A 54,724-nucleotide genomic window follows, 5' to 3' on the forward strand; every position below is an offset into this window, starting at 1 on the left:
GCTTGTCGCTCCGGCCAGCGGGCCGAGATCCGAAACCGGCGTGTCGGACAGGATCACCGTGCGCAGCGCCGGTTTGTTGGCCAGCCCGTCCAGCGACTGCAACCGGGTGCCCTCGGCGCGCAGCATCTCGAGGCGTGTTGATCCCGCCAGCGCAGCCAGGCTGGTCACCGGAGAGTTCGAGATCCAGGCGACCCGCAGGTTTGCCGCCGCCAGCGGCGACAGATCGGTGATTTCGGTGTTGAACGCCAGGAAGACCTCCAGCGTGTCGAGGCCGGTCAACGGTGACAGGTCAGTGACGCCGGAATCCGCGATGTTCAGGCTCTGCAATTGGCGCAGGTCGCGGGCGAATTCCAGGTCGGTTACCGCGTCGATCCCCCAGACAGACAGGTGTTCCAGGGAGGTCAAACTGGCGAGGGGCGTGAAATCCGGCGCGGAGACGGAATCAAGGCTGAGGCGTTTCAGCTTGGGCAATTGCAGCAGTGGTGACAGATCCACCGCATGGATGCCGACAAGGGCCAGCTTTTCCAGGTTCGGCAACGCGGCCAGCGGAGTGAGATCAACGGGCATCTCGTAATGCAGCTCGGCGATCAGGGTCAGATCCTGCAGGTTCTGCAGGGCTGGCAGCGCGTACAGGCTTGGGGTTTGCGGGCCGATGCGCAGTTGCTGGGTGTGCGCGTCATTCGGAATACACTCCTGGCCGACCGGCGCGCATGTGTCGTCGGCAAAGGCGGCGCTGGCCAGCGAAAGCGCCGCTGCAAGGGTCGCAAGTAAGATGCGTAAGTTTATCATCAATGACGCCTGTAGTCTGGCCTTGGAAAAATGCCGGTATTTGAGCAGGGGTGCGATCATTCGCCGCCAGCACCCTCGCAACAAACTCGTAACAGACCGTAAAAATCGCGGATGGCTTGCACCGATGGGCTGGCGGCTGTACGCATGGCGCCAGCGCTGACAGGGAGACGCTTCGATGCTGGATGATCCGAAAACGCTTGTGTCCACGGGCTGGCTGGCTGCTCATCTGAAGGACCCGGATCTGCGGATCCTGGACGCCTCATGGTATCTGCCGCAGGAAGGGCGCGACCCGCGGGCGGAATACGAGGCCGCGCATATCCCCGGCGCGCGTTTCTTTGATATCGAAGAGATTTCCGACCACCGCTCGGACCTGCCGCACATGATGCCGCCGGTGGAGAAGTTCATGTCGCGGCTGCGCGCCATGGGCGTCGGCGACGGCCATCAGGTGGTGATCTACGACGGCAAGGGGTTGTTCTCCGCGGCCCGCGTCTGGTGGATGTTCCGCCTGATGGGGCAGACCAATGTCGCGGTGCTGGATGGCGGTCTGCCGAAATGGCAGGCCGAAGGGCACCCGGTCGAGGATCTGCCGCCGGTGATCCGGGACCGCCACATGACGGTGCGGGTGCAGAACCAGCTGGTGCGCGATGTGACCCAGGTCTCCGCCGCATCCAAGCTGGGCGATCACGAGATCATCGATGCGCGCTCCGCCGAGCGGTTCCGCGGCGACAAGCCCGAGCCCCGCGAAGGTTTGCGCGCCGGGCATATTCCCGGCTCCAAGAACGTCCCCTTCACGACCCTGCTGAACGCGGATGGCACCATGAAGGATGCCGACGGCATCCGCGCGGCCTTCGCCGCAGCCGGGGTCGACCTGAACAAACCTGCCATCACCACCTGCGGATCGGGTGTCACAGCCGCCGTCCTCAGCCTCGCCATGGAGCGGATCGGCAAGACCGATCACGCGCTTTATGATGGCTCCTGGGCGGAATGGGGTGCCTTCCCGACCCTTCCCGTTGCAACCGGAGAGAACTGATGTTCGAGACCCTCAAACCCCAGCCAGCTGACAAGATTCTGGCGCTGATGCAGATGTACCGCGACGATCCGCGCGCCGAGAAGGTCGACCTAGGTGTCGGCGTCTACAAGAATGCCGAGGGCGTCACCCCGGTGATGCGCGCCATCAAGGCGGCTGAACACAAGCTGTGGGAAGAGCAGACCACCAAGGCCTATACCGGCCTGGCGGGCGATCCGGCCTATGCGGACGCAATGATTGGGCTGATCCTCGGCGATGCGGTCGCGCGTGAAAACATCGCTGCCGCGGCCACCCCCGGCGGCACCGGCGCGGTGCGTCAGGCCTTCGAGATGATCCGCATGGCCAACCCCAAGGCGCGCGTCTTCGTCTCGGATCCGACCTGGCCGAACCACATCTCGATCCTGAAATACGTTGGCATCGAGACCGTCACCTACCGTTACTTCGACCGCGAAACCCGTGGCGTGGACTTCGACGGTATGATCGAGGATCTGAAGGGTGCCGAGAAGGGCGACGTGGTGCTGCTGCACGGCTGCTGTCACAACCCGACCGGCGCCAACCTGAACGAGACCCAGTGGAAAGAGGTCATCGCGCTTCTCAACGAGCGCGGCCTGATCCCGATGATCGACATCGCCTACCAGGGCTTTGGCGATGGCCTGGAAGAAGACGCCAAGGGCGTGCGTATGGTTGCCGCGGGCTGCCCCGAGGTGCTGATCGCAGCCAGCTGCTCGAAGAACTTCGGCATCTACCGCGAGCGCACCGGCCTGCTGATGGCGGTGAGCCAGGACAAGGGCGCGCAGGCGCTGAACCAGGGCACGCTGGCCTTCCTGAACCGGCAGAACTATTCTTTCCCGCCGGACCACGGTGCGCGCCTGGTGACCATGATCCTGAACGACGAGGCACTGCGCGCCGATTGGGCCGCAGAGCTGGAGGAAACCCGTCTGGGCATGCTGGCCCTGCGCCAGCAACTGGCCGATGAACTGCAGCGCCTGACCGGTTCGGATCGCTTCGGCTTCATCGCCCAGCACCGCGGCATGTTCTCGCTTCTGGGCACCACGCCCGAACTGGTCGAGAAGATGCGCGTCGACAGCGGCATCTACATGGTTGGCGACAGCCGCCTGAACATTGCCGGTCTGAACACCAAGACGGTTCCCGTGCTTGCCAAGGCGATCGTCGACGCGGGCGTTTAAGCTTCAGGCCGCCAACGAAGGGTCGCGCCTTATGGCGCGGCCCGCGTGGAGGCTGGATTATCCGGCGGGGCGGATTACTTCCAGTTCACATCCTGCCGATCAATTAAGTTGAATAGTATTTGGTTGGGTCCGGCATAGATTTCGGCGATTTTCTGCGAGATGTTCTCGTCCGGGACGTATTTTTTCAGCGGTGGCCCCCTCAGAATTTTTGAGGCGAACTGCGCGCCCCGTTTGAACGATTTCACATTCGGAAACGGATTGAGGTAGTTCAGATAGGCTTGGGAGACCCGTATGGGGTCAAAGGAATTAATTTCCTTCTCGGGATTCATCTCCGGATGTCCGGGATCAATGTCCAAAAACCGGCATATGTCTTCCAAAGTCTTATCTGCGGCGCCTTTGATGTCGGTTTCGGTAATAATCACCTTCAGACGCTTTGATCAAATAACTGATAATAGGCCTCAAGGTGTTTTGCATATAGCCCCATGTCTATCAGGCCGTATTTCTCACCTAGATGCGCCTTGCGGCCGAAGACGACATCTTCCAAATCCCAATACGGTGAAAACTGGCCGCTTCTGCGGTAATGATTAAAGGCCGAAACCAAGCGGTCTACCGGGTCGCGTAGCACAAAGATCAGCTTTACGTCCGGCAGCAGGCGATGAATGGCCTTATGTATATTCGGAAGATGAGTGCCAAAGCGGCTTTCGTGCGGGGCTGGCGTAATCCACATATAGTTGGGAGTTTTCTCGCCAATCGCGCGCCGCCCTCTCCCTGGGTCGAACTTCCGGCAGTACCAGTCAAAGCCGCGAGCGAAATTTTCTTTGATATTGAAAAAATGCAGCTCGCTCCGGGGCAGGTAGGTATCGGGGTGGCGTTTGAGTGCATTCACCAGCCAGGAAGTCGCAGACTTAGGAGCACCGGCAATGATAAAATTGGGTTTCATATTCGAGCCTCCACGACCCGCTGCGGGATCTGCCCTCGCCGGAATTGCCCATTGGCAGTCGGCAGCGAGGACGGATGATCCGTTCCTCAAGAAAACTGCCGTACCTTCGGGCATTCGAGGGAACGGCTGTAGCTAACGTGTAAACCAAGGTCATCGCGCCTCTGGCCCAAAGAAGTAATGCGGAGCGGCTCCGTGGCAAGAAACCGGCTTCCGGCTTCGAACTCCGCCCTTAATACTCCAAGAACGTGCGCCCAATCCGTGGTGGATGCTTGCACTTGGGCCGCTGAGTAAGTGTTTCCGTCCAAAGCGAAACGCGGCGCCTGAAGCAGGCGCCGCGCTTTTGTTTCAAGGGCTGAAAAGTCAGCTCGGCGAGAACTCGGGGTAGGCTTCCATGCCCAGCTCCGCCATGTCCAGCCCGTTGACCTCGTCTTCCTCGTCGACCCGGATGCCGAGGGTGGCCCGCAGGATCAGCCAGACGACGGTGGAGGCGACGACGGTGAACACGCCGATGGTCACGATGCCGGTCAGCTGGGTCATCAGCGAGGCGTCGGGGTTCGACAGCACAACCGCGATGGTGCCCCAGATGCCGCAGATCAGGTGGACCGGGATCGCGCCGACCACGTCGTCGATCTTCAGCTTGTCGAGGAAGGGCACCGCGAAGACCACGATGATGCCGCCGATTGCGCCGATCAGGGTGGCCATGCCCAGGGATGGGGTCAGCGGCTCTGCGGTGATCGACACGAGGCCGGCCAGCGCGCCGTTCAGGATCATGGTCAGGTCAGGCTTGCGGAACAGAACCTGGGTCAGCACCAGCGCTGCCACGGCACCGCCTGCGGCTGCGGCGTTGGTGTTGGAGAAGATGCGGCTGATGTCCGCGACGTCGCCGACCGTGCCCATCGCCAGCTGCGAGCCGCCGTTGAAGCCGAACCAGCCCATCCACAGGATGAAGGTGCCCAGGGTCGCCAGCGCCAGGTTGGAGCCGGGCATCGGTACGGTCTTGCCGTCCTTGTACTTGCCGATGCGCGGGCCGAGGATCAGCGCGCCGGTCAGAGCCGCCCAGCCGCCCACGGAATGCACCACGGAGGAACCGGCGAAGTCCAGGAAGCCCATCTGGTCGAGGAAGCCGCCGCCCCATTTCCAGCTGGCCTGCAGCGGGTAGATCACGGCGGTCAGGATCACGGTGAAGATCAGGAAGGGCCACAGCTTGATCCGCTCGGCCAGGGTGCCCGACACGATCGAGGCGGTCGCCGCGCAGAACATCAGCTGGAAGAAGAAGTCCGAGCCGGTGGCGGCATAGGAATAGTCATCCGCCGCATCGGCGGTGATACCGACCGCTTCCAGAACGCCGGGGCCAAAGACGCCGGACAGAACCCCGTCCATCGCCCAGTTGCCCAGCGGATACATCAGATTGTAGCCGATCAGCCAGTAAAACACGGCCGCCAGCGAGAACAGCGCCATGTTCTTGGTCAGCTGCATGGTCACGTTCTTCGAGCGCACCAGACCTGCTTCCAGCATCGCGAAACCGGCGGCCATCCAGAACACCAGGCAGCCCCCGATCAGGAACAGCAGTGAGTTCAGGATGAACACCGTGTCGGTCGCGGGGTTCACGCCGGCCACCGGGCCGTCCTGGGCCAGCGCCAGGCCCGGCAGGGCTGCCAGCGCCAGCACCGCAAGGGGGAGTTTCAGGTTCTTCATAAGTCTTTCCTCCATGGCGGGCGCCTTACAGCGCCTCGAGGTTGGTTTCGCCGGTGCGCACCCGCACAGCCTGTTCGACATCCAGCACGAAAATCTTGCCATCACCGATCTTGCCGGTGCGGGCGGTTTCGGCGATGGCGCTGACGGCGGGCTCGGCCAGCTCGTCCGGGACCACCAGCTCCAGTTTCACCTTGGGCACGAAGTTCACTTCGTATTCGGCCCCGCGGTAGATTTCTGTATGCCCGGCTTGCGCGCCGAAGCCCTTGATTTCATTCACCATCAATCCGCTGACGCCCAGTCCAGTCAGTGCCTCTCGGACCTCGTCCAGCTTGAAGGGCTTGATGGCGGCTATGATCATTTTCATCTCAGTACCCCTTGGGTTGCCCAGTTTCCGTCCAATGTTTGCCCTCAGGCGCTGTCCGTTGCGGGGCAGCTGTCAGGCGCGTTTGCATCTGCAGAAAAGACGCTGGGCCGAGTCGTGCCTATAAATTGGGAGCAGGTTTCCGCGTGCAGCGCGCCGAGCGCACAAAAATTTTGCGCCTTTTGGGGCAGTCGCCTAAAAACCGGACATCTGGAAAAGCAGGTTTGCGGGCTTCTGGCCCCTCTACATTCCCATGGCGCCGGGGTATTGTCGGCGCAAACGGGTAAACCGGGCAGGACTTCGAGATGGCACAAGGAAACGGGCGCAAGCCCTTGGTGGCAGACAAGCGCAATTATGCAGGTGGCAAGCGCAAGCCTGCCGCCGCCAAGACGTCCGGGCGCAAGCCGACGACGGGCAAGCGCCGTGGAGGCTTCAGTCTGCTGGGCCTGTTCCGGCCCAGGAAACCGGCCCCCAGACCGGTGCGGAAAAAGCGCGGCCCCCTCGGCCTGCTTCTGGCGCCCTTCGTCTGGGCGTTCCGGCTGCTCTGGGGCTTCACCTGGCGCATTGGCATGGTGGCCTGCTTGCTGGTGGCGGTCGCGGTGGCGTTCCAATACGCAAGATTGCCCGAGGTCTCGGCCTATCTTGATGGGCGCGCGCGGGGATCGGTCACCTTGCTGGACCGCAATGGCGAAGTGTTCGCCTGGCGGGGGGACCAGTTCGGCGGCGTGGTGCGTGCCGACACCGTCTCGCCGCATCTGAAGAACGCCATCGTCGCCACCGAGGACAAGCGCTTCTACCAGCATTTCGGGATTTCGCCGCGCGGCATCGCCAGCGCCATACGCATCAACCTGCGCGAAGGACGGGGACCGCTGTCGGGGCACGGCGGCTCGACCATCACCCAGCAGACCGCCAAACTCCTGTGCCTGGGGCGGATCTATGACCCTGCGGAATGGGAGAACGAGCGCGCCTACGAGGCCGACTGCCGCAAGAGTTCGCTGTGGCGCAAGGGCACCGAAGCGATCTTCGCGCTGGCGATGGAGCTGAAATACACCAAGGATGATATCCTCTCGATCTACATGAACCGCGCCTACATGGGCGGCGGGGCCTATGGCGCCGAAGCGGCCGCGCAGCGCTACTTCGGCAAATCCGCGAACCAGCTGAACCCGGCCGAGGGCGCGATGCTGGCGGGTCTGCTGACCGCCCCGTCGACGCTGGCGCCGACCAATGACCTCAAGCGTTCGCAGGATCGGGCCGCGACGGTGCTGCGGCTGATGCAGGAGCAGGGCTACCTGACGACGGCCGAGATGACGCGCTTTCAGAACAACCCGGCCGGGCTGAGCGAGGCAGCGGCAGCGCGGGCCGGGGGCTACTTTGCGGATTGGGTGATGGACAGCATCCCCGATTTCCTTGGCGATCAGACCACCGAGGACGTCGTGATCCGCTCGACCCTGGATCAGCGACTGCAACGTGCCGCCGAGGAGGCGCTGAAATACGTCTTTGAGAACAAGGTCCGCGAAGGCTCCAAGGCGCAGGCGGCGATCGTGGTGATGAGTGCCGACGGCGCCGTGCGCGCGATGGTCGGTGGGCGAAAGACGCGGGTGTCGGGCGTGTTCAACCGGGCGACCCAGGCCAAGCGGCAGACCGGGTCGGCCTTCAAACCCTTCGTCTATGCCACCGCGCTGGAACTTGGATACTCGCCCTATGACCGGGTGCTTGATGCACGATACTGCATGAACATTCCCGGATCAGGCCAATGGTGCCCGGAGAACTATACACGCAAGTTCTATGGCGAGGTCACCCTGGCGCGGGCGTTGCGCGATTCCCTGAACGTGCCTGCGGTCAAGCTCTCGGAGGCGGTGGGCCGCGACAAGGTGAGCCGCGTGGCGCGCGATTTCGGCATCGACAGTGATCTCGCGGCGGGACCTGCGCTGGCGCTCGGCGCGTCCGAAAGCACGCTTCTGGAGATGACCGGCGCCTATGCGGGCATTCTCAACGGCGGTTCTTCGGTGACGCCCTACGGGGTGAATGAACTGCGGCTGGTTGCCGACAGCGAGGCGCTGATGGGCGCCAGCGGCGGCATCGGGGAACGGGTGGTCCGCACCGAAGCGGCGCAGCAGCTGGTCTGGATGATGGAGAAGGTCATCTCCGAAGGCACCGGGCGACGGGCGCAGATCCCCGGCTGGCAGGCCGCGGGCAAGTCCGGCACGACGTCGGCGGCAAAGGACGCCTGGTTCATCGGCTTCACCGCGGATTACGTGGCCGGTGTCTGGATGGGCTACGATGACAACACGCCGCTGACGGGGGTAACGGGCGGCGGCCTGCCTGCCGAAATCTGGCGGGAAACCATGGTGCGGGTCCACGAGGGGCTTGAGCCAAAGCCGCTGCCGATGCTGGAGCCTGCCCCGATCGCCCCGCCGCCGCAGCCCACCCGCCGTGAGCGTCGCAAGCGCCAGGTGCCCAACCTGGGCCAGGAGCTGGGGCGTGCCGTGGACAATATCCTGCGCGACATTCTGGGCAACTGACGGCCTTCCCAGTCTGTGCCGACAATTGGCGCAGAAAGGGGCGTGCTCCCGCCCGGCTCGGCGCCCCCTCTGGGGCGCTTGCGCTGGTTGGGCCCGGCGCCGCACCGAGGGTGCGGCGCGCGTCGCACTCCTTGGCAGCCCTGTTCAAGACGTCGGATCACGGGCGCATGTCGCATCATTGGTGCCATGGCGCCGGGCGGGCGAGCTGGACGGTAAACGGCGCGCACGAAAAAAGGCTCCCTTTTCAGGGAGCCTTTCCTGTGTTTCCAGTCACGGGGCTCGGCGGCTGTTCGGATTTGACGGCGAGCCCGGTGGCTATTCGTTTCTCGATCGGCCTCAGCCCTGGCGTTCCAGTTCCGCGATCAGCGCGTTGATGTCGCCGCCCTTGCTGTCCAGGATCGCGCCGATCTCGGTGCGTTCGGTCAGCAGGAGGTTCACACCCTCAATGAACATGTTGAAGAACAGGTCCTTGCCCGACCGGTCCGACACGAGGAACGTCACTTCGAACGGCGACTGGCCCTTGAGGTAGGCGATGGTGCTGACCTCATACCACTTCTTCACCTTCTTGACGCCGGTGACTTCCAGCTTGCCGCCAATGAACTCCCGGAACCGCTTGCCGTACTTGCGCGCGATGTAGCCCTGGAACGCCTTGGAAAACGCACGTTTCTGGCCCGCGCTGGCACGGCGACCATCCACGCCCAGGGCGTAGGCGGCGATGTAGGAGGTGTCGCTGTAGCGCGAGAAGATGCGCTCGAACTCGCGGAACATGGCGGTCTCGCCCTTGCCGGATTCGATCACCCGGTTGATGTCGCCCACCAGGTTGTTGATCAGCGTGCTTGCCCGGCTCTCGGTCAGCGCCCAAAGCGCCCCGGGGGCGGAGACGACTGCGGCGGCGCCAGCGGCAAGCGAAGACAGGAAAGTACGGCGGTTCATCATTCAGAATCCTTCAGTATCCAGTTCGAACGGGTCGATTTCCTTGATCTCCGCTCCGTCACCCAGCTCGAACCGGCGATTTTGCAGGTAGATCAGGCGCGATTGCGCATAGCTGTCGGCGCTCTCGTAGAGAATCGAATCGATGGTGTCGGAATAATTGCCACGATCCCCCATCCGCCGCACGATCTCAGCGTAGATGCTGATGTTCTTGGCGGTATTCTGCTCGACATAGCCCAAGGGGTTCAGCACGAAGTCCACTGCGATCCCCGCGGCATCGCGACTGGTCGACGGGCCAAGCAGCGGCAATTCCACATATGCGCCTTCACCCACGCCCCAGGCGTGCAGCGTTTCGCCGAAATCGGTGTCAACTTCCGGCACGTTGAAATCCGATGCCGGATCGCCCAGCCCGCCAATCCCGAAGATGGTGTTGACGACAAAACGCGTCAGCGCGGCGCCGGTGGATTTCAAATCGCCCTGCAGCAGGGCGTTGACGGCCTGGCCCGGCATCGACAGATTTTCCGCGAACAGGCCGAAACTTGTGACCATATCCGGCGGAACGATCGAGACGTAGCCCTTCGAAGCGGGGCGGAACACCAGCCGGTCAACGCCGCGGTTGAAGCCGTGAACCGCGCGGTTGGTATTCTCGTAGGGGTCAAAAACCTCGCCTGCGCTGCGGGCCACCGGATCCTGTGTGGCACAGCCTGCAGCCAGTGCCGCCAACACAAACACCGCCGGGATTTTTAGTAGTCGCAACATGAAAGGCATTCGGATAAGGGTCCACTTGATAAGGGGGCGGCGGATCAAAAGCGACGTAAGAGCTTTCCGGCCGTTTTCCAGTCTGATTACATTTTTTTACCTGCCTTGGGCCAGAACTGCTACAAATCAGCCCTGAGCCGAGGCCACGGAACCACTATTGCAGTCTGAACATGAATAAAAGCATTTATAGGAACGGCTACGAAGAGCTGCGCGCGGTGCGGCGGCAAAGCCGCGGGCTCTACTGGTCCGTCGGGATTTTCAGCTTTTTCGTGAACCTGCTGATGCTCACCGGGCCCTTGTACATGATGCAGGTCTACGACCGGGTTCTGGGGAGCCGGTCCGAGGCGACCTTGCTGGCGCTGTCGCTGCTGGTGGTGTTCCTCTATGGCATGATGGGGCTGCTGGATTATGCCCGCGGCCGCATCATGGCGCGGATCGGGGCGCGGTTCCAGGCCGCGCTGGATCGGCGGGTGTTCGATGCGATGATCCGACGCTCCGCGGTGGCGCAGGATCCGGCCGCGCAGACCGGCCTCAGCGACCTTGAATCCGTGCAACGGCTGATCGCGTCACCGGTGCTCGGGGCGGCCTTCGACCTGCCTTGGACACCGGTTTTTCTGGCGGGGATTGCGCTGTTTCACCCCTGGTTGGGGCTGCTGGCGCTGGCCGGCGGCGCGGTGCTGGTGCTGATCGCGGTGCTGAACCAGATCTTCACCCGCGTGCCGATGCAAAAGGCCAACATGACCGGCCACAAGGCCAACCTCATGTCCGAGGAAATCCGCACCGAGGCGGAGATGATCCAGTCGATGGGGATGCGTGGCGCGTCCTTCTCTCGTTGGAAACAGGCCCGCGATGCGGCGCTGGCGGACAGTGTCGCTGCCAATGACACCGGCGGCGGTTTCACCACGTTGACCAAGACGCTGCGCCTGTTCCTGCAATCGGCGATGCTGGGATTGGGCGCCTACCTGGTGCTGCAGAACGAGGTGACGCCCGGGGCGATGATCGCGGGCTCGATCCTGATGGGCCGCGCCCTGGCTCCGATCGAACTGGGGCTGGGTCAATGGGGCATGGTTCAGCGCGCGCTGAAGGGCTGGCACAGCCTGGCCGAGCTGCTGGACAAGGTGCCGGAGGAGGCTGACCGTACCGCGTTGCCCAAGCCAAAGGCGCTTCTGGAGGTGCAGGGGCTGGCCGTGGTGCCGCCGGGCGGCAACACGCCCTTGCTGCGAAACGTCAATTTCCGGGTGCAGCCCGGCCAGGCCATCGGGGTGATCGGCCCGTCCGGTGCCGGCAAATCGACCCTGGCGCGGGCGCTGACCGGGGTCTGGCGGCCAGCCGCCGGGTCGGTGCGGCTCGACGGGGCATCGCTGGACCAATATGCGCCGGACGTGCTGGGCGGCCACATCGGCTACCTGCCGCAGCGCATCCAGGTCTTCGACGGCACCATCGCCCAGAACATCGCCCGTCTCCAGCAGGAGCCCGATGCCGAGAAGGTGGTCGCCGCCGCACGCAAGGCCGCCGCTCACGAGATGATCCTGAAGCTGCCCGAGGGCTACGACACCAAGGTCACAGCCTCCGGCGGGCGGCTGTCGGGGGGGCAGATGCAGCGGGTCGGCCTCGCACGCGCGCTCTATGATGACCCGGTGATCGTGATCCTGGATGAGCCGAACTCCAACCTCGACAACGAGGGGTCGATCGCGCTCAACCAGGCGATCAAGCAGATCAAGGCCGAGGGCCGCTCGGTCCTGATCATGGCGCACCGTCCGGCTGCCATTCAGGAATGTGACATGCTGCTGGTCATCGACAAAGGCACACAGACCGCCTTTGGCCCGAAGGATAAGGTCCTGCAGGAAATGGTCGCCAACCACCAGAATATCCGCCAGGCCACCGGTGCCGGAGGTGTGCGATGAGCGCTGCAAACCAATGGACCGCGCGGCGGCCGATGATCCTCGGGGTGCTGACCTTGCTGGTGCTGGTCGGCGGTTTCGGCACCTGGTCGGTAATGTCCTCCATTTCCGGCGCGGTGGTGGCGTCGGGACGTCTCGAGGTCGACCGCAACCGTCAGGTGGTGCAGCACCTGGATGGCGGCATCGTCGCCGAGATCCTGGTCGACGAGGGCGACACCGTTGCCGAGGGCGATACGCTGATCCGGCTCGACGCGACCGAGCTGATGTCGCAGCTGGTGATCACCGAAGGCCAGCTGTTCGAGCTGATGGCCCGCCGTGGCAGGCTGGAGGCCGAGCGGGACGAGGCGGACGCCATAACCTTTGACCCGGAGCTGCTGGAGGCAGCCGAACGCCAGCCGGATGTGAAGGATCTGGTCGAAGGCCAGCGTCGGCTGTTCCAGGCCCGCAAGGACACCACCGCGCGCGAGATCGAGCAGCTGGAAAAGCGTCGCGGACAGATCGAAGAGCAGATCCGCGGTATCCAGGCGCAGCAGAAATCGATGCAGGTGCAGCTGGAGCTGATCGAGGAAGAGCTGAGCAACCAGCAGTCGCTTCTGGATCGCGGCCTTGCGCAGGCGACAACCGTGCTGAACCTGCGGCGTACCCAAGCCAATCTGGACGGCCAGCTGGGGGAGTTGGTCGCTGCCGAAGCGCAGGCCGAGGGCCGCGTCACCGAGATCGACATCGAGATCCTCAAGCTGGCCACCGGACGTCGCGAGGAGGCCATCAGCCGGTTGCGCGATCTGCGCTACCAGGAGCTGGAGCTGGCCGAAACGCGCCGCTCACTGCGCCAGCGTCTGGCACGGCTCGACATCACGGCGCCGGTTTCGGGCGTGGTTTACGGGCTGCAGGTGCAGACGCCGCGCTCGGTGATCCGCCCGGCCGATCCGGTGCTCTACCTCGTACCGCAGGACCGCCCGCTGGTGATCGCGGCGCAGGTGGCGCCCACCGACATCGATCAGCTGTACACCGGCCAGCAGGTGACCTTGCGGTTCTCGGCGCTGGACCAGCGCACCACGCCGGAACTCTTTGGTGAGGTCACACAGGTCTCGGCGGATGCGTTCGAGGACCCTTCGAGCGGTCTGTCCTACTACCGCGCCGAGATCGAATTGAACCCCGGTGAGCAGGGACGGCTGCCAGCCGGTACGGTGCTGCTTCCGGGGATGCCGGTGGAAAGCTACATCCGCACCGCCGACCGCTCGCCGCTGGCCTATCTGGTCAAGCCGCTGGCCGATTATTTCAACAAGGCCTTCCGCGAAAGCTGATGTCGCCCCAGTCCGATGGGGCGACGGCGCACCATTTCATGCGCCGCAAGCGGGCAGGGGGCTCGGAGCGGGCGGATGGCGCAATGCCACGCCGCCGCTACGCATTTGCTCTTTCCGATTTCGCGGCGGGCGAGTAGCGTCCGACCAGAACTGAACTGGAGGAATGCCACCATGAGCATCGAAGCAAAGCTGAAAGACCTGGGCGTGACCCTGCCCGACGCACCCGCCCCGGCGGCAAACTACGTGCCCTATGTGGTCAGCGGTGACATGGTCTACATCTCTGGCCAGATCTCTGCGGATGAAAACGGCCTGATCACCGGCACCCTCGGCGCGGACATGGACGTCGAGGCAGGACAGGCTGCGGCCAAGCGCTGCGCCATTGCCCTGCTGGCCCAGCTGAAGGCAGCCTGCGACGGCGATCTGGAGCGCCTTGTGCGGGTCGTCAAACTGGGCGCCTTCGTCAATTCGACCGCCGATTTCACCCAGCAGCCGCAGGTCGTGAACGGCGCGTCCGATTTCCTCGTCGAGGTGCTGGGCGACATCGGGCGTCACGCGCGTTCGGCCGTCAGCTGCCCGTCTTTGCCGCTGGGCGTGGCGGTGGAGATCGACGGCGTATTCCAGATCCGATGACACCGGCCCTGCCAGCCGAGTTCCTGGCCGTGCCGCTGGCGCATCGTGCCCTGCATGATGCCTCGGCGGGGCGGCCCGAGAACAGCCGCGCGGCGATCCGCGCGGCGTTGACCGCGGGGTATGGCATAGAGATCGACCTGCAGCTGTCCGCCGACGGCTGTGCCATGGTGTTTCACGATGATGATCTTGACCGTCTCGCGCAGGCCCGAGGCCCGGTCCGGGCCCAGAGCCGCGACCAGCTGCGCGCCACGTCGTTGAAAGGTGGCGACGGTGAGGGCATCCCGGATCTGGCCGAGGTGCTGGCGATGGTGGCGGGACAAGTCCCGCTGCTGATCGAGCTGAAGGACCAGCATGGCCAGATGGGGCCGGGGGACGGTCGGTTGGAGAAGGCCGCCGCGGCCGCGCTGGACGGGTATCAAGGGCCGGTGGCGCTGATGTCCTTCAACCCCCATTCAGTGGTGGCGATGGCGCAACTGTCGCCCAGGCTTGCGCGGGGGCTGGTCACCAGCGCCTACGTGCCACAGGACTGGCCCGAGCTGCCGGAGGCGACCTGCGATCATCTGCGCGGCATTCCGGATTTTCACCGCAGCCACAGTGCCTTTATCAGTCACGAGGCAAGCGATCTGGCGCGCCCGCTGGTGCAGCGCATGCGCAGCGAGGGGGTGCCGGTCTTGTGCTGGACGGTGACATCGGCGGCGCAGGGGGCCGCGGTTCAGGCGCTCGCTGACAACGTGACCTTTGAAAGATACCTGCCGCCGCTAACATCTTGATTAAGCAGGGGCACACCCCACATCATGGAAGCGGTGCGGAGGAAATCCATGGATCACGCTCAGATCAAGATTCAGCTGCTGCCATCTTTGACGCAGATCCCGGCGGCAGAGTGGGACGCCTGCGCGTGCCCCGAGGTTGCGCAGGGGGGGCGGGCGCGCGATCCCTTCACCACCCATCGGTTCCTGCTGGCGCTTGAGCAAAGCGGTTCGGTGGGGCCGGGGACGGGCTGGCAGCCGCAGTACCTGACCGCCTACAAGGACGCGCAGCTGATCGCCTGCGCGCCGCTTTATGCCAAGGGGCACAGCCAGGGCGAATACGTCTTCGACCACAACTGGGCGCATGCCTATGAGCAGGCCGGCGGGCATTATTACCCCAAGCTGCAGATGGCAGTGCCGTTCACCCCGGCCACCGGACGGCGATTCCTGGTGCGCCCCGGCTTTGACGGCGTTGGCCACTCGGCTCTGTTGCAAGGGGCGGTGCAGCTCGCCTCGCAGAACAACCTGTCGTCCCTGCACATAACCTTCTGCACCGAGGACGAGGCCCGGCTGGGCGAGGAAATGGGGCTGATGCGGCGCAGCAGCCAGCAGTTTCACTGGCAGAACGAGGGCTATTCCGATTTCGAGGGCTTCATGCGGGCGCTGTCGTCGCGCAAGCGAAAGAACATCCGCAAGGAACGTATGCAGGCGCAGTGTTTCGGGGGTGAGATCAATGTCTATCAGGGCGATCGCCTGCAACCCGCGCACTGGGATGCCTTCTGGGAGTTCTACCAGGACACCGGCGCCCGCAAGTGGGGCTCGCCCTACCTGACGCGGTCCTTCTTCGACCTGCTGCATCGCACCATGGCCGATGACGTGGCACTGGTTCTGGCTGAGCGCAACGGCCGCCCGGTGGCAGGTGCCTTGAATTTCATCGGCCGCGACACTCTTTTCGGCCGCTATTGGGGCTGCACGGAACATCACCCCTGCCTGCATTTCGAATTGTGCTACTATCAGGCCATTGAACTGGCTCTTGCCCTTGGGCTGCAACGTGTCGAGGCCGGCGCGCAGGGAGAACACAAACTGGCGCGCGGGTACCTGCCGCGCCAGACCCATAGTCTGCACTGGATCGCAGATCCGGGCTTTGCCGAGGCGGTTGGCCGCTACCTGGAGGCCGAACGCGCGGCGGTCGACGAGGAAATCGAAATCCTCACCGAATATGGCCCGTTCCGCAAAGCGCAAGTAGAGGAAAAAGAATGACCGAAAAACTCTCCGACGCCACCCGCGGCCCGCTGCTGCAGCCGCTGTTCGCCACCGGCTGGAAGATGGTCGAGGGGCGCGATGCGATCACCAAGACCTACAAGTTCACCAATTTCGCCGATGCCTTTGGCTGGATGACCCGCGCCGCGATCTGGGCGGAAAAATGGAACCACCACCCGGAATGGAGCAATGTCTACAACCAGGTGACAGTGGTGCTGACGACCCATGATGTCGACGGCATCAGCGCCCAGGACGCCAAGCTGGCGCGCAAGATGGACGGGCTGTTCGGCGAACCTCAGGACTGATCCGCGACAAGTATCGCGGCGTCATCGCGCCAGTTGAGCCCGCTGAAACAAGGCAAGGCGCGTGGTTCGCAAAATGGGTCAGCAGGACTGCCCCAATGTTTCGCGCGCGAAACATTGGGGCATGGCTTCTGACCTGATTTTTAACAGAAAATTAAGCGCTGACGGCGATCCGGGCAGGACCGCCGCCGCAGGTTTGGGGGCGGGTCAGCCCATCGCGTCCAGCAGTCCTTCACCCGCTGACAGTTCGCACTGGCCGGGGTTCTCTTCCTTGTTGAGGATCTTGACCTCGCCGTCTTCCACCAGCATCGCGTAGCGCAGCGAGCGGCCGACCAGACCGGCCGCGGGGGCGTCAAAGCGCATGCCCAGGGCTTCGGTCAGTTTGCATTCGGCGTCCGACAGCATGGTGATGCCTGCCTCGGTTGCGCCGGTATTGTCGCCCCAGATCGACATCACGAAGGGGTCATTGCCGGCCAGGCAGATGATCTCGTCCACGCCCTTTTCGGCGAACTTGTCCTTGGTGCGGATGAAGCTGGGCACATGCGCCGAGTGGCAGGTGCTGGTGAAGGCGCCGGGGACGGCGAAGATCACCACTTTGCGCCCTTTCAGCTTGTCGGCCAGTTGGACCTGCTCGGGGCCGTCCGCTCCGATCCGCGTCAGGGTGGCATCTGGCATCTGGTCTCCAACAGAAATCATGGCAGGTTCCTCTTTCTCATGATTGCGTTTCGGTTGCCCCATTCGGTAGGGTCCGCTCAAAGCGTGACTGGAACTAATGCGAGAGGCAAGCGGAGATGTCCCATATCGTCGTGATCGGAGCCGGGCAGGCGGGGTCTTCGCTGGTGGCGAAGCTGCGCAAGGATGGATTTGACGGTGACATAACGCTGATCGGTGCCGAGGACGTGCTGCCCTATCAGCGCCCGCCGCTGTCCAAGGCGTATCTTCTGGGCGAGATGGAGCTGGAGCGTCTGTTTCTGCGACCGGCGAGCTTTTACGCTGACAACAACATCACCCTGAAGCTCGGCCAGCGCGTCACCGGCATCGACACCGCGGCCAAAACCGTGTCGCTGGGGGATGAGGTGGTCGGATATGACCAGCTGGCGCTGACCACGGGCTCGGACCCGCGTCGCCTGCCTGCCGCGATCGGCGGCGATCTGGAGGGCGTGCATGTGGTGCGCGGTCTGGGCGATGTGGACGCGATGGCACCGCAGGTCCGCGAGGGGGCCCGGGCGCTGATCGTCGGAGGCGGCTACATCGGGCTGGAGGCGGCCGCGGTCTGTGCCAAACGCGGCGTCAAGGTGACGCTGGTGGAAATGGCTGACCGTATCCTGCAACGTGTCGCCGCGCCGGAAACCTCCGATTATTTCCGCGCGCTGCACAGCGGTCATGGGGTCGATATCCGCGAGGCCACCGGGCTGGAGCGGCTGGAAGGCGAGGGCGGCAAGGTCACGCGCGCCGTGCTCAGCGGTGGCGAGGTGCTGGAGGTGGATTTTGTCGTCGTCGGCGTCGGCATTACCCCGTCCACGCAGCTGGCGGAGCTGGCCGGGCTGGACCTGGACAACGGCATCAAGGTGGACGGCCAGGGACGGACCTCGGACGCATCGATCTGGGCCGCGGGCGACTGTGCCTCCTTTCCGTATCGTGGTCGGCGGATCCGGCTGGAAAGCGTGCCCAACGCCATCGACCAGGCCGAGGTGGTGGCGCAGAACATGCTGGGGGCGGCCAGGGACTATGTTGCGCAGCCCTGGTTCTGGTCGGATCAATACGACGTGAAGCTGCAGATCGCGGGGCTGAACACCGGGTATGACACGGTGGTGACCCGGCAGGGCGAGGGGCTGCAGCGATCGTTCTGGTATTACGCCGACGGGCAGCTGGTGGCGGTGGACGCGATGAATGATCCGCGAGCCTATATGGTGGCCAAGCGCCTGATCGACATGGGCAAGACCGCCGACAAGGGGGTGGTGGCAGATCCGGCGGCGGATCTGAAATCACTGCTGAAAGCGTGAGGATCATCGCGGGCGAATTCCGCGGCCGGGCGCTGGCGGCGGTGGGCAAGGGGGACGCGGGCGCGCATCTGCGCCCCACCACCGACCGGGTGCGCGAAAGCCTGTTCAACGTGCTGATGCACACCGGGGCCATTCCCGGCGCGCGGGTGTTGGATCTGTTCGCGGGCACCGGCGCCCTGGGGCTGGAGGCACTGTCGCGCGGCGCGGCCGAGGTGCTGTTCGTCGATGACGGCCGGGTGTCGGGCGGGCTGATCCGCAAGAATATCGGCCTGTGCCGGGCGGAAGACCGTTGCACGCTGGCGCGCCGCGATGCGCTGAAGCTGGGGCAGAACCCGGATGCGCCTTTCGACCTGGTGTTTCTCGATCCGCCTTACGGTAAGAGCCTGGGGCAGAAAGCGCTGACCGCCGCCGTGGCCGGTGGCTGGATCGCTCCGGAGGCGCTGGTTGTCTGGGAGGAAAACACCCCGATGGCGGCTCCCGAGGGGTTCACGCTGCAGGACAGTCGCAAATATGGCGATACCCATATCACGCTGATGTGGCGTGAAGCGGCCGAGTAACCGCGGCGCGCAAGGAGTAAACCGCATGCCACCGACCTTTCCGACACCCAAGCTGGTGATCTTTGACTGCGATGGCGTGCTGGTCGACAGCGAACGGCTTACCAGCCAGGTGCTGGTGGACAACCTGGCCGCCCACGGGCTGAGGCTCTCTGTGGAACAGGCGATGGCCCAGTTCGTCGGGGGCACCATGGCGGGGGTGATGCAGAAGGCACGTGCGATGGGCGCCGATCTGCCGTCGGATTGGGTGGACGAAATCTACGCTGAAACCTATGCGCGTCTTGCACAGGGGGTGCCGCTGGTTTCCGGCATCCCAGAGCTGTTGGCGCGGCTGGATCAGGCGCAGATCCCCTGCTGCGTTGCCTCCAACGGCAGCGAGGAGAAGATGCGCATTACCCTGGGCCAGAACGGGCTGTGGGAGCGGTTTCACCCGCAGGCGATGTTCTCGGCGCATGCGCTGGGCGTGGCCAAGCCGGAGCCGGGGCTGTTCCTGGCCGCAGCCAGCCATTTCGGCGTGCAGGCCCGCGATTGCCTGGTGATCGAGGACAGCGCCAGCGGTGTCACCGCAGCCCTGCGCGCGGGCATGCGCTGCCTTGCCTATGCGCCCCATGGCGATGGCGCCCGCCTCGCGGAACTGGGAGGCGAGCTGGTCCGTGACATGGCCGAGGTGCCCGCACGGTTGTCGATCTGACAGGCATCATCTGGCCCTGGCCGCAAGGGGGCTTAAGGGGCCTTGGGGGGCGGGGTGGCCCGCCCGCCGTACCGGGGCAGCCTATTCGTAGGTCGGGTGGAACTTGCCCGCGGGCGACAGGGTAAAGATGTCGGCCCCGTCGGCGGTGATGCCGATGGAATGTTCGAACTGCGCCGACAGCGACTTGTCACGGGTGACCGCGGTCCAGTCGTCGGCCAGGATCTTGGTCTCGGGGCGGCCGAGGTTGATCATCGGCTCGATGGTGAAGAACATGCCTTCCTCGAGCACCGGGCCGGTGCCGGGGCGGCCGTAGTGCAGCACGTTGGGCGGGGCGTGAAACACCTGGCCCAGCCCGTGGCCGCAGAAATCACGCACCACGCTCATCCGCTGGCTTTCGGCATAGGATTGGATCGCATGGCCGATGTCACCGAAGGTGTTTCCGGGCTTGGCGGTATCGATCCCCTTCATCAGCGAATCATGGGTGACCTGGATCAGCCGTTCCGCCTTGCGGCTGAGCTTGCCCGCCACATACATGCGCGAGGTGTCCCCGAACCAGCCGTCCACGATCACGGTGACGTCGATGTTCAGGATATCGCCATCCTTGAGCTTCTTGTCGCCGGGGATGCCGTGACACACCACGTGGTTCACCGAGATGCAGCTGGCGTGCTGGTAGCCCTTGTAGCCGATGGTGGCAGATTTCGCGCCTGCGTCCTCGACCATCTGGGTGATGATGCGGTCGATCTCACCGGTGGTCTGGCCGGGGAACACATGTGCGGCGATGTCATCCAGAATGCGCGCGGCGAGGGCCCCGGCCTTGTGCATGCCGGCAAAATCGCCGGGCTCGTGAATGCGGATGCCGTCCTTTGTCGTGCGGCCGTCTTTCGATCTCATCGGGCGGAGCTCCATCGGATGTCGTTGCCCAAGCTATGTAAGGGGTTCGCGCCCAAAGGGCCAGAGGGAGCAGCCGGGAACTTTTCCGCGTGGTGCCGAGTTGGGCCTGCGTACATTTCTGCAAACAACACGGAGGGGCAAGACGGCATGGATGGGATCAACGACCTGATGCAGACGGAGATTTACGGGGGCAAGGCGCTGGCGGATCTGGTGACGCTGGAGTTCCTTGCCGAGGTGCTGGGCAGCGTTGTTGCCGCAGTCATCATCCTGATCGCGGGGTTCATCGTCGCGGGCTGGGTGAAGCGCCGGATCGTCGCCGTGGGGGACGCCCATGCCAAGTTCGACGTGACCCTTTTCCACTTCCTCGGCAACCTTGCGCGCTACGCGGTCCTGGGGTTTGCGCTGCTGTTCGTGCTGAACACCTTCGGGGTCAAGACCACCTCGATCATCGCCGCCATCGGTGCTGCCGGGCTTGCGATCGGTCTGGCCATGCAGGGCGCTTTGTCGAACGTGGCGGCCGGGGTGATGATCATCCTGTTTCGACCCTTCAATCTGGGCGATTTCATCGAGGTCGACGGCCAGATGGGCACGGTCAAGGACATCAACCTCAACAACACGGTTCTGGCCAGCCTTGGCAATCTCAAGGTGATCATTCCCAACTCCGAGGTCTGGGGCAACACGATCACCAACTACTCCTCCTTTCCGACCCGCCGTGCCGAGTGGACCTTTGGCGTCGGCTATGGCGCTGATCTGGCGCTGGCAGAGCGGGTGATCCGCGACACCATCATGGGCGACAGCCGCTCGCACAGCGACCCGGAGCCGTTCTTCCAGGTGAACGAGCTCAACAGCAGCTCGGTGGATTTCCTCGTGCGGGTCTGGGTCGATGCCGCGGACTACTTCCAGTACCAGGCGGACATGAAGCGGAAGGTGAAAGAGGCGCTGGACGCGGCCGGGGTCGACATTCCTTTCCCGACCCGGACCATCGTGCATGCGGATCAGGCCGGTATCGACGAGGAAGCGAGCGAAGCCGCCTGAGCACACCAGCCCGACGGGCTGGCCTCAGCCCGCGGCAGCGATGGGCTTGCCGACCTCGACGCCTGTTGGCGAGATCGTGGTGCCCAGCACCAGCCGTTCCACCCCGGCGGCCTGCGCGGCGTCAAAGGCCGCCGCGTAGGCGGGATCAATGTCGGCCGCCAGTTGGAAGCGATCGCAGTCGGTGCGCTGCACCAGATAGAGCATCACCGCGCGGTGGCCCTCGGCCACCATCCGGGCCAGTTCGCCCAGATGCTTGGTGCCACGGGCGGTAACGCTGTCGGGGAATTCCGCAAGGCCCGGCTGGCGTGACAGGGTGACGCTTTTGACCTCGACATAGCAGTCGGGCAGGCCGGGCTGGGTCAGCAGGAAGTCGATGCGGCTCTTCTCGCCGTATTTCACCTCCGCCCGGATGGTTTCATAGTCCGCCAGCCCGGCAACCTGCCCCGCCTCCAGCGCGGCGCGCAGGGCGCGGTTGGGTACGGATGTGTCGACGCCGGTGAAATGGCCCCCCGCGTGTTCGACCAATCGCCAGCCGAATTTCAGCTTTTTCTTCGGATCGTCGTTGGGCTCCAGCCAGATCCGCATGCCGGGTTCGGCCAGCCCCATCATGCTGCCGGGGTTGGCGCAATGGGCGGTCACCTCGCGCCCGTCCTCCAGGCGGCAATCGGCAAGAAATCGTTTGTAGCGGCGGATCAGCACCGCGGGGATCAGAGGGGTTTCAAAGCGCATGGCTTCGGGCCTATACCTGCCATGACGCGGTATCAAGGGAGTACGATCATGCCCAATCCAACAGCAGCCATGCTGGTCATCGGGGACGAGATCCTGTCGGGCCGCACGCGCGATGCGAACATGCATTACCTGGCCGGAGAGCTGACCAAGCACGGCATCGACCTGAAGGAGGTGCGCATCGTCAGCGATGACGCTCCGGCGATCGTGGCGGCGGTACGGGCGCTGTCGGCGGCTTATGATCACGTGTTCACCAGCGGCGGCATCGGGCCGACCCATGACGACATCACCGCCGATTGCATTGCCGAGGCGTTTGACGCGCATCTGGATGTGCGTGCGGATGCCCGTGCGATCCTGCAGGCGCATTACGACACCCAGGGGCTGGAGCTGAACGAGGCCCGGCTGCGGATGGCGCGCATTCCCGAGGGGGCGGCGCTGATCGACAACCCGGTCTCGGCCGCGCCGGGGTTCACCCTGGGCAATGTGCATGTGATGGCCGGCGTGCCGATGATCTTCCAGGCGATGGTGGCCAGCGTGATGCCGACGCTGACCGGCGGCCAGCCGATGTTGTCCCAGACCCTGCGGGTGCAGCGCGGCGAGGGCGAGATTGCCGCGCCATTGCGCCAGCTGGCCGAGACCTATGATGACCTGACGGTGGGCTGCTATCCGTTCCAGAAGGACGGCGTCTTTGGTGCCAACATCGTGATCCGTGGCCATGACGGGGCGCGGATCGACGCGGCGATGACCGATCTCGCCCGGGAGCTGGGGCAGTGACAACCGATCCGCGCTATTACGCGGTGACCGAAGCGACCTGGCCGCCTGCCGCAACGTGGCAGCTGGGCCCCGTCACCCTGCGCAAGGGGCTCGGTGGTGGTAGCCGGGTCTCGGCAGCGACGGTGGACGGGGCGGCTTCAGAGGCCGATATCGCAGCCGCCGAAGCCGAGATGCGAGCCATGGGGCAGGCGTGCCTTTTCATGATCCGCGACGGTCAGACGACGCTGGATGCGCAGCTCGCTGCGCGCGGCTACACGGTGAAGGATCCGGTGAACCTCTGGGTTTGCACGGTGACGCAGCTGACCGACAGGCCGGTGCCGCCGGTCACTGCCTTCTGCGTCTGGGAGCCCCTGGCGATCCAGCGCGAGATCTGGGCCCAGGGCGGCATTGGCCCGGAGCGGCTGGCGGTGATGGAGCGGGTTGCGGGGCCGAAGACGGCGCTCCTGGCGCGGCATCGCGACAAGCCGGCGGGCGCCGGTTTCGCGGCCATCCACGACGGCGTTGCGATGGTGCATGCGCTGGAGATCCTGCCGCATCAGCGCCGTGCGGGCATGGGGGCGTGGATGATGCGCCAGGCGGCGTTCTGGGCGTTGGAAAACGGTGCCACTGAAATGGCGGTCTTATGTACGAAACGTAACGCGGGGGCAAACGGGCTTTATGCTTCCCTCGGCATGGCGCTTTCGGGAGAGTATCACTACCGGATTTTGCAGGAAGGTGATTGAACGATGACGAACCAGACCCAGCCTACAGCTCTCGATCTGCCAATGGTGGACCCGCTGCCGCCCGAAACGCAGCGCTACTTCGATATCTGCGTGGAAAAGCTGGGCTTCGTGCCCAATGTGCTGAAGGCAAACGCCTTCGACATCGACAAGCTGAATGCCTTTACCGCGATGTACAACGACCTGATGCTGGCCGACAGCGGTCTCAGCAAGCTGGAGCGGGAGATGATCGCGGTGGTCGTGTCCTCGATCAACCGCTGCTTCTACTGCCTGGTCGCCCATGGGGCGGCGGTACGGCAACTGTCGGGCGATCCGGCGCTGGGCGAAATGCTGGTGATGAATTACCGCGTCGCGCCACTGGAGCCGCGACAGCGGGCGATGCTGGACTTCGCCGCCAAGATGACCACCGCAAGCGCCGAGATCGAAGAGGCGGACCGGCAAGGTCTGCGGGACGTGGGCTTCAGCGACCGTGACATCTGGGACATTGCCAATGTGGCGGGGTTCTTCAACATGTCCAACCGCGTAGCCAGCGCCACGGCCATGGTCCCCAACCCGGAGTATCACGGCCAGTGTCGCTGAGGCGCTTGTGGTGTCTGCACGTGGCGGGCCTGCGCTGGCTCGCCCATGTCTGCGTGCTGGTGGCGATCGCCCCTGCACGGTTGGCCGCCGCCGAGTTGATGCTGCCCGCAGAGGCCGAAGCGCTGTCTCAGCGCGACACGGCTCTGGGGGTGTACCAGCTGCCCACGGGCCCTGAGCGCGCGGACGAAGTGCCCTCGCAGGCCTTTGAAGGGCGGATCAGTCGCCGGACCTGGCGCCTGCCGCCCGCGGGCAGTGCGCTGGAGGTGCTGGTGCCCCTGCGGGCGCAGCTGGTGGAACAGGGCTACGAGGTACACCTTGACTGTGCGGCACGCGACTGCGGCGGTTTCGACTTTCGCTTCGGGATCGAGGTGGTTCCGGCGCCGGACATGATGGTCGACATCTCGACCTATCACTTCCTCTCCGCCAGCCGAGGGGACGAGGCGGTGTCGCTGCTGGCGTCGCCGGCAGGGGGGGTGACCTTCTTGCAGATCATTACCGTGCAACCGCCCGAAGCGGCTGCTGCGGTGACGGTCACGAAACCTGCGGCCCTACCGGCGGTGCCGGGACCGTCGCTGGTGGACCTGGCGAAGACGCTGGAAGTGCGCGGCCACGTGGTGCTGACGGACCTGGAATTCGAAAGCGGATCCACCCGCTTGCAGGAGGGCGCGTTTCCCAGTCTGCGCGCGCTCGCCGCCTTTCTGGGCGACAATCCGCAATACCGCCTGCTGCTGGTTGGCCACACCGACACGGTCGGATCGTTGCAGCAGAACATCGGCATTTCCGAGCGCCGGGCGCAGGCGGTCAAGGATTACCTGACGCAGAGATTGGAGGCGGATGGCTCCCGGATCGACGTCGCCGGAGCCGGGTTCCTGGCGCCGATTGCCAGCAATCTGACGACCGAGGGGCGTCTGGCCAACCGGCGGGTCGAAGCGGTGTTGCTGACGGAGTGATCCGGGGCTTGCCGTCTTATGTTGCGCATACTCGACCGACAGCGGCGCGATCCGCTTGGCGCCTGAAGGGGGCAAAGGTGCGCAGGCTCAGCATGGCACAAAAAGGCCCCCGCAGCGGATGCGGGGGCAGGTCTTCGAGGGATGTCTTGGTCCGGTGTGAGCCGGGGAGGTCAGGTCTTCCAGTCCGAGGGGTCGCGGTCTGCAAAGGCCGCCACCAGGAAATCGATGAAGGCGCGGACCTTGGGCTGGGTGAACTTGCCCGGCGGGTAGACGGCATAGATGCCTTGGGTTTCCACCGGCAGGCTGGGCATCACGTCTTCGACCAGCCCTTCGGCCATGGCCGAAGCGTAGAGGTAGCTCGGCAGATAGGCGATGCCGAGGCCGGAGATCGCCGCATTCAGCAGCGACTGGCCGTCATTCACCGACAGCCAGCCAGAGGTGCGCACCTGGCGCTTTTCTCCCGAGGGGGCGGTGATCTTCCAGACGTTGCCGCTGGACTGGCTGGAATAATGCAGCAGCTTGTGGGCGTTCAACTCGTCGATCTTTTGCGGGCGGCCGAATTTCTCTAGGTAGGCGGGGGAGGCGATCATCCGCTTGGTGGTCTCGGTCAGCTTGCGGGCGCGCAGGGAGCTGTCCTCCAGCTCGCCGATGCGCACCGCCATGTCGAAGCCTTCGGAAATCAGCTCGACGTAGCGGTTGTTCAGCACCATGTTGACGGTGATGTCCGGAAAGTCGCGCAGGAAATCCGACAGCACCGGCGACAGGTGGTTGACGCCGAAATCGGTGGCGACCGAAATCCGCAAGAGGCCGGAGGGCGCCGACTGCATCGAGGTGACCAGCGCATCCGCTTCGCCCGCATCGTTCAGGACGCGGCGGGCGCGGTCGTAGTAGGCAAGGCCGATCTCGGTCGGCGACACCCGGCGGGTGGTGCGGTTCAGCAGCCGCGCGCCAAGGCGGGCCTCAAGGCTGGAGACATGTTTGGAGACGGCGGATTTGGAGATCCCCATCTTGCGCGCCGCGTCGGTGAACCCGCCCTGGTCCACCACATTGGCAAAGGCCTCCATTTCGGTCAGTCGATCCATGATCCGGCGTCCTCATCATCCTCGGGTTGAGGTGAACTTGCCGGTGAAATCGGGCAAGATCGGGGCGCAGGTGGGATAATTGCGGGGTTTTGATGGGATCGTTTGCGCTGTGGAAACGGCCAGCTTGCGCTGCGATCACGAAGACTTCGATGCGGGGCGAAGCATTTGGCTCGGTGCAGCTGCTAGCTCTGGGCCTGCAACAACCCCGGAGAACCGCCCTATGCTGACCTGTGTCATCCGCTATCACATCGACCCGACCAAACGGTCAGAATTCGAACAATACGCCCGCAACTGGGGGCAGGCGATCCCGCGCTGCGGTGCGGATCTGGTTGGCTATTACGCCCCGCATGAAGGCTCGTCGACGCTGGCCTACGGGATATACAATGTCGCCAGCCTGGCGGACTATGAAGCCTACCGCGCGCGGCTGGCGGCGGATCCGCTGGGGCGGGAGAATTATGAATTTGCACAGCGCGAGCGGTTTCTGCTGCGCGAGGACCGGACCTGGCTGCGGCGTATCCCGGGCTCGCAGGGGGACAAGGGAAAGGGAGCGGCATGATCGCAGTCATTTTTGAAGTGGAGATCGCCGAGGGCGAGAAGGACAGCTACCTGGCGGCTGCCGCCGCGTTGCGGCCCCTGTTGGAGGAGGTTGACGGCTTCGTGTCGATCGAACGGTTCCAGAGCCTCGCCAATCCGGAGAAGCTGCTGTCGCTGTCCTTCTGGCGTGACGAGGAAGCGGTGGCGCGCTGGCGACAGATGTCGGAACATCGCTCTGCGCAGATGCAGGGGCGCTCAGGGATCTTTGCCGACTACCGCTTGCGGGTGGCAGGGGGCATCCGTGACTACGGTTTGCAGGACCGGACGCAGGCGCCCCAGGACAGCTGCGCCGTGCACGGGGTGGCAGGATCGGCAGGCGTCACAGGAGTCTGAGCCAGCGCATCACCAGCAGCATGCCCGCGCCCAAGCCCAGCAGGCTGAGGCAGAGGATGGGGAAGGCCAACGGCGATTCCGCGCCCGGGATACCGGCGAGGTTCACGCCGAACAGGCCGGTCAGGAACCCGAGCGGCAGGAACAGCGCCGCCACCACCGACAGCGCATAGCTGTTGCGGCCCATCTGCCGCGCCAGTTCGGCATCGGTGTGGTCCCGCAGCACGGCGAGCCGTCCGGTCAGCGATTGCAGCGTTTCCGCCGACAGGGTGAACAGGTTCACCGCTTCGCGCAGATGCAGCTGTTCGTCTTCCGAGAACAGCTGCTCTCCGGTTTCCTGCAGGTTCAGCAGGGCTTCGCGCTGCGGTTCCAGGTAGCGGTACAGCTTCAACACGTTGCGACGCGGTGCCTTGAGCGCCTCGGCGGCGGGCAGGGTGCCATCCTCGGTCATTTCCTCAAGGGCTTCGGTTGCGGCGCTGAGTTCCAGCACGACGTCGCGGGTGTGCAGCGCCAGACCGTTGATAAGACGGTAGAGGAACTCGCCCGGCGACCTCGGGCCGTGGCCGGTGCTGCATTCAGCGCGGATCGCATCCAGCGCGAAGGTCTTGCGCAGGCGCACGGTGACGATGGTGCGGCTGGTTGCCCAGATCCTGAGCGACAGCATCTCGGCGGCCTTGGCGCCGGGGTTGCGGTTCACCGTGCGCAGGTTCAGGATCAGCCCGTCTTCGAACATGTCACAGCGGGGGCGGGTTTCGCTCTGAAGCAGCGCCTGTCCGGGAATGCTGGGAAGCTGCGCTGCGCACCAATCGGCCAGTTCCGGGTCCGCAAGATCGAAATGCAGCCAGCGGTAGCGCCCCGGCCCGGTCACGCTGGTGTCCGCCGCGGGGCGGGCAGTGCCATCGGCCCAGAGGTCGTAAGCGGAAATCGGCATGGCGCGGCCTCGTTTGCTACCGTTTTACCATGGGTAGCGCGGATGCGCCCATGCCGCCAGTTTCATTGAAGAAATTCGGCGTGGTTTATCCCGCTGAAACTGCACGAGGGGAGGGGCGGGCGAATAGTTGGTGAGGTTAGCGCTCGCCCGGGGTGTCCCGGCAGTGCGGGGGGCAGGGTCGCTCGCGGGGTAGGGCAGGAAGATACGCGGCTTCCGGGCCTTCCGACCCAGAAGCCGCGCGTGCATCATTGGCACAGCGTTGTGTCAGCCCTGGCTGCGCTGATGCGTGCCTTCCTCGATCTCTTCGGTGATCTTGGAGACGAAGGCCTTCAGGTCGTCGGGCTGGCGGCTGGTGACGATGCCCTGATCCGCCACGACCTCGACATCCTGCCAGTTCGCCCCGGCGTTGATGATGTCGGTCCTGATCGAATGATAGGAGGTCATGTCACGGCCCTTGGCGATCCCGGCCTCGGCCAGGACCCAGGGGGCGTGGCAGACCGCGGCGATCACTTTGCCGCCCTCGTAAAAGGCTTTGACGAGGTTGAGGACGTCTCCCTCGACCCGCAGCAGGTCGGGGTTGATCTGGCCGCCCGGGATGACCAGAGCATCGTAATCCTCGGCCTTGGCATTGGCGATTTTCAGATCGGCCTCTGCCTCGCGGCCCCAGTCGCTGCCTTCCCAGCCCTTGATCGCCTTGCCGTCGAGCGTCGCGACATGGACCTCGGCGCCCTTGACGCGCAGCTGGTCCCGCGGAAATTCCAGTTCCGACTGTTCGAAACCGTGGGTGGCGATGATCAGGATTTTTGCGTCTGCGATTTTGGGCATATCAGAGTCCTCTTCTTGCCAGGATTTATGGACCGCCCCTGAGGACGGCCTCGCAGAAGCAATGCGCCGCGGCCCGGATTGGTTCCGAGCCGCGGGCGAAGCAGAAGGGGAATGACTGGTAACAGGCGGCGCGTCAGAGCGCCGCGGCCAGCCGTGTGCCCTGGTTGATGGCGCGTTTGGCGTCCAATTCGGCCGCCACGTCAGCACCGCCGATGACATGGGCGGTGATGCCCCGTTCGGCCAGCTGATCGGCCAGCGAGCGCTCGGACACCTGGCCTGCGCAGAGCACGATGGTGTCGGCTGGCACCAGCGTCGGGTTTTCGCGCGCCTCGCCAAAGCTGACATGCAGACCCGCATCGTCAATCTTCTCGTAGTTCACGCCGCCGATGAATTCGACGTTTTTCATCTTCAGGGTGGCGCGGTGGATCCAGCCGGTGGTCTTGCCCAGGCGCTTGCCGTGGCGTTCCGCCTTGCGTTGCAGCAGGGTGACATGCCGGGCCGGGGGCGCGGGTTGCGGGCCTTCGGGTGCGAGGCCTGCGCGGTGCTCGGCCGGGTCGGTGACGCCCCACTCCTTCATCCAGGCGGGCAGGTCGGTGGCCGGGCTGTGGCCCTCCTCCAGCAGGAATTCGGACACGTCAAAGCCGATGCCGCCGGCGCCGATCACCGCCACGCGCTGGCCGACCGGTTTCCTGTGACGCAGCACGTCGATGTAGCTCAGCACATTGTCGCGGTCCTGGCCGGGGATCGCGGGATCGCGGGGGAGAACACCGGTGGCGATCACCACTTCGTCAAAGCCGACAAGATCATCCGCTCCAACCTCGCGTCCAAGCTTCAGCGTGATGCCCGCATCGGCCACCATGGTGCGGTACCAGTCCACCAGGCCCCAGAACTCCTCCTTGCCGGGCACCTGTTTGGCCATGTTGAGCTGGCCGCCGATCTCGTCGGCGCGGTCGAACAAGGTGACGACATGGCCGCGCTGCGCGGCGGTCAGTGCCGTCGACAGCCCGGCGGGACCGGCACCGACGATGGCCACGGTCTTGGGCGATGCTGCCGGTTCGATCACCAGCTCGGTCTCGTGGCAGGCACGCGGGTTGACCAGGCAGGAGGTCAGCTTGCCGCTGAAGGTGTGGTCGAGGCAGGCCTGGTTGCAGGCGATGCAGGGGGCGATGTGGCTGGCCTCACCGGCGGCGGCCTTGGCGACGAAATCCGCATCCGCCAACATCGGGCGCGCCATCGACACCATGTCGGCGCAGCCCTCGGCCAGCACCTGTTCGGCGACTTCGGGCGTGTTGATGCGGTTGGAGGTGATGACCGGGATGCCGACCTTGCCCATCAGCTTTTTCGTCACCCAGGCAAAGGCCGCGCGGGGCACCGAGGTGGCGATGGTGGGGATGCGGGCCTCGTGCCAGCCGATGCCGGTGTTGAGGATGGTGGCGCCGGCCTTCTCGACCTCCTGCGCCAGCTGCACGACCTCTTCATAGGTCGAACCCTCGGGCACCAGGTCGATCATCGACAGCCGGTAGATGAGGATGAAATCGCGGCCCACGGCCTCGCGCGTGCGGCGCACCACCTCAAGCGGCAGGCGCATGCGGTTCTCGTAGGAGCCGCCCCAGCGGTCGGTCCGCTTGTTGGTGCGGGTAACCAGGAACTGGTTGAGGAAATAGCCCTCGGACCCCATGATCTCGACCCCGTCGTAGCCCGCCTCTTGTGCAAGCCGGGCGGCGTTGACGATGTCACTGATCTGTTTCTCGATCCCCTCTTCGTCCAGCTCGATCGGGGCGAAGGGCGAGATCGGCGATTTCACCGGGCTGGGGCCGACGCATTTCGGCCCGTAGGCGTAGCGGCCCGCGTGCAGGATTTGCATCGCGATCTTGCCGCCCCCATCATGCACCCGGTCAGTGACGATCCGGTGGTTGGCCACGTCCTTGTCGCTGGTCATCATCGCGGCGCCGGGCAGGACCGAACCTTCGAGGTTGGGGCCGATTCCGCCGGTCACCATCAGCGCCACGCCACCGCGGGCGCGGGCGGCGTAGAATTCGGCCACCCTGTTCCAGTCGCCGGTTTCCTCCAGCCCGGTGTGCATCGACCCCATCAGCACGCGGTTCTTCAGCGTCGTAAAGCCGAGATCCAGCGGCGCGAGCATGTTCGGGTACGCAGTCATTTGAACTCTCCCTGGCAGTTGTCGCAAGGATCGTGAACCGGGCCGCCATTGTCACGAGGAAACGCGGCGTCACCCTCTTGCGTGCCGCGGCGGCAATCGGTCTAAAGGGGTGGCTGCAACGCCAAGGAGAGCCTGATGACGCCCGAAGAAATTGCCAAACTGCCCTATCGCGCGAATGTGGGCGTCATGCTGATCAACGCCGAGGGCGCGGTATTCGTGGGGCAGCGCCGAGACCGGTTCAAGGATGCCTGGCAGATGCCGCAGGGCGGGATCGACGCGGGCGAGGACCCGCGCGCCGCAGCCCTGCGCGAGCTGGAAGAGGAAACCGGTGTCTCGCCGGAACTGGTGGAGATCGTTGCCGAATCGGACGGCTGGCTGCCCTATGATCTGCCGCATGACGTGGTGCCCAAATTCTGGGGGGGCAAGTACCGCGGCCAGCAGCAGAAATGGTATCTCATGCGGTTCCTTGGCACGGATGATCAGGTCAACATCGAGACCGAGCACCCTGAGTTCTCGGCCTGGTGCTGGCAGCCGGTCGACAGCCTGGTAGAGAAGATCGTGCCCTTCAAGCGCGAGGTCTATGCCCGGGTGGTCGAGGAGTTCAGGGAGTATCTGTGAGATGCCTGTTTTCAAGGAACTGATCGCAAGCTCTGCCCGTCTTGCGGGGCTGAGCGTTCTGGCCGCGGCCTGCGGCGCGGTCGTGGCGGCCACTCCCGCAGCTGCGCTGAGCTGCCTGCCCTGGGGACCGGCGGATGCCTATTTGGAAGCGGCCAACTCCAGCAGCGCCTACAATGTCATCGCCGGAGAGCTGCGCTTTGACGAGACGCAGCTGCCGCGCTCGCACTCCGAAAACCCCGAAGACATGCCGGAGCTGAGCCGCATCCCGGCACAGATCTCGGGCAAGCTGCTGGACGGGAAATACTTCTCTCAGCGTGTGTCTGTCCCGGCGGTGCTGGAGGTGGAATGCGCCGGCCCATGGTGCGCGGGGGCGCGGTCGGGCGTGGATTACGTGCTGTTCGCCGAGCAGCGCGGAGGCGAACTTGTGGTCCGCCTCGGCGCCTGTGGTGGTTTTGCCTTTGACGACACCCCCGAGGTGCGCCGCACCGTGTTGGAGTGCCACCGCGGCGGCAGCTGCGCGCCGCTGGCGCCGCGCTGACGAGCCGGGCTAGCGAGCCGTGGCGGCCTGCCGCCGCAGCCGCACCCTGCCTTGCCCGAGCCACAGGCTGAACAGGGCAAGGCTGGCGCCCAGCATCTGGTTCGCGGTCAGGGTTTCATTCAGCAACAGCCACCCCAGCACGACAGCGGACAGCGGGCTGAACACCCCCAGCAGCGAAACCTGTGCAGGGTCGAGCCGCGCCAATCCCCGGAACCACAGAATATAGGTCAGCGCGCCGCCGATCAGGCTCATGTAGGCGAGGCCTGTGATATTGGCCGCGGTGAACTGCGGCAGGTCCGGCACCATCCACAAGGTAACGGGAACCAGCAGCAGTCCGCCCGCGGTCAGCTGCCATGCGGTGAAGGTCAGCGGCGGCACCGGTGGTTGCCACTTGCGGCTCAGCACCACGCCAGCCGCCATCGACAGCGCACCGCCGAGGCCCGCCAGCACGCCGATGGTATCCAGCCGTGCGGCCGGGGTCAGTACCAGCAGGGCAACACCTGCGATGCTCAGCAGCGCGGCGGCGACGGCGGCGGCGCGGACCGGGGTGTTCAGCAGCAGCGCCGACAGGAATACCACGATCAGCGGCTGCACCGCCCCCAATGTGGCCGCGACCCCGCCCGGCAGCCGATAGGCCGACAAGAACAAAAGCCCCCAGAAGAGCGAGAAATTCAGCGCTCCCAGCAGCAGCAGCCGTGGAATCCAGTGAAGCGGCGGCAGTTCGCGCACGAGCAGCAGCAGCAACAGCCCCGCCGGCAGGGCCCGCAGCAAGGCCACCACCAGCGGCGAGTGCCCCGGCAGCAGCGTGGTGGTCACGATATAGCTGCTGCCCCAGATCGCGGGGGCCAGGGCAGTCAGGAAAAGCGTTCGGACGGACATGGGACTCTCCTTATCTTGATGTCGAGATAACATGTATTGTCTTGACGTCAAGATTAATCTCGCTACACCGAAGCCATGGATCATGTAGATGTCATTACCCAGCAGTGGGAGCAGGAGCGGCCGGACCTAGACGTGACGGCCATGGGCGTGATTGGCCGGGTCGCACGTTTGCAGCTGGCCTATCAGCGCGAGATGCAGAAGACTTGGGCCGAGTTCGGGTTGAACGCGGCCAAGTTCGACGTGCTGGCAACGCTGCGCCGCGCGGGCGCCCCTTATGCGTTGTCGCCGGGGGCGTTGCTGGAGGCAACCATGGTGGCCTCTGGCACGATGACCAACCGGATCGACCGGTTGGCCGCGGACGGGCTGGTAAAGCGCGAGGTGAACCCGGAGGACAGCCGCAGCTTCCTGATCGGGCTTACCGAGAAAGGTTTTGCACTGATCGACGAGGCGGTCACCGCGCATGTCCAGACGCAGGCGCGCCTGCTGGCCGGATTGTCCGCCGAAGACGTCGCAGCGCTGCAGACCTTGCTGGGCAAGGCACTGAAGGCTGCGGAGAGCTGACACAGGCCCGCGGTTGCGCCTGGCCCTGTTCAGCGGTTGAAAAGACGGGCCGCGTTGGGAGGACTGAGGGCGGCGCGCGCCGCCTGCCGGGGCCGCCCTGGCGGTCCCGGCTGCGCCCAACGGGCGCGGCGGCACCGTCAGGTGATGTTGCGACGGGCGGGAGCGACCGCCTGCGGAGACGGGCGCGGGCCGATCAGACCAGACCGGCGTCCTCCAGCAGGGCCAGTACATTTGTTTCCGGGCGCGGGCCGATGTGGCGGATCACCTCGCCTGCGCAGATGCACCCCATCCGCGCCGAGATCTCGATGTCCCGGCCCGTGGCAAGGCCGAACAGGAAGCCGGCTGCGAACTGGTCGCCTGCGCCGGTCGCGTCCACCGGAACGATGGTTTCCACCGGGACGTCGACCCGCTGGTTGTCCTGGACCACGGTCACCCCGTCGCCGCCGCGGGTGCAGACCATCAGGTCGCAGATCTCCGCGGTCCGGGCCATGGCGGTTTCCAGATCGTCGGTCTCGAACAGGGCGCAGATCTCGTCCTGGTTGCCGATGACAAAGTCGAGATCATTGCCGATCAGATTCAGGAAATCCTCCCGGTGGCGTTCGACACAGAACGGGTCGGAGATCGACAGGCCGACGCGCCCGCCGCTTTGGCGGCAGATGCGCGCGGCTTCCATGAAGGCGGTCTTCCCCTTGTCCCGGTCGAAAAGATAGCCCTCAAGGAACATGATCTGAGCCGCGCTTGCGGTCTCTTCCGGCACGTCGGCAGAACTCAGCTCGGAGGAGGTGCCGAGATAGGTGTTCAGTGAGCGCTCGCCATCGGGCGAGACAAAGATCATCGAGCGCGAGGTGGGCAGCTCGTCACCCTCGACCGGCGGGTTCACGAAGGCGACGCCTTCGTTGTTCATCGCATCGGCATAGAATTTGCCCAGGGTGTCGTCGCGCACCCGGCCGATGAAGGCCGCGTCCAGCCCCAGTGCACCAGCGCCTGCGATGGTGTTGGCCACCGAGCCGCCGGGGGTCATCACCCGGTTGCCCATCGCGGCATAGAGCTCCTCGCAGCGATCGCGCTCGATCAGCTGCATGATGCCCTTTTCGATACCCTGTTCGGACAGGAAGGTGTCTTCGCATTGTGAAATCACGTCGACCACGGCATTGCCGATGCCAACCAGATGATAGGTCTTGGTCATTGTCTCTCCTTGGGGAATGCGCCCGGCTGCGGGGCGTCCAGATCTGGATCAGAGGGGCGGCAGGCCAGGGGCGGCGATTGCCGGGACGATACGGAGGGCGGCTGCGCGGCTCACAGGTTCTTGTCCTCGTACTGGCACAGGTCGCGGATCAGGCAGGTGCCGCAGAGGGGCTTGCGGGCCTTGCAGTGGTACCGACCGTGCAGGATCAGCCAGTGGTGCGCGTGCTGCTGAAAATCGGCCGGGATGTTGTCCTCGATGGCGCGTTCCACCGCGTCCACATCCTTGCCCGGCGCAATCCCCGAGCGGTTGCCGACCCGGAAGATATGGGTGTCCACTGCCTGCGCCGGTTGCTTCCACCACATGTTCAGCACGACATTGGCGGTCTTGCGGCCAACCCCCGGCAGCGACTGCAGCGCGGCGCGGGAATTGGGCACCTCGCCGCCGTATTCCTCCACCAGGATGCGCGACAGCTTGATGACGTTCTTGGCCTTGTTGCGGTAGAGACCGATGGTCTTGATATGCTCGATCAGGCGTTCTTCGCCCAAATCCAGCATCTTCTGCGGGGTGTCGGCGATCTTGAACAGCTCGCGGGTCGCCTTGTTGACGCCCGCGTCGGTGGCCTGCGCCGACAGCGCCACCGCCACCACCAGCGTATAGGCGTTGACGTGCTCCAGCTCGCCCTTGGGTTCGGGCTCGGCCGCCTGGAAGCGGGTGAAGATCTCACGCAGGGTATGGTAATCGAGTTGCTTGGCCATGACGCGCCTTATGTACCGTCGAGAGATTAAAGCGCAATTGAAATTGCGCCGTGGGAGTCCCCCCTTGGGGCGGAGCGTTGCGTCGCCGGGGCCTTTTCGCAAGTTCCGGGTCGCAGGCCGGCGCGCATCGCATTAGCCTGTGGGGCGAAGACAGCAGGTGGCGGAAATGACAGTCGAGACGCAGGAAACTTCTTATCATTATGGCGTCATGCGCCGTGCGATCGCGCTGATCGACGCGGGCGGCGAGGATCTGACGCTGGAGCAACTGGCCGCCCGCATGGACATGAGCGCCAGTCATTTTCAGCGCGTGTTCTCGGCCTGGGTCGGGGTGTCGCCCAAACGGTACCAGCAATACCTGCGGCTGGGACACGCCAAGAGCCTTTTGCGCGAACGTTTCACCACGCTGGAGGCGGCGCATGCGGTGGGCCTGTCGGGATCGGGGCGGCTGCACGATCTGTTTCTGCGCTGGGAGGCGATGAGCCCCGGAGAATATGCCCGCAAGGGGCAGGGGTTGCGCATCTTCTGGGGGTGGTTCGACAGCCCCTTTGGGGCGGCGTTGGCGATGGGGACGACCAAGGGCATCTGCGGGCTGGCCTTTGCGGCGGAGACCGGCGCCGAGGCCGCCATGCGAGATATGTGCGCCCGTTGGCCGCTGGCAGATTTTGTCGAGGATACGACCCGGCTGCGGCCGCAGGTCGACGCCATCTTTGCCCAGCGGGGAGAGGCGGCGTTGCATATGATCGGCGCCCCCTTGCAGATCAAGGTCTGGGAGGCACTGCTGCGCATCCCGTCAGGCCACGTGACCACCTATTCCGAGCTGGCCCGGGCGATCGGGGCACCGCGAGCGGTGCGGGCAGTGGGCACGGCGGTGGGCCGCAATCCGGTCAGCTGGCTGATTCCCTGCCACCGGGCCCTGCGCAAGTCGGGCGAATTGGGCGGCTATCACTGGGGGCTGCCGGTGAAACGCGCGATGCTGGCCTTTGAAGCCGCGCAGGATGACGCCACCCCGCGTGCCCCCGATGCGGCGCAGACAGGCCTGCACACCGGCAACTGAGCCATGGCCGAACCGGGCCATGAGGCAGCTTTCAGCGGTATTTCGCCAATCTCTGACAACCTGTCCTTGAGCTTGACGCTCGGCGCCCCGATATTCGGCGGGACAGCCGGACCTGGGGGTCTGGTGCGTGCAATACAAGAAGGCAGTTTGATTATGCAGATGAAACTCACCTCGGCCGGCCTTGTGACGGCTGCCTTGACCCTTGCGGCCTGTACCGATCCCGCCACCGTGGCGACGCCCGGAAGCAATACCCAGCAGGGCGCGATCCTGGGGGGCATCATCGGCGCTGGTGTGGGTGCGCTGACCAATGATTCCGATCCGGGTCTCGGGGCATTGACCGGCGCCGTGGTCGGGGCCACGGCGGGTGGGGTGATCGGCAACCAGCTCGACAAGCAGGAGCGCGAGCTGCGCCAGACACTCGCCAATGACGAGATCACCATCGTCAACACGGGCGACCGGCTGATCCTGTCGTTCCCGAATGACCTGACCTTTGCCACCGACAGCGCCGCGATTTCGCCTGCGGTGCAGGGTGATCTGCGCAAGGTGGCCAACAGCCTGGTGCGCTACCCCAACAGCCTGGTGCAGGTGATTGGCCACACCGACAGCGATGGCGCCGCCAGCTACAATCAGGATCTGTCGGTGCGCCGGGCGAATGCGGTGGCCGATCAGATCCAGGCCGGCGGCGTGCCCTATAGCCGTCTGAGCATCATCGGTCGGGGCGAGGAGCAGCCGGTGGCGTCGAACCTGACGCCCGAGGGCAAGGCCCGTAACCGCCGCGTCGAAGTGGTGGTGATTCCGCAGAGCAGCTGATCGAAAAGCAGGCTTTCACACGTCTTATGCAGCGGCCTGTCTCACCGGGGCGGGCCGTTGTTGCATCGAGGTCAGCGAGTGCCGCGGGGACTGCTGCCCCGCGCCTGCGGAATTATGCACATGCGCTGCGCGGCGGCAGCTCTTTCAGCCGGGGCCGGAGTGCATAGATGATGGGTGAAGACCAGAAACCAACGTCAGGAACATCCGATGGCAGATCCCGTCTTGCTCACTATCTCCGGCTCGCTGCGCCAGGAGGCCACCAATCGCAAGCTTCTGGCCGAAGCCGCGCGTCTGTTCGGCCCGGCCACCGTTGTCGAGGCGGAGCTGAGGTTGCCGCTGTACGATGGCGATGACGAGGCTGCCGACGGAATCCCGGCGGCGGTTCAGACCTTGTCGGACCAGATCGCGGCGGCGGATGCGGTGCTGATTTCCACGCCGGAATACAACAAGGGGCCGTCGGGCGTTCTCAAGAATGCGCTGGATTGGGTTAGCCGGACCAAGGGCAATCCCTGGGCAGGCAAGCCCGTGGCGGTGATGTCCGCGGCCGCTGGGCGGGCCGGCGGCGAGCAGGCGCAGGCGTTGCTGCGCAGTTTCCTGGTGCCCTTTCAGCCGCGCGTGATCGCCGGGCCTGCGGTGCATCTGGCCAATTCCCGAAACGAGTTCGACGATGCCGGGCGGCTCATCAGTGAACGCTATCAGGAGACGCTGGCGGTGCTGATGCAGAACCTGCGTGCCGAATTGGCCGACTAAGGCCGCGCGGGGCCATTCAGAGGTTGTCTTCGACGCGGAACCCCTGGGGAATGTTGTCGGTCTCCTCGAGCAGCAGGTCCGCCATCACCTCGGCCATCTTTGGCGCCATGCCAAAACCGATCTTGAAGCCGCCGTTGGCGATGTAGTGGTCCTCTCGTCCCGGCCAGGCCCCCAGCATCGGCGCGCGGGACTTGGCCCGTGGGCGGACCCCGGCCCAGCGTTCGATGACCTCGGCCCCGTGCAGCACGGGTACCGCCGCGCAGGCGCGCTCGATCACGTCGTCAAGCTGCATGTCGGTGGCCTGGCCATCCGTGAACTCCCGCTCGGAGGTGGAGCCGATCGCAAGGGTGCCATCGGCATGCGGGATGATGTGCAGCCCGTCCGCATAAAGCTGCGGCACCGCGCCTTCGTGAAAGCGCAGCAGTGCCGCCTGACCCTTGACACCGCTGCCCACGGTCTTGCCGAAACGCTCATTCAGCTCCAGCAGCCCTGCATGGCCCTTGGCATGGACGACCTTGCCCTGATCCGGGGCCTCGGCCACCACGGTGATGTCGCGCACCGCCAGGGCGGCCACCAGCGCCGCGCAGGCGCGGCGCGGATGCATCCGGGCGCTGAGGGTGTCATGGACCACCATGCCGGTGGCGCTGGGCGGCACCCAGGGGCCGAGATCGGCGGCAGGCACCACGCGCCATTCTGCCGCGTCCTTCCAGAGTTGCGCGGCGCTGGCTTCGCGCTGGCGGGCGAGCTCCAGCGCGCGCGCGTCGTTCAAGGGCTGCAATCGCCCGGTGCGGCCATAGCCCGCGCTGACGCCGCCTTCGGCCTCTACCGTCTCCCAGAACGCCTGCGCCATCAGCAGGCTTTCCAACTGGAATTGCTTCTTGGGGTTCCAGTTTTCGGGGACATGCGGTGCGAGCGCGCCAACTAGGCCGCCGCTGGCTCCGGCACCGGGGCCGAAGGGGTCGATGACCTGCACCTTGGCACCGCGCCGGGCGCAGGTCCAGGCGATGGACAGACCGAAGATCCCCGCGCCGCGCACCGTTACATCTGCCATTGCCATTTGCGGATCCTTTCGCCAGTGTCGCGCCGTTCGGCTTACCTTTAGGGGATTATACCATGGCAGACCAGCAGGCCCGTCTCAGCTGGCGGGAAGGCGTCATTCCGGTGTCGGATCAATTCGATGATCCCTATTTCTCGATCCAGAACGGGCTGGCGGAAACCGAACACGTGTTCCTGGCGGGCAATGACCTGCCGCGACGCTTTGCGCCGGGGTTCCACATTGCCGAGCTGGGGTTCGGAACCGGGCTGAACATGTTGGCGGCCTGGCGCGCCTGGGAGGAAACCGGCCAGACGGGGGCGCTGCGGTTTACCAGTTTCGAGGCCTTTCCGATGGCGCCCGGGGACATGGCCCGCGCCCTGGAGGCTTTCCCCGCGGTGGCGCCTTGGGCCGAGCGGTTCCTGGCCGCCTGGTCGGGCCATGGCGCATGCGATCTCGGCACTCTGCATCTGGAGGTGGTAGAAGGCGACGCCCGCATGTCGCTGCCAAGCTGGACGGCGCGCGCCGATGCCTGGTTTCTGGACGGGTTCTCGCCGGCCAAGAACCCCGAGCTGTGGGAACCGGCCCTGATGGCAGAAGTGGCGGCTCATACCGCGGAGGGCGGCACGGCGGCGACCTATACCGCGGCCGGTTTCGTGCGCCGCGGGCTGGAGGCCGCCGGATTCGAAGTAACCCGCATTCCCGGTTTCGGGCGCAAACGGCATATGACACAGGCGGTAAAGAGATGACCCAAGCAGCACCCGCGCAGGGCAGCGCCGGACTGGCCCCAACCCGTGGACCCCAGACCAACAACGTGCCGCTGGGCATTTTCCTGATGATTAGCGCCACGGTGGTGTTCGCCCTGCAGGACGGGATCTCGCGTCACCTCGCGGGCACCTACAACACCTACATGGTGGTGATGATCCGCTACTGGTTTTTCGCGGCCTTCGTCGTATTCCTGGCCGCCCGGGCGCCCGGGGGCATTCGCAAGGCCGCGCAGACGCGCCAGCCGTGGTTGCAGATCTTCCGCGGGGTCTTGCTGGCGGCGGAGATCTGCGTCGCGGTCTACGGATTCACCAAGCTGGGGCTGGTCGAGAGCCAGGCTGTCTTCATCTGCTACCCGCTGCTGGTGGCCGCTCTGAGCGGGCCGTTGCTGGGGGAGAATGTCGGCTGGCGGCGCTGGGCGGCGATCGGCGTCGGACTGGCCGGGGTGCTGATCATCCTGCAACCGGGCGCCGGAGTGTTCGATCCCTTGGCGGTGATCCCCTTTGTTTCGGCGCTGATGTTCGCGGTCTATGGATTGCTGACGCGCTATGTCGCGCGTGAGGACAGCACGGCCACCAGTTTCTTCTGGACCGGGATTTCCGGCATGGTGGTGATGACCGCCGTAGGGGTGTGGTTCTGGCAGCCGATGAACCAGGCGGACTGGGGCTGGATGGCGCTGCTGTGCATCACCGGGGCCTCGGGGCACTGGCTGCTCATCAAGTGCTACGAGATGGCCGAGGCCAGCGCGGTGCAGCCCTTTGCCTATTTCCACCTGATCTGGACGGCGATCCTTGGGGTGACGATCTTCAGCGAAGTGATCCGCACCAATGTCGCCATCGGTGCGGGGATCATCATCGCCGCGGGTCTGTTCACCCTATGGCGCGAACGCGTGAAGGGTTGACCCCGACAGTTCCTGCGAGAAGGGGATGGGCAGCGGCGTCTTGCCCAGCCGCGCGCGGTAGACCGGCAGGCTTTCGGTCACCCGCATCACGTAGTTGCGGGTTTCATTGAACGGGATGTGTTCGATCCAGTCGATGATGTCCGGCTCGCCGTCGCGCGGGTCGCCATAGCGCTCCATCCAGGCCTTGGGACGGTGCGGCCCGGCGTTGTAGCCGGCCGCCATCATCACCACGTTGCCGCGGAAATCTCCGGCCAGCCCGGCGAGATACGTGGCACCCAGGCGGGCGTTGTATTTCCAGTCGGCGGTCAGCAGCGATGTCTTGTGGTTGGCGAGAATGCCCAGTTCACCGGCCACCAGCTCGGCGGTGGCGGGCATCACCTGCATCAGCCCGCGCGCCCCGGCATGGCTGACGACATAGGGATCGAACTCGCTTTCGCGACGGGCGATGGCGAGGGTCATTTCCTCGGCCATCGGCAGGGCGTGTTTGGCCACGGGGTGCAGCGGGTAATAGGCGCCCTGCAGCTCCACCCCGTCCTGGGCGGCGCGTTTGGCGATCATCACCGCCAGATGCGGTTCGTTCAGATCCACCGCCATCTGCCCCAGCTGCCGTGCCTGAACGGGTGTCAGCCCTTCGGTGAGGTGGGTCAGGAAACGCTCGGCCAACGCCAGATCCCCTGCCTGCAACAGCATCAATCCGGCCTTGGTCACCGAGGATCCCATGAAGGCCGCGTTACGCCAATCGGGCAGCTCGGGCGGGTTGGCAAGCGCCGGGTCGAAGGGGCGGCCCAGCTTTTCCGCGGCCAACAGGCCATAGAAGGAGGTCTGGAAGTCGGCGGCCTTGGCGTAGGCTTCATGGGCCTTGTCGACCTCTCCCATCGCGGCATAGGCACGCCCCAGCCAGTAGCCGCCGCGCCCGATCGAGATCGGCGTCTCGACAGAGTCGAGGAACCGGTTGAAGTGGTAGGCCGCGAGCTCCGGGTCGCGCAGCATCTGCAGCGCGATATAGCCGGCCAGCCATTCGCAGTCGGAGTAGCCATAGCCATCCTCGGGGGTGGCAAAGTGATAGGCCGCCAGCTGATAGGCGTCCTCGTATTTCTTGTCGCGCATCAGCTGGCGGGCAAAGTCGCGGCGGCGGCGCAGCCACTTGCCGGGCTCGCCGAGAGCGTCGGCGCTGGTGCTGCGATCCATCATCATGGCGATGGCGCTGTCTTGCATCCGCTTGCGATCGCGCCAGACAAAGCGGTCATAGGCGAGGCCCGCGGCGTCCTGCAGCTTGTCCGGCACGGCCGCGATCTTGGCGTCCACCCCCGGTGTGCGCTCCTGCAAGGCGATGCGGGCTTCGGCCAGTTTGCGCTGGGGCTCCGGCACCAGCGCCAGCATTCGCTTGGCGCTGACCCGGTGTTCCTCCCAGAGCAGCTTGTCCAGCCGGGCGCTGTGGTGGGGTTTGAGCAGCGCGGAAAAGTCGCGCAGATACTCGGCCTGGATGGCGCTGCCCATGGCCATGGTGCGCCAGGCGAGCACGATCTCGGCCTCGCCTTCCCCCCGCTGTCCCGCGGCGATCAGTGCGCGCGCAAAGCTCAGCGCGCCTTCTGGGGTCTGCGGGCGGCGGCCGTCATAGAAGGCCAGCACCTCGGCGCGGGGCAGGGCGGCCACCGTGTCCTCGTTCTGGCGGCGCAGGTAGGCGAGGCCGGGCCAGTCCGGACGCCGCTTGAGGAACGACACGACATCCGCGGCGGAGCCCATCTTGGCGCGCAGGCGGTGCCATTCGATGATGTCCCAGCCGACGCTCTGCGGCTGCCCGGCGGCCCGCGCCGCCTCGGTCCATTTCTCGGCCCGCATCAGCGACAGGGCTTCCATGAGATCATCGGCGGTGGCCCGGCTTCCGGGCAGTATGGCTGCGATGAGCAGAATAAAGACCAGGATGCGTGTCATCTCTTGCATTTTCCAGCTGTCCGGGGATACAGGCTTGAACGTTACTCATCGGCGGGCCGGTCGCAACTGAAAACCCCGGCATCGCCTGTCTTGACGGCGGCAGATTGCCGCCAGCACCGCAGCAAAGGGAGCGTGCCCATGTTCAAAGGCTCTATGCCAGCACTCGTCACCCCGTTTTCGAACGGCGAGCTGGATCTGGATGCGCTCAAACGCTTGGTCGAGTGGCAAATTGCCGAAGGGTCCAATGCGCTGGTGCCGGTCGGCACCACCGGCGAAAGCCCGACCCTGACCCACGAAGAGCATGAGACCGTGATCGCCGAGGTGGTCAAGGCCGCAGCGGGGCGGGTGCCGGTGATCGCGGGCGCGGGTTCCAACAATACGGTCGAGACGATTCGATTCGTGGAGTTCGCCAAATCGGCCGGCGCAGACGCGGCCCTGGTGGTGACCCCGTATTACAACAAGCCGACCCAGCGTGGCATGGTGCAGCATTTCACCGCCGCCCATGATTGCGCCGAGATCCCGATCATCATCTACAACATCCCCGGACGCTCGGTTGTTGACATGACACCCGCCACCATGGGTGAACTGGCGAAACTGCCTCGGATCATCGGGGTCAAGGATGCCACTGGCGACATCGCCCGCGTCAGCCAGCAGCGTGCCACCTGTGGTGCGGATTTCGTGCAGCTCTCGGGCGAAGATGCCACCGCGCTGGGCTTCAACGCCCATGGCGGCGTCGGCTGCATCTCGGTCACCGCGAATGTTGCGCCCAAGCTGTGTGCCGAATTCCAGGCTGCAACCCTGGCCGGCGACTACGCAAAGGCGCTGGAATACCAGGATCGTCTGATGCCGCTGCATGAGGCAATCTTCATCGAGCCGGGCCTTGCAGGTGCAAAATACGGCCTGTCCAAACTGGGCCTGTGCAGCGAGGAGGTGCGTTCGCCCCTGACCACGCTGGAAGACAGCACCAAAGCGGCGATTGATGCGGCCATGGTGCACGCCGGCCTGCTCTAAGCCACAGCGGATAGAATGACGGAAGGGCGGTCCCGTGATGGGCCGCCCTTTTTCGTGGTTGCCGTTGGCTGTGGCCCGAAGGGACCGCCTTTGTTCTGTCAGCTGCCGGGGGCGCGCTGCGGGTGCCATTGGGACCGGGGCGCGACGGGCGGAATGCTCCGGTTGCGCGCCCCGGAGCGGGATCAGCGTTTGCCGTAGTAAAGCCCGACGACATGTTCCGCCTGGGCAAAGAACAGCCAGCGCGACACCGCGATGCCTGCCATATGCGACAGCACTGCGAGCGCGGCGAGCACATGCTTCAGAACAAAGCCGTGCACCGGCGCGAGGATCATCAGCAACGGCAGTACGAAGCCGAGCGCAAAGGCAATCACCCGCAGCTTCTGCGCATGCTTGCGGCCCACCACATGCACGAATTCGCGCAAGAGGTAATTGCTGCCGGTGTGCGGCGGCTCAAAGGCGCGCACCGTGCCACGGCCGCCCAGCCCGGTGGCGGTGGCCAGATCGGTCCCCGAGGCCGCAAGCGCGCCGTCGCCCTTGGCCCAATAGGCCAGCTGCACCGCACCGGCGAGGGCCAGAAGCCAGGGCGCCAACGTTTCGGCCCCGGCCAGAAGCGCGCCGCCCGCAAGGCTGAACGACAGGAACATCACCGGCGTCAGGGCCGTGTTCCAGCGCGGCACGGTCTTGAGCTGGGTGTAGATCATCGAGGTGGTGAACACGGTGGCAAGGCTGAGCGCCGCGCCAAGCCAGCCCAGCAGCGTCCAATGGCTGTCCAGGAATACCGCCCCCAGCGCATAGAGCCCCATGACAAGCAGGGAGGCCACGGCGCAGATCCCCTCGCGACTGAGCCAGCTGGTCTGCCACTGCGTGAACGCCCGCCACGCGCGCTCGGGTCGGCCCAGGTGGAAGGTCGAGGCGAGGAGCCCGCCCACCGCCAGCGCATAGGCGATGAGGTAGAAGACAAAGGCCACCGTACCGGTGGCGGCGGGCTGGCCAAGGCCGAGAAAGAACAACAGGCCGAAACCGAGACCCGAGAGGGTTGTGAAGAGAATGACGGACGGTGCCGGATGCATCAGGTGGTTCCCCCCGGAAGTTTGTCGAGTGCCTTGTCGAGCCAGCCCATAAAACCGCCCGCGTCCTCCGCGACAGGCTTCAGCAGCGGTGCCAGCGGCGCGGCCTGTGCCTCGATCTGGTCCTTGGGGCGGGGCGGCAGGTACTTGTTCACGGGCTTGGTACCCATCTCGGGCATCAGGTCGATGCCGCCGCGTTCCGCGACCAGTTTGGAGACGTCGCTGTCAGGATCGCCGAGGTCGCCGAAATGGCGCGCGCCTGCCGGACAGGTGCGCACGCAGGACGGGATGCGGTCCTCCTCGGGCAGGTTTTCGTTGTAGATGCGGTCAACGCAGAGGGTGCATTTCTTCATCACGCCCGCCGCCAGATCCAGCTCGCGCGCGCCATAGGGGCAGGCCCAGGCACAGAGACCGCAGCCGATGCAGTGGTCCTCGTTCACCAGCACGATGCCGTCCTCGGTGCGCTTGTAGCTGGCGCCGGTGGGGCAGACGGTCACGCAGGGGGCGTCCTCGCAATGCAGGCAGGATTTCGGGAAGTGGATCAGCTGCGCCGCCGGGTCCGGCTGGCTTTCACAAGGGGCTGGCTGCACCTCGTAGGAATGCACGCGGTTGAGGAAGGTGCCGGAAGGGTCCGCGCCGTAGGGATCCTGGTCCGACAGCGGCGCGCCGTAGTTCTCGGTGTTCCAGCCCTTGCAGGAAATCACGCAGGCGTGGCAGCCGACGCAGGTGTCGAGGTCGATGACCAGGCCCATCTTGCGGTCCGTGGAGTTGGGAAGTTCCGTCATTTGCCCACCTTCCATTTCAGTTCCTTCGGGCCGGTGCCAACCGGCGATTCCTGCGCTGCAAAGGCGGGTTTGCTCTCCTGCGGGTCGTCCGGCGGCGTGGTCTTTTCGATCCTGACCTTCAGGTCGAACCACGCTGCCTGACCGGTGATCGGGTCCGAGTTGGCCCATCGCAGCCCGTCGCCCTTGGGCGGCAGCAATTCGTGGATCAGATGGTTCAGCAGGAACCCCTTGGTGGCCTCCGGCGCGTCCGGCTCCAGCGCCCAGGCGCCCTTGCGCTTGCCGATGGCGTTCCAGGTCCAGACGGTGTTTTCATTCAGCGCCGCCATTTCCATCACCGGTACGGTGATTTCCCCATGCGGCGAGGAAACCCGCGCCCAGTCGCCGTCCTTCAGCCCATGCTCGCGCATCAGTTTGGTCGGCACATACAGAGGGTTGCGCCCGTGCAGCTGGCGCAGCCACGCGTTCTGGGTGCCCCAGGAGTGGTACGTGGCCATCGGTCGCTGGGTCAGAGCGTTGACTGTGAAGCCCTCGTTGCCCTGCTGATCGGTCTCGTACCAGATCGGCAGCGGATCCATCGTGTGCCTGATGCGCTGGCGCAGATGTTCGGGCGGCTGGCGTTCGCCATGGCCTTCGGCGGCCAGCTGGAACTTGCGCATCGGTTCCACGTAGAGCTGGAACAGGTAGGGCTGGGGGCTGTCATAGATCCCCATGCCCACGGCCCAGTCCTGGTAGGCGGTGTTCCAGGGCTTGTAGTAATCCGCGCCTTCGGGGATGTGCGCGACGTAGAAACCGCCGTTTTCGATGTAGCGGTTCAGCTGATCCGGGTTCACCTCGCCGCGGCCTTCCTGGGTGCCGTCCCTGCCGCGGAAACCGGCGAGCGGGCCGATGCCCGGCTTGCGCTCGTGGTTGACGATATAGTCGGCGTAGTCCTTCCACTTGGGGGTGCCGTCGGCATTGGTGAAGCCCGGCAGGCTCATCCGGTTGGCGAGCTCGATCAGCACCGACTGGAAGCCGCGCACGTCGCGGTCGGGTTCGATCACCGGCCAGCGGATCGCATCCGCCGCCGCGTCTGCTTCGCAGATCGGGCGGTCGAGCAGGCTGATGCAGTCGTGGCGCTCCAGGTAGGTGGTGTCGGGCAGCACCAGATCGGCATAGGCCACCATCTCCGAGGAGTAGGCGTCGGAATAGATGATCCGCGGGATCATGTAGCCGCCGTCGTCGTTGCGGGCCGACAGCATCTCCATCACGCCCTTGGTGTTCATGGAGGAGTTCCACGACATGTTGGCCATATACATGAACAGCGTGTCGATCTTGTAGGGATCGCCCGCATAAGCGTTGGAGATCACCATATGCATCAGCCCATGCGCCGACATCGGGTTTTCCCAGGTGAAGGCCTTGTCGATGCGCTGGGCGGTGCCGTCCTCGTCCAGCAGCAGGTCTTCGGGACCACGCGGGAACCCCAGATGCGGCCCCTCCAGAGGGCGGCCCGGGCGGCGGTCGCCGTGCGGGGTGGGGTGGGCCTCAATCGGTTTGGGGTAGGGCGGCTTGAAGCGGAAGCCGCCGGGGACCTCGACGGTGCCCAGAAGGATCTGCAGCACATGCAGCGCGCGGCAGGTCTGAAAGCCGTTGGCATGGGCCGAAACGCCGCGCATCGCGTGCATCGACACCGGTCGGCCGGTCATCTTGCTGTGCTTTTCGCCGCGGAAGTCGGTCCATTCGACGTCCAGTTCAAACGCCTCGTCAAAGGCGACGCGGGCCAGTTCCGCTGCGATGGCGCGGATGCGGCTGGCCGGGATGCCGCATTTGTCCGCCACCGCCTCGGGCGCATAGTCCGCGCTGAGGTAGCGCTCGGCCATCTGGTGGAACACCGGGCGGTGGGTGACGCCGTCCTTGTCGAAAGTCGCGGTCAGGTCCGGGCGCACGCCGGGCTGGTCAAACGGGGTGGGCTGGCCGGTGTTGCGGTCGATCACCAGCATCTTGCCGTTCTCGTCGCGCAGAAACAGCCCCTTCTGCGGGCCGTCAGAACCGTTCACCAGCACCGGCGCGTTGGTGTAGCGGCTGAGGTAGTCGAGATCGATCTTGCCGGCCTTCATCAGCACGTGGATCAGCGACAGGATGAACAGCCCGTCGGTGCCGGGCGTGATGCCGACCCAGTCATCCGCCACCGCGTTGTAGCCGGTGCGGATCGGGTTCACCCCGATCACCCGCGCGCCGCGCTTCTTGATCTTGCCGATACCCATCTTGATCGGATTGGAGTCATGATCCTCGGCCACGCCGAACAGCATGAACAGCTTGGTATGCTCCCAGTCGGGCTGGCCGAATTCCCAGAAGGCGCCGCCCATGGTGTAGATCCCGGCCGTCGCCATGTTGACCGAGCAGAAGCCGCCGTGCGCGGCGTAGTTGGGGGTGCCGAAGTTCTGTGCCCAGAAGCTGGTGAAGCTCTGGCTCTGGTCGCGGCCGGTGAAGAACGCCAGTTTCTGCGGCGCGGTCTCGTGCAGCTCGTTCAGCCAGCCCACCGCGGTGCTGATCGCCTCGTCCCAGGAAATCTCGCGGAACTTGCCCGAGCCGCGCGGCCCCACCCGTTTCAGCGGCGCGCGCAGCCGCGAGGGCGCGTTGACCTGCATGATCCCGGCCGAGCCCTTGGCGCAGAGCACGCCCTTGTTCACCGGGTGGTCGCGGTTGCCCTCGATATAGGCGACCTTGCCGTCCTTCATGTGCACGTTGATGCCGCAGCGGCAGGCGCACATGTAGCAGGTGGTCCGCCGGATTTCGTCGGAAACCTTGGGCGAGGTGTCGAGGGTCGGCTGATGATGGGTCATTGGCACCTCTGGGTTTTGCGGGCGGATTGTCTTGCGGAGGGAGCTTCTGTCAGAATGTTGTTCTCAGAAGTGGCGGAGTTTCAAAAGATAATTTTTCACAGGGTGGCCAGAATGTCGCGCGTATGCAGGGCAATCTGACGTTCTTCCTGGGCTGGGATCACATGGGTGTTCTCCGGCCCCAACCCGGCCCAGGCCAGCTGCCGGACGACGCGTTCCCTGATGTCGGGCGCGTTTTCCCCGATGCCGCCGGTAAAGGCGATGGCGTCCGCGCCCTGCATGGCCGCCAGCATCGACCCTGCATGGCGGACGATCCAGTAGCAGAAATGGTCCACGGCAAATCGGGCGGGGGGAGTACCGGCCTGTTGAATGGCGCGCATGTCATGGCTGTGGCCGGACAGGCCCAGAAGGCCGGAGCGGTGCACGAGATCGGCACGGGTGGCGCTGATGCCGTGGCGCTCGGCCCGGTCCAGTACCGCGCTGGCGTCGATCGAGCCTGACCGGGTGCCCATCGTCAGCCCTTCCAGCGGGGAATACCCCATGGTGGTGGCGACGCTTTGGCCGTCCAGAATGGCACAGAGGCTGGCACCGTTCCCGAGGTGGCAGGCCAGCAGCCGACGGGGCAGGGGGGCGCCGCTGTCGCGCAGGCTGCGCACCAGTGCCGCATAGCTCAGCCCGTGAAAGCCGTAGCGGCGGATGCCCTCGGCGTGCCAGTCCTGCGGCACCGCATAGCGCTGGGCAACCTCGGGGCAGGTGGCGTGAAAGGCGGTGTCGAAACAGGCGATCTGCGGCATGCCGGGCATCAGCTGCATCAGGCTGCGGATGGCGGTGGCGTTATGCGGGTTGTGCAGTGGCGCAAGGTGGCTGCAGGCGTCGATCTGTGCCAGCACGTCGGCAGTGACCGCCAGTGGCTGCGTCAGCGTCGCGCCGCCATGGACAACCCGGTGGCCTGCGGCGGCAAAGCTGTCGGGGCCATGCCCCTGCGCCGCCAGCCCCTTCAGCAGCAGCTGAAAGGCGGCGGCGTGGTCCGGCACGGCGGGTGCGGATTTCTGCGCCCCGATCTGCAACTCCCCTGCGGCGGAGCTGCCGATTCCGGCGGCTTGCGCGGTCAGCAGCGGCTCCAGCGTGGCGGAGAAGACCGCCAGCTTGATCGAGGAGGAGCCTGCGTTGATGACGAGGATGTTCTGCATGGGCGTCTCCTTCAGGCGGCCAGCCGGGCGATGTTGAACAGCGCCAGCAGGGTCAGCAGCAGCACCACCGCGCGGCGGAAGTGCACTTGGGAGACGGCGGCAAACCCGCGCGAGCCTGCCCAGATGCCAAGCGCCAGTACCGGGAAGGCCAGCAGGATGCCGGTCAGCGTCTGCGGCCCGACCAGACCGTTGGCCGCCATCACCGGCAGTGCCATCAGGTCGATACCGGTCAGGAACACGATCATCGTGGCGCGGAACACCGCCGGAGACACCGGCTGCGCCGTGAGGAAGGCCGCCACCGGCAGCCCGCCGACGCCTGCGCTGTTGGCGATGCCCGCCAATGCGCCAACGCCCAGGTTGCCGTTGCGCCCCACGGGCCGCGCCAGCTGCCAGCCACTGAGCAGAACCAGGCTCAGCCCGAGGATCAGGCAGGAGATCGCGAGCCGTGCCTCATCCTCGCCCAGCCGGGCCATGAGGGAGATTGCCGGGACGGTGGCCACGGCGGCACCGCCCAGCAGCGCAAGGGCGCGGCGCCAGTCCACATGCGGGCGGATGTCGCGGGCCTGAAAGGCGGTCATGGCAATCTCGCAGGAAAACACAACCGGGATCAGCGGCAACGGATTGGTGATGAGGGCCGCCAGAATGATGAAGATCGCGGAAAAGCCAAAACCGGAAAACCCGCGGATTATGGCCGCCGCAAACAGTGCGGCGGCCAGATAGAGCCCCTGGCCCGAAGACAGGTCAAAGGGCAGGGTCACGGCGTCAGACCTGCTGCTCGCGCATGTCGGCCTTGTCGATGCCCGCCACGCGGACCGGCTTCTTCATGGCGTCGCGGCGGAACGGCTCACCCAGCTCCTGGTTGATCATCGCCTCGATCAGGGTGGTGGTGCCGTTCTTCTGGTCTTCGATCGCCTGCGCCAGTGCCGAGGTCAGCTCGTCCATGGTGCGGGCGACCACGCCCTTCAGACCGCAGGCCTTGGCGATACCGGCATAGGACACCTGGGTGTCCAGCTCGGTGCCGACGAAGTTGTCGTCGAACCACAGGGTCGAGTTGCGCTTTTCCGCGCCCCACTGGTAGTTGCGGAACACCACCTGGGTGACGGCGGGCCATTCGCTGCGGCCGATGGCGGTCAGTTCGGTGACCGCAATCCCGAAGGCACCGTCGCCGGAGAAGCCGACCACGGGTGTGTCGGGGTTGCCGATCTTGGCGCCGACGATGGCCGGCAGACCATAGCCGCAGGGGCCGAACAGGCCGGGGGCGAGGTATTTGCGGCCCGCCTCGAACGACGGGTAGGCGTTGCCGATGGCACAGTTGTTGCCGATGTCCGAGGAGATGATCGCCTCTTTCGGCAGCGCCGCCTGAATCGCGCGCCAGGCCATGCGGGGGCTCATCCAGTCCGGCTTGTCGGCGCGGGCGCGCTCGTTCCAGGTGGTGCCGGGATCGTCGTCCTCGTGGGTCATTTCCGTCAGCTGCTGCGCCCAGCGGGACTTGGTCTCGGCGATGCGGTTCTTGCGTTCGGCGCGGCCTTCGTCACCTGCGGTGTCGCTAAGCTGGCCAAGAATGCCCTGCGCCACCTTGGCGGCGTCGCCGATGATGCCGACGGAAACTTTCTTGGTCAGGCCGATGCGATCGGGGTTGATGTCGACCTGGATGATCTTGGCCTCTGTCGGCCAGTATTCCATGCCATAGCCCGGCAGGGTCGAGAACGGGTTCAACCGGGTGCCGAGGCACAGCACGACATCGGCGTCCTTGATCAGCTCCATCGCGGCCTTGGACCCGTTGTAGCCCAAGGGACCGGCAAACAACGGATGCGAGCCGGGGAAGGCATCGTTGTGCTGGTAGCCGACACAGACCGGCGCATCCAGACGCTCGGCCAGTTCCCTGGACGCCTCGATGCCGCCCTTGGACAGCACCACGCCGGCACCGTTCAGGATTACCGGGCTCTTGGCGCCCGACAGCAGCTTGGCGGCTTCGGCCACGGCGGACTCACCGCCCGCGGGGCGCTCGAATTCGACGATTGCGGGCAGTTCGATGTCGATGACCTGGGTCCACATGTCGCGCGGGATGTTCAGCTGGGCGGGGGCCGATGCGCGCTTGGCGTTCATGATGACGCGGTTCAGAACCTCGGCCACGCGGGAGGGATCGCGGACCTCTTCCTGATAGGCGACGCAGTCGGCGAACAGGCGCATCTGCTCCATCTCCTGGAAGCCGCCCTGGCCGATGGTCTTGTTGGCCGCCTGCGGCGTGACCAGCAGCAGCGGCGTGTGGTTCCAGTAGGCGGTCTTCACGGCGGTGACGAAGTTGGTGATGCCGGGGCCGTTCTGGGCGATCATCATCGACATCTTGCCGGTGGCGCGGGTGTAGCCATCGGCCATCATGCCGCCGGAGCCTTCGTGGGCGCAGTCCCAGAAGGTGATGCCCGCAGCGGGGAAGATGTCGGAAATCGGCATCATTGCCGAGCCGATGATGCCAAAAGCGTGCTGGATGCCATGCATTTGCAGCGTTTTGACAAAGGCCTCTTCGGTGGTCATTTTCATGGCGGGTTCTCCTGAGTGAGACGCGGAATGCGCCCGGGCCTTGGGCCGGGAATTGACTCTGGTTTAGGCGCGCACTCAGGGGTGGGTTAGGGCCAGTTGTCTCGGCGCAGTAGGTCCAGATGTCGGCGCGGGGCCATCGTGGCGGAGGCCGCGATCCGGAGGCGCCGGATTACCCCTGTTTCTGGGCCTGCTCCAACGCCTCGGCCAGCAGCGCCAGCCCCGGTTCGATACGCCCCGCCGCGATCGAGGAATATCCCAGCCGGTAGAAGTTCTGCTGCCGGTTCTCGGCAGCAAAGAAGGGCGCGCCGGGTTCGATCAGCACGCTTTGCGCCTTCAATTGCTCCGCGACGGCCAGGGTGTCCACGTTCTGCGGTGCCTGCATCCACAGGGCGGAACCGCCAAAGCCACCGACCCCGGCGATGGTCAGCCCGTGGGCGGCGATTGCTGCTTCGATCACCGCGCGGCGGTCGTGCAGCACCTTGGCGGTGCGGCGGATCTGGGCATCGTAATGCCCCAGCGACAGGAAATAGGCGACCGTGCGCTGCACGTGGCCGGGCGGGTGGCGCAGCACGCTGGCCCGCAGGGCGCGTGCCTGGCGAATAAAAGGTTCGGAGCCGACCAGATAGCCCAGCCGCAGCCCCGGAAACAGTGATTTGGAGAAGCTGCCGACGTAGATCACCCGGCCTTCGCTATCCAGCGATTTCAACGACGGCGAGGGTGCGCCGAGAAAGGACATCTCGAATTCATAGTCGTCTTCGACGATCACCGCGTCGATGTCGCTGGCGCGTTGCAGCAGCGCCTTGCGCCGCGCCATTGGCATGGTGAAGGTGGTCGGGCTCTGATGGCTGGGGGTGCAGAAGATCACATCGGTTTCGTGGCTGATGCGGTCCGGCGGCAGCCCGGCCTCGTCCACGGGGATGCACTCCATCTGGCAGCGGGTCTGCATGATCTGGTCGCGCAAGGTGTAATAGGCGGGATCTTCCACCGCTGCCCGCCGCCCGCGGTTCAGAAGCAGCTGGGTGGTGATCCACAGCGCGTTCTGTGCCCCCAGCGTGATCAGGATTTCCTCGGGCCGGGCGGTGATGCCGCGCCGGGGCAGAGTGTGGCGGGCGATGTATTCGATCAGCAGCGGGTCGTCCTGATCGAAGTAGTCATTGGCCAGCGCGGAAAAATCTTTCTGCCCCAGCGCCCGCAGCGCACAGAGCCGCCAGTTCGCGTGGTCGAACAGCGCCGCATCCGCCTGGCCGTAGATGAACGGGTAGCGGTAGCTGCGCCAGTCCTGCGGCTTGCGCGGCGTGTCGCCGCCGGTAAAGTTGCGCGCCAGAACCTTGCCCCAGTCCATCGCGTCGCCGGATTTCTGCTGCGGCGTATAGGAGGGCGGCACCGGCGCGTTCTCCGACACGAAGTATCCCGACCGCCCGCGCGAGGTCAGGTAGTCGTTGGCCAGCAGCTCGGTATAGGCCAGCGTCACGGTGATCCGGCTGATGCCCAGATGCGCCGCCAGCTTGCGCGACGACGGCAGCTTTTCCCCGACCCGAAACCGGCCCGAGAGGATGCCCTCGGCGATCATCTCCTGGATCTGCGCCTGCAGCGTTCCATGCGCGTCCGGGTTGAGAAAGAAGGTGTCGACGGAAATAGCCATGCGGGCACGTTAGGCTGGACTTAACCCCGGCGCAATCTGGACTTAGCTGAAATTTTCGCCTCCGGGCTTGATCGAGTTCAACATATCCATAAAACTAGTTTTATCGAATCAAGTGGAGTGGACATCATGCAGTGGGAAGAAGCTGCGCAGGGATTTGCGGCGATGGGCTCGGAGGCGCGGCTGCAAGTGCTGCGCTGCCTGATCCGCGCGGGCGAAGCCGGGCTGACGGTGGGCGAGATCCAGGAACGCACCGGGATCGCGCCCTCGACGCTGGCGCATCATCTGAAATTTCTGGCAGGTGCCGGGGTGGTCACGCAGCAGCGCCAGGGGCGGGCCACCATCAACCGCGCCGATTTCACCCGGCTGGAGGCGCTGGCGGGGTTCATCCTCAGCGAATGCTGCGCCGACGCGGGCGCAAAGGCGGCAAACGATGGCTGAGCTGACACAGAACCCGCGGCCTGCCAAGCTGCTGGCGGCCTGGTTGAAAACACCCTGGGCGCTGGCGGCGGCGCTGCTGGCGGCGGTGGCGCTGCTGGACCCCGGCAATTTTGGCCCGGTGGTGGAATTTGCCGCAACGGCGCTGGTCAGCACGGTGCGCTATATCCTGTTTGCGGTGCTGCTTTTGGCCTATCTCAAGGCAACCGGGGCGGAGGTGATGGTAGCGCGCGCCTTTCGGGGGCGCGAGACGCGGATGA

Annotated in this window: 56 protein-coding genes (1 of these 56 cut by a window edge); 30 read left to right on the forward strand and 26 right to left on the reverse strand. The window is 65.3% G+C overall.

Annotation, left to right across the window (positions count from 1 at the left end):
- The coding region (locus tag AB9K35_RS12820; protein ID WP_369926596.1) for a leucine-rich repeat domain-containing protein at positions 1-789 on the reverse strand (789 nt) is incomplete at its 3' end.
- Between the two features lie 175 nt (positions 790-964).
- Here AB9K35_RS12820 and sseA point away from each other — a divergent pair.
- Positions 965-1,819: a 3-mercaptopyruvate sulfurtransferase gene (gene sseA, locus AB9K35_RS12825; RefSeq protein ID WP_222454834.1), complete on the forward strand. Its 855-nt coding sequence runs from the start codon at positions 965-967 to the stop codon at positions 1,817-1,819.
- On the forward strand, positions 1,819-3,003 hold the full coding sequence (locus AB9K35_RS12830; protein WP_222454835.1) for an amino acid aminotransferase: 1,185 nt from the start codon (positions 1,819-1,821) through the stop codon (positions 3,001-3,003). The genes sseA and AB9K35_RS12830 overlap by 1 nt, the downstream gene beginning before the upstream one ends.
- 74 nt (positions 3,004-3,077) lie before the next feature.
- Here AB9K35_RS12830 and AB9K35_RS12835 read toward each other — a convergent pair whose 3' ends face one another.
- The 4 genes from AB9K35_RS12835 to AB9K35_RS12850 form a co-directional block, all read right to left on the reverse strand.
- Positions 3,078-3,425: a hypothetical protein gene (locus AB9K35_RS12835; RefSeq protein ID WP_369926599.1), complete on the reverse strand. Its 348-nt coding sequence runs from the start codon at positions 3,423-3,425 to the stop codon at positions 3,078-3,080.
- 2 nt (positions 3,426-3,427) lie between these two features.
- Positions 3,428-3,943, reverse strand: coding sequence for a sulfotransferase (locus AB9K35_RS12840; protein ID WP_369926601.1), 516 nt, complete (start codon positions 3,941-3,943; stop codon positions 3,428-3,430).
- A gap of 360 nt (positions 3,944-4,303) precedes the next feature.
- Entirely contained in the window at positions 4,304-5,638 is a 1,335-nt protein-coding gene (locus AB9K35_RS12845) for an ammonium transporter (protein WP_369926885.1), read from the reverse strand.
- Positions 5,639-5,663: 25 nt separating this feature from the next.
- On the reverse strand, positions 5,664-6,002 hold the full coding sequence (locus AB9K35_RS12850; RefSeq protein WP_222454837.1) for a P-II family nitrogen regulator: 339 nt from the start codon (positions 6,000-6,002) through the stop codon (positions 5,664-5,666).
- A 302-nt stretch (positions 6,003-6,304) separates the two neighbouring features.
- Between AB9K35_RS12850 and AB9K35_RS12855 the strand changes: the two genes are divergently transcribed.
- Positions 6,305-8,521, forward strand: coding sequence for a transglycosylase domain-containing protein (locus AB9K35_RS12855; protein WP_369926604.1), 2,217 nt, complete (start codon positions 6,305-6,307; stop codon positions 8,519-8,521).
- 336 nt (positions 8,522-8,857) lie between these two features.
- Here the strand turns inward: AB9K35_RS12855 and AB9K35_RS12860 are convergent, their stop codons facing one another.
- Together AB9K35_RS12860 and AB9K35_RS12865 are read right to left on the reverse strand one after the other, a co-directional pair.
- The gene (locus AB9K35_RS12860) at positions 8,858-9,454 is read right to left on the reverse strand and encodes a phospholipid-binding protein MlaC (RefSeq protein WP_369926606.1); all 597 of its coding nucleotides are present in this window, start codon (positions 9,452-9,454) and stop codon (positions 8,858-8,860) included.
- Positions 9,455-9,457: 3 nt separating this feature from the next.
- Positions 9,458-10,210, reverse strand: a complete 753-nt coding sequence (locus AB9K35_RS12865) for a VacJ family lipoprotein (protein ID WP_369926608.1) — start codon at positions 10,208-10,210, stop codon at positions 9,458-9,460.
- Between the two features lie 170 nt (positions 10,211-10,380).
- Between AB9K35_RS12865 and AB9K35_RS12870 the strand changes: the two genes are divergently transcribed.
- The 6 genes from AB9K35_RS12870 to AB9K35_RS12895 all read left to right on the forward strand — a co-directional run bounded on the left by AB9K35_RS12870 (position 10,381) and on the right by AB9K35_RS12895 (position 16,356).
- Entirely contained in the window at positions 10,381-12,114 is a 1,734-nt protein-coding gene (locus AB9K35_RS12870) for a type I secretion system permease/ATPase (RefSeq protein WP_222454841.1), read from the forward strand.
- Positions 12,111-13,415 (forward strand): HlyD family type I secretion periplasmic adaptor subunit, encoded by a 1,305-nt coding sequence (locus AB9K35_RS12875; protein ID WP_222454842.1) that lies wholly within the window; start codon positions 12,111-12,113, stop codon positions 13,413-13,415. Before AB9K35_RS12870 ends, AB9K35_RS12875 begins: the two co-directional genes overlap by 4 nt.
- Positions 13,416-13,586: 171 nt before the next feature.
- Positions 13,587-14,045, forward strand: a complete 459-nt coding sequence (locus AB9K35_RS12880; protein WP_369926611.1) for a RidA family protein — start codon at positions 13,587-13,589, stop codon at positions 14,043-14,045.
- Positions 14,042-14,815 carry a glycerophosphodiester phosphodiesterase family protein gene (locus tag AB9K35_RS12885; protein ID WP_369926613.1) on the forward strand — a complete coding sequence of 258 codons (774 nt, stop codon included), beginning with the start codon at positions 14,042-14,044 and terminating at the stop codon, positions 14,813-14,815. Before AB9K35_RS12880 ends, AB9K35_RS12885 begins: the two co-directional genes overlap by 4 nt.
- A 48-nt stretch (positions 14,816-14,863) precedes the next feature.
- Entirely contained in the window at positions 14,864-16,051 is a 1,188-nt protein-coding gene (locus AB9K35_RS12890; RefSeq protein ID WP_222454845.1) for a GNAT family N-acetyltransferase, read from the forward strand.
- Positions 16,048-16,356 carry a 4a-hydroxytetrahydrobiopterin dehydratase gene (locus AB9K35_RS12895; RefSeq protein ID WP_222454846.1) on the forward strand — a complete coding sequence of 103 codons (309 nt, stop codon included), beginning with the start codon at positions 16,048-16,050 and terminating at the stop codon, positions 16,354-16,356. Before AB9K35_RS12890 ends, AB9K35_RS12895 begins: the two co-directional genes overlap by 4 nt.
- Positions 16,357-16,560: 204 nt before the next feature.
- Here the strand turns inward: AB9K35_RS12895 and AB9K35_RS12900 are convergent, their stop codons facing one another.
- Positions 16,561-17,049 (reverse strand): peroxiredoxin, encoded by a 489-nt coding sequence (locus AB9K35_RS12900; protein WP_222454847.1) that lies wholly within the window; start codon positions 17,047-17,049, stop codon positions 16,561-16,563.
- A 95-nt stretch (positions 17,050-17,144) separates the two neighbouring features.
- Here AB9K35_RS12900 and AB9K35_RS12905 point away from each other — a divergent pair, with 95 nt between their 5' ends.
- From AB9K35_RS12905 to AB9K35_RS12915, 3 genes are read left to right on the forward strand one after another with little or no spacing between them, the layout of a single operon-like run.
- On the forward strand, positions 17,145-18,356 hold the full coding sequence (locus tag AB9K35_RS12905) for an NAD(P)/FAD-dependent oxidoreductase (RefSeq protein WP_369926616.1): 1,212 nt from the start codon (positions 17,145-17,147) through the stop codon (positions 18,354-18,356).
- Positions 18,353-18,913, forward strand: a complete 561-nt coding sequence (rsmD, locus tag AB9K35_RS12910; RefSeq protein WP_369926618.1) for a 16S rRNA (guanine(966)-N(2))-methyltransferase RsmD — start codon at positions 18,353-18,355, stop codon at positions 18,911-18,913. The genes AB9K35_RS12905 and rsmD overlap by 4 nt, the downstream gene beginning before the upstream one ends.
- A gap of 25 nt (positions 18,914-18,938) precedes the next feature.
- Complete coding sequence (locus AB9K35_RS12915) at positions 18,939-19,601, forward strand: HAD family hydrolase (protein WP_369926620.1); 663 nt, start codon at positions 18,939-18,941, stop codon at positions 19,599-19,601.
- Positions 19,602-19,682: 81 nt separating this feature from the next.
- Here AB9K35_RS12915 and map read toward each other — a convergent pair whose 3' ends face one another.
- Complete coding sequence (gene map, locus AB9K35_RS12920) at positions 19,683-20,492, reverse strand: type I methionyl aminopeptidase (RefSeq protein WP_369926622.1); 810 nt, start codon at positions 20,490-20,492, stop codon at positions 19,683-19,685.
- Between the two features lie 147 nt (positions 20,493-20,639).
- Here map and AB9K35_RS12925 point away from each other — a divergent pair, with 147 nt between their 5' ends.
- Positions 20,640-21,527 (forward strand): mechanosensitive ion channel family protein, encoded by an 888-nt coding sequence (locus tag AB9K35_RS12925; RefSeq protein ID WP_369926624.1) that lies wholly within the window; start codon positions 20,640-20,642, stop codon positions 21,525-21,527.
- Positions 21,528-21,551: 24 nt separating this feature from the next.
- On the opposite strand, the gene sfsA is transcribed toward AB9K35_RS12925, so the two are convergent.
- On the reverse strand, positions 21,552-22,256 hold the full coding sequence (gene sfsA, locus AB9K35_RS12930; protein ID WP_369926626.1) for a DNA/RNA nuclease SfsA: 705 nt from the start codon (positions 22,254-22,256) through the stop codon (positions 21,552-21,554).
- 48 nt (positions 22,257-22,304) lie between these two features.
- On the opposite strand from sfsA, the gene AB9K35_RS12935 reads away from it, so the two are divergent.
- Genes AB9K35_RS12935 through AB9K35_RS12950 form a run of 4 tightly spaced genes read left to right on the forward strand, consistent with a single transcriptional unit; the run spans position 22,305 to position 25,275 of the window.
- Positions 22,305-23,027 (forward strand): competence/damage-inducible protein A, encoded by a 723-nt coding sequence (locus tag AB9K35_RS12935; protein WP_369926628.1) that lies wholly within the window; start codon positions 22,305-22,307, stop codon positions 23,025-23,027.
- Positions 23,024-23,749, forward strand: coding sequence for a GNAT family N-acetyltransferase (locus AB9K35_RS12940; protein WP_369926630.1), 726 nt, complete (start codon positions 23,024-23,026; stop codon positions 23,747-23,749). The genes AB9K35_RS12935 and AB9K35_RS12940 overlap by 4 nt, the downstream gene beginning before the upstream one ends.
- 3 nt (positions 23,750-23,752) lie before the next feature.
- On the forward strand, positions 23,753-24,325 hold the full coding sequence (locus AB9K35_RS12945; RefSeq protein WP_222454856.1) for a peroxidase-related enzyme: 573 nt from the start codon (positions 23,753-23,755) through the stop codon (positions 24,323-24,325).
- Positions 24,316-25,275, forward strand: a complete 960-nt coding sequence (locus AB9K35_RS12950; protein WP_369926632.1) for an OmpA family protein — start codon at positions 24,316-24,318, stop codon at positions 25,273-25,275. Before AB9K35_RS12945 ends, AB9K35_RS12950 begins: the two co-directional genes overlap by 10 nt.
- A gap of 170 nt (positions 25,276-25,445) precedes the next feature.
- On the opposite strand, the gene AB9K35_RS12955 is transcribed toward AB9K35_RS12950, so the two are convergent.
- A complete protein-coding gene (locus AB9K35_RS12955) occupies positions 25,446-26,357 on the reverse strand; it encodes a LysR family transcriptional regulator (protein WP_222454858.1) in 912 nt (303 codons plus the stop codon).
- 220 nt (positions 26,358-26,577) lie between these two features.
- Here AB9K35_RS12955 and AB9K35_RS12960 point away from each other — a divergent pair, with 220 nt between their 5' ends.
- Both AB9K35_RS12960 and AB9K35_RS12965 read left to right on the forward strand, forming a co-directional pair.
- Positions 26,578-26,913: an NIPSNAP family protein gene (locus AB9K35_RS12960; protein ID WP_369926634.1), complete on the forward strand. Its 336-nt coding sequence runs from the start codon at positions 26,578-26,580 to the stop codon at positions 26,911-26,913.
- On the forward strand, positions 26,910-27,284 hold the full coding sequence (locus AB9K35_RS12965; RefSeq protein WP_369926636.1) for an antibiotic biosynthesis monooxygenase: 375 nt from the start codon (positions 26,910-26,912) through the stop codon (positions 27,282-27,284). Before AB9K35_RS12960 ends, AB9K35_RS12965 begins: the two co-directional genes overlap by 4 nt.
- Here AB9K35_RS12965 and AB9K35_RS12970 read toward each other — a convergent pair.
- The 3 genes from AB9K35_RS12970 to AB9K35_RS12980 form a co-directional block, all read right to left on the reverse strand.
- Positions 27,271-28,212 (reverse strand): CorA family divalent cation transporter, encoded by a 942-nt coding sequence (locus AB9K35_RS12970; protein ID WP_369926638.1) that lies wholly within the window; start codon positions 28,210-28,212, stop codon positions 27,271-27,273. The genes AB9K35_RS12965 and AB9K35_RS12970 overlap by 14 nt on opposite strands.
- A gap of 264 nt (positions 28,213-28,476) precedes the next feature.
- On the reverse strand, positions 28,477-29,037 hold the full coding sequence (locus AB9K35_RS12975; RefSeq protein ID WP_369926640.1) for a type 1 glutamine amidotransferase domain-containing protein: 561 nt from the start codon (positions 29,035-29,037) through the stop codon (positions 28,477-28,479).
- Positions 29,038-29,170: 133 nt separating this feature from the next.
- Complete coding sequence (locus tag AB9K35_RS12980) at positions 29,171-31,198, reverse strand: FAD-dependent oxidoreductase (protein ID WP_369926642.1); 2,028 nt, start codon at positions 31,196-31,198, stop codon at positions 29,171-29,173.
- Between the two features lie 135 nt (positions 31,199-31,333).
- Between AB9K35_RS12980 and AB9K35_RS12985 the strand changes: the two genes are divergently transcribed.
- Both AB9K35_RS12985 and AB9K35_RS12990 read left to right on the forward strand, forming a co-directional pair.
- The gene (locus AB9K35_RS12985; RefSeq protein ID WP_369926644.1) at positions 31,334-31,816 is read left to right on the forward strand and encodes an RNA pyrophosphohydrolase; all 483 of its coding nucleotides are present in this window, start codon (positions 31,334-31,336) and stop codon (positions 31,814-31,816) included.
- A 1-nt stretch (position 31,817) separates the two neighbouring features.
- The gene (locus AB9K35_RS12990) at positions 31,818-32,354 is read left to right on the forward strand and encodes a hypothetical protein (RefSeq protein WP_369926646.1); all 537 of its coding nucleotides are present in this window, start codon (positions 31,818-31,820) and stop codon (positions 32,352-32,354) included.
- 9 nt (positions 32,355-32,363) lie between these two features.
- Here the strand turns inward: AB9K35_RS12990 and AB9K35_RS12995 are convergent, their stop codons facing one another.
- Positions 32,364-33,233, reverse strand: a complete 870-nt coding sequence (locus tag AB9K35_RS12995) for an EamA family transporter (protein WP_369926648.1) — start codon at positions 33,231-33,233, stop codon at positions 32,364-32,366.
- A 75-nt stretch (positions 33,234-33,308) separates the two neighbouring features.
- On the opposite strand from AB9K35_RS12995, the gene AB9K35_RS13000 reads away from it, so the two are divergent.
- Positions 33,309-33,794, forward strand: coding sequence for a MarR family winged helix-turn-helix transcriptional regulator (locus tag AB9K35_RS13000; protein WP_369926650.1), 486 nt, complete (start codon positions 33,309-33,311; stop codon positions 33,792-33,794).
- Positions 33,795-33,987: 193 nt separating this feature from the next.
- Here AB9K35_RS13000 and AB9K35_RS13005 read toward each other — a convergent pair whose 3' ends face one another.
- Together AB9K35_RS13005 and nth are read right to left on the reverse strand one after the other, a co-directional pair.
- Positions 33,988-34,980 carry an adenosine kinase gene (locus tag AB9K35_RS13005; RefSeq protein WP_369926652.1) on the reverse strand — a complete coding sequence of 331 codons (993 nt, stop codon included), beginning with the start codon at positions 34,978-34,980 and terminating at the stop codon, positions 33,988-33,990.
- 110 nt (positions 34,981-35,090) lie between these two features.
- A complete protein-coding gene (gene nth / locus AB9K35_RS13010) occupies positions 35,091-35,735 on the reverse strand; it encodes an endonuclease III (RefSeq protein WP_222454869.1) in 645 nt (214 codons plus the stop codon).
- Positions 35,736-35,901: 166 nt separating this feature from the next.
- Here nth and AB9K35_RS13015 point away from each other — a divergent pair, with 166 nt between their 5' ends.
- From AB9K35_RS13015 to AB9K35_RS13025, 3 genes are all read left to right on the forward strand, one after another.
- Positions 35,902-36,789, forward strand: a complete 888-nt coding sequence (locus AB9K35_RS13015; protein WP_369926654.1) for a methylated-DNA--[protein]-cysteine S-methyltransferase — start codon at positions 35,902-35,904, stop codon at positions 36,787-36,789.
- A gap of 150 nt (positions 36,790-36,939) precedes the next feature.
- Entirely contained in the window at positions 36,940-37,599 is a 660-nt protein-coding gene (locus AB9K35_RS13020) for an OmpA family protein (RefSeq protein ID WP_369926887.1), read from the forward strand.
- Positions 37,600-37,806: 207 nt separating this feature from the next.
- Complete coding sequence (locus AB9K35_RS13025) at positions 37,807-38,349, forward strand: NADPH-dependent FMN reductase (protein WP_369926656.1); 543 nt, start codon at positions 37,807-37,809, stop codon at positions 38,347-38,349.
- A 16-nt stretch (positions 38,350-38,365) separates the two neighbouring features.
- On the opposite strand, the gene AB9K35_RS13030 is transcribed toward AB9K35_RS13025, so the two are convergent.
- On the reverse strand, positions 38,366-39,406 hold the full coding sequence (locus AB9K35_RS13030) for an NAD(P)/FAD-dependent oxidoreductase (RefSeq protein WP_369926658.1): 1,041 nt from the start codon (positions 39,404-39,406) through the stop codon (positions 38,366-38,368).
- A gap of 56 nt (positions 39,407-39,462) precedes the next feature.
- Between AB9K35_RS13030 and mnmD the strand changes: the two genes are divergently transcribed.
- Entirely contained in the window at positions 39,463-40,131 is a 669-nt protein-coding gene (gene mnmD / locus AB9K35_RS13035; RefSeq protein WP_369926660.1) for a tRNA (5-methylaminomethyl-2-thiouridine)(34)-methyltransferase MnmD, read from the forward strand.
- Complete coding sequence (locus tag AB9K35_RS13040) at positions 40,128-41,048, forward strand: DMT family transporter (RefSeq protein WP_222454875.1); 921 nt, start codon at positions 40,128-40,130, stop codon at positions 41,046-41,048. The genes mnmD and AB9K35_RS13040 overlap by 4 nt, the downstream gene beginning before the upstream one ends.
- Here the strand turns inward: AB9K35_RS13040 and AB9K35_RS13045 are convergent.
- Positions 41,022-42,980 (reverse strand): transglycosylase SLT domain-containing protein, encoded by a 1,959-nt coding sequence (locus AB9K35_RS13045; RefSeq protein WP_369926662.1) that lies wholly within the window; start codon positions 42,978-42,980, stop codon positions 41,022-41,024. The two genes, AB9K35_RS13040 and AB9K35_RS13045, sit on opposite strands and share 27 nt — an antisense overlap.
- 138 nt (positions 42,981-43,118) lie before the next feature.
- On the opposite strand from AB9K35_RS13045, the gene dapA reads away from it, so the two are divergent.
- Positions 43,119-43,991 (forward strand): 4-hydroxy-tetrahydrodipicolinate synthase, encoded by an 873-nt coding sequence (gene dapA, locus AB9K35_RS13050; protein ID WP_222454877.1) that lies wholly within the window; start codon positions 43,119-43,121, stop codon positions 43,989-43,991.
- A 182-nt stretch (positions 43,992-44,173) separates the two neighbouring features.
- On the opposite strand, the gene AB9K35_RS13055 is transcribed toward dapA, so the two are convergent.
- The 7 genes from AB9K35_RS13055 to AB9K35_RS13085 form a co-directional block, all read right to left on the reverse strand.
- Positions 44,174-45,061 carry a dimethyl sulfoxide reductase anchor subunit family protein gene (locus tag AB9K35_RS13055; protein WP_369926664.1) on the reverse strand — a complete coding sequence of 296 codons (888 nt, stop codon included), beginning with the start codon at positions 45,059-45,061 and terminating at the stop codon, positions 44,174-44,176.
- The gene (locus AB9K35_RS13060) at positions 45,061-45,843 is read right to left on the reverse strand and encodes a 4Fe-4S dicluster domain-containing protein (protein WP_369926666.1); all 783 of its coding nucleotides are present in this window, start codon (positions 45,841-45,843) and stop codon (positions 45,061-45,063) included. Before AB9K35_RS13060 ends, AB9K35_RS13055 begins: the two co-directional genes overlap by 1 nt.
- The gene (locus tag AB9K35_RS13065) at positions 45,840-48,662 is read right to left on the reverse strand and encodes a molybdopterin oxidoreductase family protein (protein WP_369926668.1); all 2,823 of its coding nucleotides are present in this window, start codon (positions 48,660-48,662) and stop codon (positions 45,840-45,842) included. The genes AB9K35_RS13060 and AB9K35_RS13065 overlap by 4 nt, the downstream gene beginning before the upstream one ends.
- A gap of 95 nt (positions 48,663-48,757) precedes the next feature.
- Positions 48,758-49,849 (reverse strand): acetate/propionate family kinase, encoded by a 1,092-nt coding sequence (locus tag AB9K35_RS13070; protein ID WP_369926670.1) that lies wholly within the window; start codon positions 49,847-49,849, stop codon positions 48,758-48,760.
- Between the two features lie 11 nt (positions 49,850-49,860).
- Entirely contained in the window at positions 49,861-50,607 is a 747-nt protein-coding gene (locus AB9K35_RS13075; RefSeq protein ID WP_369926672.1) for a TSUP family transporter, read from the reverse strand.
- 4 nt (positions 50,608-50,611) lie between these two features.
- Complete coding sequence (gene xsc, locus AB9K35_RS13080) at positions 50,612-52,387, reverse strand: sulfoacetaldehyde acetyltransferase (protein WP_369926674.1); 1,776 nt, start codon at positions 52,385-52,387, stop codon at positions 50,612-50,614.
- A gap of 169 nt (positions 52,388-52,556) precedes the next feature.
- Positions 52,557-54,029 (reverse strand): PLP-dependent aminotransferase family protein, encoded by a 1,473-nt coding sequence (locus tag AB9K35_RS13085; RefSeq protein ID WP_369926676.1) that lies wholly within the window; start codon positions 54,027-54,029, stop codon positions 52,557-52,559.
- A 126-nt stretch (positions 54,030-54,155) separates the two neighbouring features.
- On the opposite strand from AB9K35_RS13085, the gene AB9K35_RS13090 reads away from it, so the two are divergent.
- Positions 54,156-54,467, forward strand: coding sequence for a metalloregulator ArsR/SmtB family transcription factor (locus AB9K35_RS13090; protein ID WP_222454884.1), 312 nt, complete (start codon positions 54,156-54,158; stop codon positions 54,465-54,467).
- Positions 54,460-54,724, forward strand: partial view of a permease gene (locus tag AB9K35_RS13095; RefSeq protein ID WP_369926678.1) — the start only. 767 nt of this gene lie beyond the right edge of the window; only the first 265 of its 1,032 coding nucleotides appear in the window; the start codon lies at positions 54,460-54,462; its stop codon lies off the right edge, out of view. Before AB9K35_RS13090 ends, AB9K35_RS13095 begins: the two co-directional genes overlap by 8 nt.

It is taken from the genome of Leisingera sp. XS_AS12 (assembly GCF_041224635.1).
Classification (GTDB): domain Bacteria; phylum Pseudomonadota; class Alphaproteobacteria; order Rhodobacterales; family Rhodobacteraceae; genus Leisingera.

Excerpts from the sequence above, each read along its gene's own strand:
- AB9K35_RS12960 (WP_369926634.1), top strand. The coding sequence starts at position 26,578 with ATGCTGACCTGTGTCATCCGCTATCACATCGACCCGACCAAACGGTCA.
- AB9K35_RS12850 (WP_222454837.1), bottom strand. The coding sequence starts at position 6,002 with ATGAAAATGATCATAGCCGCCATCAAGCCCTTCAAGCTGGACGAGGTC.
- AB9K35_RS13055 (WP_369926664.1), bottom strand. The coding sequence starts at position 45,061 with ATGCATCCGGCACCGTCCGTCATTCTCTTCACAACCCTCTCGGGTCTC.
- AB9K35_RS12945 (WP_222454856.1), top strand. The coding sequence starts at position 23,753 with ATGACGAACCAGACCCAGCCTACAGCTCTCGATCTGCCAATGGTGGAC.
- AB9K35_RS12870 (WP_222454841.1), top strand. The coding sequence starts at position 10,381 with ATGAATAAAAGCATTTATAGGAACGGCTACGAAGAGCTGCGCGCGGTG.
- AB9K35_RS12970 (WP_369926638.1), bottom strand. The coding sequence starts at position 28,212 with ATGCCGATTTCCGCTTACGACCTCTGGGCCGATGGCACTGCCCGCCCC.
- AB9K35_RS12995 (WP_369926648.1), bottom strand. The coding sequence starts at position 33,233 with ATGTCCGTCCGAACGCTTTTCCTGACTGCCCTGGCCCCCGCGATCTGG.
- AB9K35_RS12855 (WP_369926604.1), top strand. The coding sequence starts at position 6,305 with ATGGCACAAGGAAACGGGCGCAAGCCCTTGGTGGCAGACAAGCGCAAT.
- mnmD (WP_369926660.1), top strand. The coding sequence starts at position 39,463 with ATGGCAGACCAGCAGGCCCGTCTCAGCTGGCGGGAAGGCGTCATTCCG.
- AB9K35_RS12985 (WP_369926644.1), top strand. The coding sequence starts at position 31,334 with ATGACGCCCGAAGAAATTGCCAAACTGCCCTATCGCGCGAATGTGGGC.
- AB9K35_RS13025 (WP_369926656.1), top strand. The coding sequence starts at position 37,807 with ATGGCAGATCCCGTCTTGCTCACTATCTCCGGCTCGCTGCGCCAGGAG.
- AB9K35_RS13045 (WP_369926662.1), bottom strand. The coding sequence starts at position 42,980 with ATGACACGCATCCTGGTCTTTATTCTGCTCATCGCAGCCATACTGCCC.
- AB9K35_RS13060 (WP_369926666.1), bottom strand. The coding sequence starts at position 45,843 with ATGACGGAACTTCCCAACTCCACGGACCGCAAGATGGGCCTGGTCATC.
- AB9K35_RS12865 (WP_369926608.1), bottom strand. The coding sequence starts at position 10,210 with ATGTTGCGACTACTAAAAATCCCGGCGGTGTTTGTGTTGGCGGCACTG.
- AB9K35_RS12845 (WP_369926885.1), bottom strand. The coding sequence starts at position 5,638 with ATGAAGAACCTGAAACTCCCCCTTGCGGTGCTGGCGCTGGCAGCCCTG.
- AB9K35_RS12860 (WP_369926606.1), bottom strand. The coding sequence starts at position 9,454 with ATGAACCGCCGTACTTTCCTGTCTTCGCTTGCCGCTGGCGCCGCCGCA.
- dapA (WP_222454877.1), top strand. The coding sequence starts at position 43,119 with ATGTTCAAAGGCTCTATGCCAGCACTCGTCACCCCGTTTTCGAACGGC.
- AB9K35_RS12830 (WP_222454835.1), top strand. The coding sequence starts at position 1,819 with ATGTTCGAGACCCTCAAACCCCAGCCAGCTGACAAGATTCTGGCGCTG.
- AB9K35_RS13070 (WP_369926670.1), bottom strand. The coding sequence starts at position 49,849 with ATGCAGAACATCCTCGTCATCAACGCAGGCTCCTCCTCGATCAAGCTG.
- AB9K35_RS13040 (WP_222454875.1), top strand. The coding sequence starts at position 40,128 with ATGACCCAAGCAGCACCCGCGCAGGGCAGCGCCGGACTGGCCCCAACC.
- AB9K35_RS12990 (WP_369926646.1), top strand. The coding sequence starts at position 31,818 with ATGCCTGTTTTCAAGGAACTGATCGCAAGCTCTGCCCGTCTTGCGGGG.
- sseA (WP_222454834.1), top strand. The coding sequence starts at position 965 with ATGCTGGATGATCCGAAAACGCTTGTGTCCACGGGCTGGCTGGCTGCT.
- AB9K35_RS12915 (WP_369926620.1), top strand. The coding sequence starts at position 18,939 with ATGCCACCGACCTTTCCGACACCCAAGCTGGTGATCTTTGACTGCGAT.
- AB9K35_RS13005 (WP_369926652.1), bottom strand. The coding sequence starts at position 34,980 with ATGACCAAGACCTATCATCTGGTTGGCATCGGCAATGCCGTGGTCGAC.
- AB9K35_RS12895 (WP_222454846.1), top strand. The coding sequence starts at position 16,048 with ATGACCGAAAAACTCTCCGACGCCACCCGCGGCCCGCTGCTGCAGCCG.
- AB9K35_RS13000 (WP_369926650.1), top strand. The coding sequence starts at position 33,309 with ATGGATCATGTAGATGTCATTACCCAGCAGTGGGAGCAGGAGCGGCCG.
- AB9K35_RS12905 (WP_369926616.1), top strand. The coding sequence starts at position 17,145 with ATGTCCCATATCGTCGTGATCGGAGCCGGGCAGGCGGGGTCTTCGCTG.
- sfsA (WP_369926626.1), bottom strand. The coding sequence starts at position 22,256 with ATGCGCTTTGAAACCCCTCTGATCCCCGCGGTGCTGATCCGCCGCTAC.
- AB9K35_RS12980 (WP_369926642.1), bottom strand. The coding sequence starts at position 31,198 with ATGACTGCGTACCCGAACATGCTCGCGCCGCTGGATCTCGGCTTTACG.
- AB9K35_RS12840 (WP_369926601.1), bottom strand. The coding sequence starts at position 3,943 with ATGAAACCCAATTTTATCATTGCCGGTGCTCCTAAGTCTGCGACTTCC.
- AB9K35_RS13030 (WP_369926658.1), bottom strand. The coding sequence starts at position 39,406 with ATGGCAATGGCAGATGTAACGGTGCGCGGCGCGGGGATCTTCGGTCTG.
- AB9K35_RS12965 (WP_369926636.1), top strand. The coding sequence starts at position 26,910 with ATGATCGCAGTCATTTTTGAAGTGGAGATCGCCGAGGGCGAGAAGGAC.
- map (WP_369926622.1), bottom strand. The coding sequence starts at position 20,492 with ATGAGATCGAAAGACGGCCGCACGACAAAGGACGGCATCCGCATTCAC.
- AB9K35_RS12925 (WP_369926624.1), top strand. The coding sequence starts at position 20,640 with ATGGATGGGATCAACGACCTGATGCAGACGGAGATTTACGGGGGCAAG.
- AB9K35_RS12975 (WP_369926640.1), bottom strand. The coding sequence starts at position 29,037 with ATGCCCAAAATCGCAGACGCAAAAATCCTGATCATCGCCACCCACGGT.
- AB9K35_RS12875 (WP_222454842.1), top strand. The coding sequence starts at position 12,111 with ATGAGCGCTGCAAACCAATGGACCGCGCGGCGGCCGATGATCCTCGGG.
- nth (WP_222454869.1), bottom strand. The coding sequence starts at position 35,735 with ATGGCCAAGCAACTCGATTACCATACCCTGCGTGAGATCTTCACCCGC.
- AB9K35_RS12885 (WP_369926613.1), top strand. The coding sequence starts at position 14,042 with ATGACACCGGCCCTGCCAGCCGAGTTCCTGGCCGTGCCGCTGGCGCAT.
- AB9K35_RS12955 (WP_222454858.1), bottom strand. The coding sequence starts at position 26,357 with ATGGATCGACTGACCGAAATGGAGGCCTTTGCCAATGTGGTGGACCAG.
- AB9K35_RS12890 (WP_222454845.1), top strand. The coding sequence starts at position 14,864 with ATGGATCACGCTCAGATCAAGATTCAGCTGCTGCCATCTTTGACGCAG.
- xsc (WP_369926674.1), bottom strand. The coding sequence starts at position 52,387 with ATGAAAATGACCACCGAAGAGGCCTTTGTCAAAACGCTGCAAATGCAT.
- AB9K35_RS12935 (WP_369926628.1), top strand. The coding sequence starts at position 22,305 with ATGCCCAATCCAACAGCAGCCATGCTGGTCATCGGGGACGAGATCCTG.
- AB9K35_RS12900 (WP_222454847.1), bottom strand. The coding sequence starts at position 17,049 with ATGATTTCTGTTGGAGACCAGATGCCAGATGCCACCCTGACGCGGATC.
- AB9K35_RS12880 (WP_369926611.1), top strand. The coding sequence starts at position 13,587 with ATGAGCATCGAAGCAAAGCTGAAAGACCTGGGCGTGACCCTGCCCGAC.
- AB9K35_RS13085 (WP_369926676.1), bottom strand. The coding sequence starts at position 54,029 with ATGGCTATTTCCGTCGACACCTTCTTTCTCAACCCGGACGCGCATGGA.
- AB9K35_RS13065 (WP_369926668.1), bottom strand. The coding sequence starts at position 48,662 with ATGACCCATCATCAGCCGACCCTCGACACCTCGCCCAAGGTTTCCGAC.
- AB9K35_RS13015 (WP_369926654.1), top strand. The coding sequence starts at position 35,902 with ATGACAGTCGAGACGCAGGAAACTTCTTATCATTATGGCGTCATGCGC.
- AB9K35_RS13090 (WP_222454884.1), top strand. The coding sequence starts at position 54,156 with ATGCAGTGGGAAGAAGCTGCGCAGGGATTTGCGGCGATGGGCTCGGAG.